Below are 57671 nucleotides of genomic sequence, written 5' to 3' on the forward strand. Positions count from 1 at the left end.
TTCTGTCAATGCAATACTTGATTAATATTACACAACAGGAATTTGTCTCTGTTCAGAATTTCCATTCAAACCGATTTAAAGTTCAATAAAACTAATCAACGGATCTATTAACCCTTGATTTCAATGTTATCGAAATCGCTTCTTGTACTACTTTCTCTGTCTTTATGTAAGTTATTCAAAGAACTCTTTCTTTTATTGCTTGTGGTTATCTATTAACCGAAAGCGGATGCAAAGGTAGTGTAAATTTGCATTCCCTCCAAATATTTTGAACAGAAATTTACTTTAACCTTTAATTTTAACATACATTCACAATACAAAGCGTTCATAACACATTATTATAATATATAAACGCTATACGTATTCATTTTATATTAATTAGACCGAATACAACTGAACTCATTCATATATCTCGTCAACACCCAAGTTTGTTTCCTCTTCTTCCACGAATGCACACGGATCGTAACCTTCAGGCATATCAAATTTTGCAGAAGAATCATATCCCAATGTCTTATCAGCATATACTTTTTTCATAAAATATGCCCATATAGGCAAAGCCATAGTTGCGCCCTGCCCCATTCTCATTGAGTCGAAATGAATATCACGGTCTTCACCTCCAACCCAGCATCCACTTACAAGCTGAGGAGTGAAACCAACGAACCAGGCATCAGAATTTCGGTTTGTCGTACCAGTTTTACCACCAATCTCTCCTGGAATATTATATTTGAATCTCAAACGTCCGGCAGTTCCACCATCTACAACACCTTTCAAAAGCACTAGCATCTTATTAGCACTCTCCTCACTGATAACTTCATTCATATGAGGTCTGAAACTTGCAATTACATTACCCTCGTTGTCCTCTATCCTAGTGACAAATAAAGGTGCAGTACGTATACCATGATTAACAAACGCCGTATAACCACTCACCATCTCTGCTACAGAAACCTCACAAGGTCCGAGACAAAGAGACATTGAAGGATAAACATCCGGATTGTTTATGCCATAATCCCGCAAAAGACTCACAAACTGCTGTGGATTGAGTTTGCTCATGAGATAAGCCGAAATCCAGTTGTTCGACTGCGCCAAGCCCCATTTCAATGTAACAAGCTCACCATAACGTTTACGGCTCGCATTGCGCGGTGTCCATGGTTTGCCTGCAACTATATAGGTCTGCTGCACATTTGGAACCTTATCACAAGGCGAGAAACCGTTTTCCATTGCCAATGAATAAAGGAACGGTTTAATGGTAGAACCTATCTGGCGACGTCCGTTCATCACCATATCATACATAAAATGTGAATAATCGAGTCCTCCGACATATGCCTTAACTTCACCTGTCTTCGGATCCATACTCATAAATCCGGCTCTCAGGAATGACTTAACGTATCTGATACTGTCGAGCGGTGTCATCACAGTGTCTATATCACCATGGTATGTGAACACTGACATTTCCACAGGTGTATGAAAAGCCTTTCTTATTTCTTCATCAGAAGCACCTGAAGCCTTCATCTCTCTGTATCGTTCACTTTGTCTTACAGATCTCTCCATTATCTGATCCACCTGTTTGGCAGTAAGTGCATCTGAGAAAGGAGCATTACGCTTTCTACGTTTTTCCTTGAAAAATTCAGGTTGAAGGAACTTTGCGACATGCCCGTAAACAGATTCTTCCGCATAACGCTGCATTCTTGAATCCACAGTTGTATAAACCTTCAATCCGTCTGTATTCAGATTATATGGTTTGCCATCCTTCTTGAAATTCTTGTTACACCATCCGTACAACGGATCGTTCACCCATGCTATCGAATCAAGCACATACTGTCTCTGGTTCCATTCCGGATAATTATCCTTTTCCGGACGCTGTGCGGTCATATACATTCTGAGGAACTCACGGAAATAAGGTGCGGTTCCATTTTTGTGGTCCGTACGATGAAAATCAAGAGTCAGCGGTTCGTCAGAATACCGGTTGTAATCTGCTGTTGAAATGAAACCAGCCTTTCTCATCTGTCCGAGCACAACATTACGGCGGTTACGGCAGCGCTCAGGATATCTCACAGGATTAAAAAGCGACGGATTTTTACAAAGTCCTACCAATGTGGCCGCTTCTGTTACAGTAAGATCTTTCGGCTCCTTATTAAAATAGGTATTAGCTGCAGTCTTTATTCCTACCGCATTATGCAAAAAATCAAAATAATTAAGATAAAGAGCTATTATCTCCTCTTTTGTATAATAGCGCTCCAGTTTCACAGCAATCACCCATTCAATTGGTTTCTGCAAAAGCCTCTCCACTGTACTTCCTGCAGTTTCGGAATAAAGCTGCTTTGCCAACTGCTGCGTAATTGTAGAACCTCCTCCAGCACTTTCCTGTCCGAGCAAACCTCTCTTGACCATTGCACGTCCGAGCGCAATGAAGTCTATTCCGGAATGATCATAAAAGCGTTCATCCTCTGTTGCAATAAGCGCCTGCACCAGATGCGGAGACAGATTCGAATAAGAAACACATATTCGGTTTTCACGATTGAGATTCCATGTACCAATCACCTTGCCGTCTGACGAATATACCTGCGTGGCAAATCTGCTTATCGGATTCTGCAAGTCCTCCAACGGAGGCATATAACCTATCCATCCAAACCAGATGGCTGTAAAAGCTGCCGCACCTGCGACAAAACACAAAACTAATAATCCCCAAAGAAAATGTATAAAGATTTTTCTCATGACCGGAAACCGATTTTTTGGCAAAGATAATGCAATTAGGATAAAAAGCAAAACAAATATAATGATATTTTCCATATCGCTTTACGCCGTCAAAAGAAACGGAAACAGCGGTCAACAATATCATTATATACAACTATAAAAAATATCGTCATACAAGCGTAAGCTGTCAAAGCGTTCCGCACACATACCACCACATATATCATACACAAAAAGCATACACTCTTCATCATAAAAGACATTACTGATATATACAAAAATGCACCTGACTCAGTCATTAATCACCCCAGAAGCCACTCCATTTGAAAAAATATGATTAACTTAGCGGTCGAAAGCAAAAAGAAAACCATAAAAATAATGAAACACGATTTCGTAACAATTGCTGACCTGTCGAAAGACAAAATCATGTATATGATAAGGCTGGCACAGGAATTCGAGAAGCACCCCAACAGAGAACTTCTCAAAGGCAAAATTGTAGCAACCCTTTTCTTCGAACCGTCAACACGCACCAGGCTCAGTTTTGAAACGGCAGCCAACCGTCTAGGAGCCAAAGTGATAGGATTCTCGGATGCAAAAGCATCCAGTGTCACAAAAGGCGAAACGCTCAAAGACACAATCCTGATGGTGTCCAACTATGCTGACGTCATCGTGATGCGCCACTACATAGAAGGTGCGGCACAATACGCGAGCGAGATTTCGCCGGTGCCAATAGTAAATGCAGGAGACGGTGCCCACATGCACCCATCGCAGTGTCTGCTTGACCTCTATTCAATATACAAAACCCAGGGCACACTCGAAAACCTCAACATATATCTTGTGGGCGATCTGAAATACGGCCGCACGGTACACTCACTCATAACTGCCATGCGCCACTTCAATCCAACTTTCCACTTCATTGCTCCGGAAGAACTCGCCATGCCAAACGAATACAAACTGTATTGCAAACAGCACGGCATAAAATTTGAAGAGCACACGGAATTCAACGAGAATATAATAGCCGACGCCGACATACTGTACATGACAAGAGTGCAGAAGGAGCGTTTCTCCGACCTCATGGAATACGAACGCGTAAAGAACGTGTATATCCTGAAGAACTCGATGCTGAAAAACGCCAAGGAAAACATGAAGATACTCCACCCGCTGCCACGCGTGAACGAGATTGCCTACGATGTCGACGCCAATCCGCACGCATACTACATACAACAGGCCGGTAACGGTCTGTTCGCACGCGAAGCCATCTTCAGCCATGTCCTCGACATAAGTCTTGACGAAGTGATAAACGACAAGACCATTATAGAATAGTCAGACAGCAGTAAACAACGAACATCAATCAGCAAACTCATGAACAAGACAGAAAGACTGGTTGCCGCAATCAAGAACGGAACCGTTATAGACCATATACCGGCTGAGAAAACCTATCAGGTTGCAACAATTCTCGGACTTCAGAATCTCAGCACACCAATAACCATCGGATACAACTATCCGTCAAAGAAAATAGGAAGCAAAGGCATCATAAAGGTGTCTGACAAATTCTTCACCGACGAGGAGATATCACGTCTGTCAGTCGTTGCCCCCAAAGTGGTCCTCAACATAATACGCAACTACGAAGTGGTAGAGAAGAAAACCGTCGAAATGCCCGATGAACTGCGCGGCATAGTGAAATGCAATAATCCGAAATGCATCACCAACAACGAACCGATGGAGACTGTGTTCAATGTTGTCGACAAGGAACGCGGCACACTGAAGTGCCACTACTGCGACAAGGAGCAGGAAATCAGCGAGGTGAAGCTGGTATGATATTTTGTCATGCACGGCTTGCCAGTAACAGAAAAAAGAAGTAACTTTGCAAAAAGATTATTTCGCCTACAAAAAATTCACATAAAACAAATACAGAAACCGCAATGAAAAGAGACCAGGAGATTTTTGATCTTATCGAAAAGGAGCATCAACGCCAGTTGAAAGGCATTGAGCTGATCGCATCAGAAAACTTTGTAAGCAATGAGGTGATGGAAGCCATGGGCTCATATCTCACCAACAAGTATGCCGAAGGATATCCAGGAAAGAGATACTACGGCGGATGCGGCGTGGTTGATGAAGTAGAAACACTTGCCATAGAGAGAGTGAAAAAACTCTTCGGGGCCGAATATGCCAACGTGCAGCCGCACTCAGGTGCACAGGCCAACGCAGCCGTACTGCTGGCCGTACTGAAACCCGGCGACACATTCCTTGGCCTGAACCTTGCACACGGAGGCCACCTTTCACACGGCTCGGCGGTCAATACATCAGGTATTCTGTATCATGCTGTAGGCTACGACCTTAACAAGGAAACGGGACGCGTTGATTACGACCAGATGGAACAACTCGCCATCGAGAACAAGCCGAAACTCATCATTGGCGGTGGTTCAGCCTACAGCCGCGAGTGGGACTACAAACGCATGCGTGAGATAGCCGATAAGGTGGGCGCACTGCTCATGATCGACATGGCTCATCCGGCAGGACTCATCGCAGCCGGACTGCTCGACAACCCGGTGAAATATGCACACATCGTGACATCAACCACACACAAGACTCTGCGCGGACCGCGCGGCGGTATCATCCTCATGGGCAAGGACTTCGAGAATCCATGGGGCCTGACAACTCCGAAGGGACAAGTTAAGATGATGAGCCAGCTGCTCAATTCAGCCGTATTCCCCGGAACACAGGGCGGACCGCTCGAGCACGTCATCGCAGCCAAGGCCGTAGCTTTCGGCGAGGCTCTTCAGCCGGAATTCAAGGAGTGGGCAAAACAGGTGCAGAAAAATGCAAAAGTACTGGCAGACGAACTCATCAAACGTGGTTTCACCATCGTAAGCGGCGGTACAGACAACCACTCCATGCTCGTCGATCTGCGTTCAAAATATCCTGACCTCACAGGTAAGGTGGCAGAAAACGCACTCGTAGCAGCAGACATCACCGTGAACAAGAACATGGTGCCGTTCGACACACGCAGCGCATTCCAGACATCAGGTATACGTTTGGGCACACCAGCCATCACAACACGTGGTGCAAAGGAAGACCTCATGGTAGAAATAGCAGCACTCATCGAGGAAGTACTCAACGATCCGGAGAACGAGGAAGTGATAGCAAGTGTACGCCAGAGAGTAAACGAAAAGATGAAGAACTATCCTCTCTTCGCTTATTAAGCATCAGCCAAAATGAAATAAAGAAACGGGAGGAATGGTCCGAAAAGGGCTTCCTCCCGTTTTTTTAATACTCGGAGAAGCATGACACAGGAAATCATAATATACATAATAATAGCAGTGGCGGTGATAATTGCCATAAGATGGACTACTGTCACAATAAAAAACGCAAAAAAAGACAACGCAAAGTGTGCCGGGTGCCCTCTGACGGAGGTTTGCAGCTCAAAAAACAAAAATAATTGCCCAAATAACGAAACAAATAAGAAAAAACATGCTTAAAATTTGTCAGATTGAATAAAAAGTCATACCTTTGCAATCGCAAATGAAAACGGTGCCTTGGATGAGTGGCTTAGTCAACGGTCTGCAAAACCGTCTACGGCGGTTCGAATCCGCCAGGCACCTCTTGAAGAACTACAATTAATTGAATAAATTATTTGTAGTTCTTTTTGTTTAAACATACATAACCTGACTATAACAAAAACTTAAACCGTTATGAGAAAAACCTTTATCACACTAATGGCAGCACTGGCTTTAGGTACGGGCAGCGTCTGCGCACAGGCCTATCAGCCCTCTCCGGAAAACATTCAGGCAAGAAAGGAATTCCAGGACATGAAGTTCGGAATATTCATCCACTGGGGCATCTACTCCATGCTGGCCGACGGCGAATGGGTGCAACACTCAAAACGAATAGACCGTAACGAATATTCCAAACTGGCAGCAGGCTTCTATCCGTCGCGTTTCAACGCACACGAATGGGTTAAAGCATTCAAGGACGCCGGAGCCGGATATGTCACCATAACATCTCGCCACCACGACGGATTCTCAATGTTCGACACCAAAGCCACGGACTACGACATCATTGACGCCACACCTTTCAAACGCGACATACTGAAAGAGCTGGCCGACGAATGTGAGAAACAAGGCATAAAACTGCACATATACTACTCACACATGGACTGGTTCCGCCCGGACTATCCGCTCGGTGGTACAAGCCAGGCGCTGCCCCAGCCCGAAGGATCTGCCAACTGGAACTCATACTTCAACTTCATGAACACACAGCTCACCGAGATACTGACCAACTACGGCAAGATAGGAGCAATATGGTTTGACGGTATGTGGGACCACCCCAACAACTTCGACTGGCAGCTTGACGAGCAGTACGCCCTCATACACAAGTTGCAACCGGCATGCCTCATAGGCAACAACCACCACACTGCACCACACGAGGGCGAGGACTTCCAGCTGTTCGAACAGGATCTGCCCGGTGAGAACAGCGCCGGATTCTCCGGAGGACAGAAAGTGAGCGACATGTTGCCTCTGGAGTCGTGCCAGACAATGAACAACACTTGGGGCTACAGCATCACCGACAAGTCGTATAAATCTACTGACGAACTAATAAGAAGACTCGTTAAATCGGCCGGAATGAACTCCAACCTGCTGCTCAACATCGGTCCGCGCCCTGACGGACAACTGCCCGACGAGGCCATGACAAGACTCAAAGAAATCGGCAAATGGACAAAACGCTACGGCGGAACCATATACGGCACACGCGGCGGACTGATAAAGCCTCAACCATGGGGCGTGAGCACACAAAAGGACAACACACTCTATCTGCACATTCTCGACCTCAAGGAACAGAGCCTGACAATACCGCTGAGTGCGAAAAAGATAAAATCGGCCAGAATGTATGACGACGGCAGCAAACTGAAACTGCAGAAACACGGAAAAGACTCAACCGTAATAAATCTGCCGTCAGTGCCGCAAAGCGTAGATACGATTGTGGAGATAACGCTGAAGAAATAATGAGACAAAAGCGTGTTTTCACGAAAGACTGCATAAACATGCAATTATGAAAGTAAGGTGTTTTGACAAAAATAATTTGCAAAATAGATAAGTGGAGCGTCTCAAAAGCACACGATAAGAGAAGAAAGAAAAACTTTCAGACGCGACAATATTAATAAGACAATCAGCTACAGCCCCCACGGGAGTGCAGAAAGCATCGTTTTTGCACCCTTGCGGGGGCTTTTTCGTACCATAAGAAGTCGCTGCATAAATATACACGGCGGTTCCGGATGCTGTATATTTATGCATATGCGCTTGCCAATCCTTCATCGTGGACAAACGCCACATTAAGACACAGAACGCGTAAGAAGCAAAGGAAATGGTATTAGAGGCATTGTTTCAGCCACAATAAACAACATGAAAACAATCCTTACCGGAAAATACGGCAATAAGAGCTATAATATGAAAACGAAGAAAGGCTGCTCCGGATAATCTGGAACAGCCTTTCTTCGTGACTCCGACAGGATTCAAACCTGTAACCTTCTGATCCGTAGTCAGATGCTCTATTCAGTTGAGCTACGGAGCCTCGTTTCTTGTTTGCGGTTGCAAAGGTATATATATTTTTTGTTTCCACCAAACTTTAGGTCATAAAAATTAGAAAAAGGAGAGATAACCGGGTCCAGTAGAAAATCAGTATGTATTGATATAATATTAAAACCTGCGTCTTCATTCCCCTATAAGTATTTGCTGTCTCTGTCCGGATGAAACCGACAGGCGCACTTTCAAACTGTAAGCATGTTGCGGTTTTTCCGTCTGAGTTTTCTGTTCTACCCCGAAAATCCAGCGCGTATTTGCACGTTGACCTTCCTTCAGACGCAAATACGTGAAAAATAAGAACTTTGCACAAACATCAGTATACCAACGACTTACATTCAATAGCTATTTTCCCGTCACACAAAATACACTGTTTCATCATGCGATATGGCCCGTTTCATGGCCCGAAACACATCATATCACACTCTGATCTAGGCGAAACCGAAGGCTGAAACAGGCATAATCGGAACGCCATACAGACTGTTCCTGACTATCGGACTGGGTATACGAAAAGACGATATAACGCGAAACAGGCTTTAATGTATTAGATTTAACATTTCTTCACATCTCTTTCGCGATTTTCGTTTGTCAAAATAAAGTCAAGAAAAACTGTAAGTCCACCGCCCGAGTTTTCTTTAAAACCGCCGGAATCAGGCGCTATGATAAGCATCGGGCCCCCCACATGTCATACTGCGATGGTCATCCGGTTATGCCAAAACGTATTTCTCATCACGTGGTGTCCATACGGTCGCGATACGTGCCGTCCCGCACAGTCAGGACGGTTTGCGGCCCTTAGTGGAGAGTTACAAATAAAAAAACGGCCCACACAGAATTTCTACTGATAGTAGATAACAGTACATAAACAAAGGTATATAAACGAAGAAAGGCTGCTCCGGATAATCTGGAACAGCCTTTCTTCGTGACTCCGACAGGATTCAAACCTGTAACCTTCTGATCCGTAGTCAGATGCTCTATTCAGTTGAGCTACGGAGCCTCGTTTCTTGTTTGCGGTTGCAAAGGTATACATATTTTAGGTTTCCACCAAACAAATTCGATATTTTTTTTGTTTTTTCTTCAGAAAAACCCAAAATAAGTGCATTTCGCCCTACTCCTCCGCCTTAAGAATGGGCAAAGAGATGTGATATTTCACGGCAAGGAGTCTTATGGCGCATATTATCAGGAACGACAGTACGACAGCCATGCTCACATTAATGCCCGCAACCACAAATCCCCAATAGGCAAGTCCGCCTACAACGCTGGCCATGGCGTATATCTCCTTTTGGAAAATGACGGGCACATTGTTGAGCAAGACATCGCGTATGACGCCTCCGGCCGAACCGGTGATGCATCCCATGATTATGGCAACCCAGAAAGGATGGCCGCAGTCGATGGTTTTCTGAAGTCCGGCAATGGTGAACAGAGCCAGTCCGAGAGTGTCGAAAAAGAACCAGGCATTGTCAAGACGTTTGAGGTAACGGGCGAAAACTATCACAAAAATCTGGGCCATGACTGTACACACCAGATAGATGGATGATGTCATCCAGAACGGAGTCACACCGAGCATGACGTCACGTATGGTGCCTCCTCCTATGGCCACAGCCACACCGCATACGAAACCTCCGAACCAGTCGAAATGCTTGGCTGCGGCATGGCGTATGCCGGATATGGCAAACGCAAATGTACCGAGAAACTCTATAACGCTGAAAAGCGTGCCGTATATTATCTGATTGTCCATCGTCAGCGGTTGACTACGTTTACAGGATTTCCGTCAACAAATGCTCTCACATTGTTTATGGCACACTTGACAAGACGTATACGTGCTTCGCGGGTGGCCCAGGCTATGTGAGGCGTTATGTATGCATTAGGCTGTCTGAGCAGAGGATTGTCTGCCGAAGGAGGCTCACAGCTCATCACGTCGGCACCATAGGCGGCAAGGCGTCCGCTCTCAAGAGCCTCTGCCACGTCGTGTTCGTTAACAACAGGTCCGCGGCTGGTGTTGATGATTATTGCTCCGGGACGCATACGTGCTATACTGTCGCGGTTGATGAGATTGCGTGTCGAGTCGGTAAGCGGACAGTGAAGCGTGAGGATATCGCTCACGGCAAGCAGTCCGTCCATAGTGGTCTTCTGTATTCCGGCGGGCAGTTCGGAGAGGTGCTTACTCGTGAAGGCAAAAACGTCCATGCCGAAATCCATAGCAATGCGTGCCACCTTTCCACCTATGTTGCCGAGTCCTACAATGCCGAGCGTCTTGCCGGCAAGTTCGGTGAGGGGTGTGTCTGCATAACAGAAGTCTTCGCCCTCGCTCCAGCGTCCGGCGCGGTTCTGTGTGGCATAATGCTCCACACGGTTGGTGATATTCAGGACATGCGCGAAAACCATTTGTGCCACGCTGTCCGTGCTGTATGCCGGAACATTGGTGACAACGATGCCGAGCTTGCGTGCGGCATCAATATCAACAGTGTTGAATCCTGTGGCAAGAACTCCTATATACTTAAGACGGGGAAGTTTGGAAAGAGTAGCAGCGTCGAGCACTGTCTTGTTTGTCATCACAGCCTCGGCATCACCGATCCGGCTGACTACTTCTTCTGCTGAAGTGCGTGGATAAACCACGAGTTCTCCAAATTCTTTCAGCGGCTCCCACGACAGGTCGCCGGGATTGGCACAATGGCCATCCAATATAACGATTTTCATATTTTAATGTTGTTTTGTTCTATTATCCTTGTGGGTCAATTATCCTTGAATCTGTCGCCCCAGCACTGCAACATCCACTGATACTGCTTTTCTTCGGTAGGTGTATGCTGGGCATGCCATATTCTTGTATCCGTCAGTTCGTCGGGCATATACTGCTGTCTGACGAAATGGCCGGGAAAGTCGTGCGAGTATTTGTATCCGTCGCTGTAGCCGATATTCTTCATAAGCTCGGTCGGAGCATTGCGCAGATGGAGCGGCACTGGCTGATTGCCGGTACGCCGTACAATCTCCAATGCGGAGTTGATGCCCATATACGCAGAGTTACTCTTCGGGCTTGTGGCAAGATAGACCGCCGCCTCAGCCAACGGTATGCGCCCTTCAGGCCATCCGATCTTGGTAACGGCATCAAAGGCTGCATTTGCAAGAAGCAATGCGTTGGGATTGGCCAGTCCGATGTCCTCTGCCGCACTTATGACCAGACGGCGGGCAATGAACTTTGGATCCTCGCCACCCTCTATCATGCGTGCCATCCAGTAAAGCGCCGCGTCGGGATCGCTGCCACGTATGCTTTTGATGAATGCTGATACAATGTCGTAGTGCATCTCGCCGTCCTTGTCGTATGCAAGAGGATTCTGCTGCAGACGGTTCACAACAATGTCGTCGGTTATAACAACATCGCCACTCTCTGCCTCAACTACAAGTTCGAGAATATTGAGCAACTTGCGGGCATCGCCACCGCTGTATCTCAAAAGTGCATCGGTCTCGCGCAACTCGATATGTCTGCGGCTGAGTTCGACGTCCTTTGTGACGGCACGGTTGAGAAGTTCGAGAAGATCGTCCTTGTCGAGTGGTTTCAGAACATACAGCTGACAACGCGAGAGCAGCGGTCTGATAACCTCGAACGACGGATTTTCGGTAGTGGCGCCTATTAACGTAACGACACCCCGCTCCACAGCTCCGAGCAGTGAATCCTGCTGCGACTTGCTGAAACGGTGAATCTCGTCAATAAACAGAATGGGTGAAGCCGTGGAAAAGAACTGGCCCTTGCGTGCACGTTCGATAACATCACGAACGTCTTTTACGCCGCTTGTTACAGCACTGAGCGTATAAAAAGGTGTTTCCAGCTTGTTGGCAATGATCTGTGCCAGAGTGGTTTTCCCAACACCGGGAGGCCCCCATAAAATAAACGAAGATATGCGTCCTGCATCGATCATTCTGCGCAGGACTGCCCCCTCACCTACAAGATGTTTCTGACCGACATATTCGTCGATCGTACGGGGTCTCATTCTTTCTGCCAAAGGCTCACTCATATCATGTACAAAATTAGAAAATATATGCGACACCGACAAAAATTCTATATGAAAAACTTGTAAATTAAAAGTAAAGTATATACTTTTGCAGCGCCTCATTGCGACGTATTATGAAGATAACAATCGTTCAGACAGACATACAATGGGCTGCGTTTGACAACAACGCATCTGCTGCCCGGAATATCATATTCTCTGCAGGAGAAAGCGACATGTATGTCCTGCCGGAAATGTGGAACACCGGCTTTGCCGTCGCAAAAGAAGAGGTCTCGGCCTCATCATCAGACCGGGCACTGGAATGGATGCAGGAAACCGCGCGGCAGACGGACGCCGTAGTGTGTGGAAGCATGGCCGTAAAAAACGAAGACAAAGCAAACATGGCCATACATCCATATAGAAACAGACTGTTCTTTGTAAAACCGGACGGTTCGTACACATGGTATGACAAACATCATCTGTTCGGACCCGCAGGCGAAGACATCATGTTTGCCGCAGGTGATAAACGCGTGATTGCAGAATGGAAAGGATGGCGATTCCTGCTCACAATATGCTACGACTTGAGATTTCCGTTATGGCTGCGCTATAACAACGACTATGACGCAATAATAAATGTTGCGAACTGGCCCGATATGCGCCATGAAGCATGGGATGTACTCACAAAAGCACGTGCTATAGAGAACCAATGCTATTTCATCGCATGCAACAGAACGGGACACGACAAAACTGCATATTATTCAGGCCACAGCCGGATAATAGATCCGGAAGGACGGATATTGACTGAATGTGAAGCCGGAAAACAGCAGTTCGCCACAACCGTCATTGACAAAAACAAAATGACAAGCTACAGGCGGACATTCAACGTATTGGACGAAAGAGACAATAAGTAACATTATGATATGAAACAACAGAAAGCATTAACTCTTAAAACATTAACAAAAAGCAATGTGTGGGATTTACAGGAAAACGACATTCTGCACATGTGGGAATCTGCTGAAAGGGATGCTGACCTCAAGGACAACATGCGGCATTACATTGATGTAATACGTAGCGCGTTCGACATGGAAGAGGTGAAAATAGCCAAACCAGAGGTTATCAGCAAATATGAGGCACGTGGATATAAAATCGGAACAATACGCCTGGATGAGAATAACAAGGCAAAATGGGCAATAAAGAAACGTCCGATAGCCAGAGTGACAGACCTCACATACGAAAACATACATCATATCACAGCAGAAAAACTGCTCGAAGTGATCGACAGCAATTTCGGAGGTGGCTGGGAGTCTCTCTCACAGAGCATCCGTGATATAATTGAAAGCGGATTTGACATCAGTACAACCACTTTACCGAAAACCAGACTCCATAAACCTGGAGGCATGTATGAAAAGAAAATAAATGACGGATACGAAGTCCTGGAAATAGAAAAAGGCATGTGGGTGGAAGCCATATTTGCCAAGGAGAAACCGGAGAGCGAGCCTTATATGCCTCTGAAAGATTCAGAAAACAACAAATATCGTGGACTTGACGATGATGACGATGACTACGATGAGGACAAAGACGATAAATATGACGATGACGACGATGATGCTTTCGATGAAGACAAGCTGACAGAAGAAAGTTATCGCACAACATTCGAAACTGATCCGGAAGAACTGACACTCGAAGCCGAAGACGTCACAGACGACGACAACTATTGATAATAGTTCCGAATATTCGATTGATATAAAAAGCGCCTGGCTGTTATTTGATAAACAGTCAGGCGCTTTTTATTATCATACGTTCATAAACATTCATAAGGAACTATACGACCCGTATACGCCATAAAAATGTGCTACAGAAGCGTACAACGCGCTATCACCAGAGAGTTATTATCCAAACTCCTTTTCGTTACTATACAGCACGAAAACCACTCCCAAAAGCACCATTGACAATATAATATTTCCGAATAAAACAACATGATGATAATAGCGTGAAACATTATATCACCTTATTTCTTAGGCACGAATGTTTCCCAAGTCTGATCATCATAGAAGATTCTTATTTCAGTTATTTTGCGTTGTGGTTTGTCAAAATTTTTTACTATATTTTTTGTATCGCTATACGAAAACTGAACACCTGATACAGGGGAAGGTTTTACCGAAGGGGAGGGTTGTTGATCATCAAAGTCAAGCATCCTCTCCGTAACCCTTCCAGAATCATCCTGAGCTTTCTCTGAAAGATCTGCATCCTCACCGTCAATATACATATCACCATTTCCAAACAATAGCCAATCTGTAGATATATTAGGTATCTTATTTTTTATTGCTTCGACGATTGTAAGAGTAGGACGGGTACGACCGGTGAATATACTGCTTAATGTTGCCGGAGCAATTTGAATGAATTCAGCAAATACCTGTTGTGTCATATGTTGACTCTCCATGACCTTTCTGATTCTGTCTTTCATATATAAAAGTTGTTTTTATAGTCTATAAATAGGTGTTTTATATTGATTCCACAAAATTAAAACAAAAAAATCACATACACAACATTTGTATAGCATATTTACATTTAAATAAATTACATTTATGATATCAAATTCAATATTTCAAACAACAATAATTCTGATAATATACATTTACATATACAAATCTATATTATAGTGCAGAAAACACATCTAATATTTTGTTTATGCATATCATTATTTTACGCTGATAATGAATAGGGTTATTTCAATGTATAAATAGGTAAAATCGTTATTATTTTAGGTATTATTCCTATATAATAGTACGAATATTAAATGTTTATATTAATATTTTCTCTTAACTGGCTCATTTGCACTAATATATACACACAAAACACCTATTGCATATATATACATATGCATATATAAAGTAAAATAATATTGATTTGTATATACAAATCAATATTTGTTTAGTTCACACAAAGATTTATATTACATATTTACAAATGTGATAATCATGCAAGTATCCAACATGTTTACAATATAATATTCAGGAAACTTAAATGCAAAAATTGGTTAACTGTTGATTTTCATAACTCTATCATGGCAATTTTTTCCATTTTTTCAATAATCCCGACAAACGTCAAGATCAGCTCAAAATATTCAAAATATATGGGGGAATAATTCACATAACCATCGTATTTATAGCTATTTATGCAAAAAAAAGGCTATAAACAAAAGTTGTATTTTAGAAAAAAACAGGACGAAAAAGGGCGTTTTTCAGTGCAAAATATAGAATATAAGCTCTTTCATAAGCTCCCCAGAACCTGTATTTGGATTACCCAACCCCTTACTTTTGGCATCAATTTCTCTTATTTTAGAAATAATCTGCATTGTTTTCATGGGAGTGTAATTTTTCATACCGATCATATACTCCTTTGCCGCCCATGGCGTCTTCAGTTCCAACGCCTCTGCAACAGCAGAATCATTTGTGCGATTCGGAGTATAATGTGCTATCATCAGATTCTGGAAGAAACCAAACAACAAAGGCAAGAAAGAATAGACAGAACCAGCCTTTGGATTTTTGTCAAAATAATTTACTATTCTATTTGCCTTCATTATATCACGTTCAATGATGGCACGACGCAATTCAAACGAGTTGTAATCCTTACTCACTCCGATCTGATGTTCCACGATTTCAGGTGTCACACGTTTATCATTATCCGGAAGTGAGATAAGCAATTTGTCCAACTCAGAAACAAGACGACTTATGTCAGAACCGATATGTTCGGCAACAATAGCTGCCGACTTTTCATCAATAGCCGCCTTGTGCATTTTCATATACGTTGTGATGAATCCCGGCAATTCATTATCACGCTTTTTTTTGCTTTCAAAAACAACGCCGACGGATTCAGCTTTAGCTACAATCTTTTTACGTCTGTCAATTGTTCCGTTCTTATAACACAATACCAGAATTGTCGAAGACACCGGTTTATCAAGATATTTCTCCAAAGCATCAAAAGAACGAAGATTCTGAGCTTCCTTGACAACAATCAGTCTGTGCTCTGCCGGCATCACAGGATAACCTTTTGCAATATCCACAATCTGTGACGCTGTGACGTCCGCACCAAAAAGAATATTCTGATTGAAAAACAATTCGTCAGGCTGTAACACATTATCAGAAATATAATCAGATATCTTATCTATGAAATAAGACTCCTCGCCCATCAATAAATATATGGGGAAAAATCTGCGAGCCTTCAGATCATGCATCACAGATTCATATGTTGTCACAGACTTCTTTTCTGCCATTTTGAAATACTTGTTTTTTTAAAACCAACACACATCCTACTGAATAAGATCAGAAACAGAATGGATAATGTCTTCCAATTCCTCATGGATCCATACATTGTGAGATGTGCCAGAATCATGCATCCACCCATAAAAACAGACATGAATTATTTTGTTCCATACACTATTCACATTATCTTTGCAATCAAAAACAATCGTGTACAGACACAAAATCCATTGCTTCTGCAACAAAGACAACTTGTCAGAATCTGCATTATGCACGGATTATTCCTTGGTACAAAATTAATAAAATGATCCGACTAAACCTACCAAGTTTTCAAATAAAATTGTCCGGTACAAAACAAAGGCCGGCCATATACGATATTCTCAGAAGAAAGCATGTGGCACTCACTCCTGAAGAATGGGTGAGACAGCATTTCGTACATTATATGATAGAGCACAAATCGTATCCGGCCTCACTCATGGCAAACGAAGTAAGTCTGAAATGCGGCACCAAATCACTTCGTGCCGACACCGTATTATATAACAGAAGTCTCAAACCGATAATGATAATAGAATACAAAGCACCAGACATCGCCATAACACGCAACGTATTTGACCAGATATCGGCATACAACCTGCTGCTCCACGTAGACTATCTGATCATGAGCAACGGTCTGCAACACTATTGTTGCAAAATGGATTACGAACAGCGCAGCTACACATTTCTTAAAGATATTCCAAGCTATCCGGACATCATATGACAGCCGGACTGATCTGGTTCCAATTATTATAAAAATAAAAGAATATCTACTTTTTACTTAATTTATTGTCAGAAAAACACAAAGGCATTATCTTTGCATATAATGTAATACATCAGAACGGATTTACCGACTCATTATAAAAATGACAGTAAAACAGCCGGGAATAACCAAACGATAATCAAATAAAAATCAAAATATGGGAGCATCAAAATGGATAGGAGGCTATCTGGGATTCATACTGGGAGGCGGCCCTCTGGGAGCACTCGCAGGATTTGCCCTGGGATGGCTTTTTGAAAAAGGAATGGACAGTGTCAACGGCAAAGACGAAGGCAACGGACAAATGTTCGATGACAATTACAACCAACAAAGGGCATATGAAGGAGAACGCAATTCTTTTCTTTTCTCACTTCTCGTTCTGTCCTCTTACATCATCAAAGCCGACGGTAAGGTCATGCATTCTGAAATGGAGCTTGTAAGACGTTTTCTAAGCCGTAATTTCGGAGAAATAGCCAAAGCCGAAGGAGAAAAAATAATGCTTCGACTGTTCGAACAACAGAAACAGATGGGAGCAGCAAGTTTCAGAGCCACAATACAGGATGCTTGCCGGCAGATAGAAAGAAATCTGGGCTACTCGCAACGCCTGCAACTGCTTAATTTCCTCGTAATGATAGCCCAAGCCGACGGCATCATCGTAAAGGAAGAGAACGACGCACTCAGAGAAGTTGCCATCAATCTCGGCATTTCCACTGCTGATATAGACTCAATGCTCAATCTGCAGTATGGCGACAGCAGCCTCGATGCGGCATACAAAGTACTTGGCGTAAGTCCGGATGCGACAGACGACGAGATAAAGGCCGCATACAGAAAAATGGCGCTGAAACACCATCCGGACCGCGTAGCTACACTTGGCGAGGATGTGAAGAAAGCCGCAGAGAAGAAATTCCAGGAGATAAACAACGCCAAAGAGCTTATATATAAAGCCCGCGGTCTGTAATCAGAAGGATATCAAGCCCCTGACTTTTAAGAGAAAAGAACTCAAAAACAACAGAAAATTGCATTAAATAAAAACAACATACAAAAAATGCGAAGTGTTCCATTTCGCATTTTTTGTATGTTGCAACAGAATTATTATTCGTCAGCCTTCTTTGTCTTGCGTACTACGCGCTTGCGCTTTGGTTTGTCATCAAGCTCGCCAACAGCAGTCTTAACACCAGCCAGTTCCGGATCAATCATGATACGTCCGCAATACTCACACACAATAATTTTCTTGTGCATCTTAATATCGAGCTGTCGCTGTGGCGGAATCTTGTTGAAGCATCCTCCGCAGGCGTCACGCTGAACGTAAACAATTCCCAGACCGTTACGCGCATTCTTACGTATGCGCTTGAAGCTTGAGAGCAGACGCGGCTCAATCTTTGTTTCCAGATCTTTTGCCTTTGCCTTCAGTTTCTCCTCTTCCTCGCGTGTTTCCTGCATAATCTCGTCCAGCTCACCCTTCTTGTCTTCGAGTGCAGTCTGACGGTCTTCAATCAACAGTTTGTTCTGCTCTAGGTCTTTTTTCTTTTCCTCAACCTTCAGAAGAGCCTCTTTGATTTTCTTGTTGCAAAGCTCTATTTCAAGACTCTGGAACTCTATTTCCTTTGTCAGCGTGTCATACTCACGGTTGTTTTTCACGTCATTCAACTGTGTCTTATAGCGCTCCACGCTTGCCTCAGCCTCCTGTATCTCAGCCTTTTTCTGCGAAACAGCCGACTGGAACTCCTGTATTTCGTCTTCTATTTTCTGTACACGAATCTTAAGACCTTCTATCTCGTCCTCAAGATCCTGCACCTCAAGAGGCAGTTCACCGCGCAGTGCACGCTTTTCGTCTATTCCCGACAACGTTGTCTGAAGCTGATAAAGAGTTCTCAGTTTCTCTTCCACTGATAAATCTGTTGGATCTTTCTTTGCCATAATTATAAATAGATTATTGGATTGGTGTTCGTCTGAGCCATGACAACCGGCACACCCGGACACTCCTCCTCGATTATTGTTTTGAATATTTCCTTCGTATATTGCTCACTCTGATAGTGTCCTATCACGCATATCTGTATCTGCTGCTCGCGTCCGAAGTATACATGATAGTGCATCTCGCCCGTAACAAAAGCGTCGGCGCTGGCCTTCACGGCATCGTCGAGCAGAAAATCTCCCGCTCCGCCACATATTGCCACGCGGCGCACTGGGCGTTTCAGCAGCTCGTTACACATGGCGCAATCCACGCCGAACTGTTTCTTCACACCGGCAACAAACTCCGCCGCATCCATCGGCTGCGGCAAATCTCCTACCACTCCGCTTCCGGCCTCTATACCGTCAACGGTCTTACGTGCAAAGAAATCCACGTTTGTGAGCCCCATTTTCTCCGCAATCTTAAAGTTCACACCGCCACGCGCGTTGTCCATGTTTGTATGCATTGACACCACTGCCACACGGTTTTCTATCGCCTTCATCACCGTGCGTTGCACGCTGTCGGCATCCGAAATGGTCTTCAGCCCGTGGAACAGCAGCGGATGATGAGACACAACCAGATTGCATCCCTTGCTCACAGCCTCGTCGATGATTGCTTCGTTCACGTCAAGGCACAATAAAGCCCCTGAGACTTCCACCTCCGTCAATCCTATTTGCAGGCCGGCATTGTCCCATCCTTCCTGCAAAGGCAGAGGCGCGAAACGTTCAAGGGCGGTCATCACTTCCTTTATTTTCACGCTTTTCAGCTATGTTATGTTTATAATAGGCTACAAAGATAATAAAATCCTTATACATTATATATAGCCAGACGTCCTTTTTACATTATTTTAACCAGTCACACCAATATCTTTAATCCATTGTGCTGACGTCCACCACTTCCGGAACGACAATATAACTGTGTAAAAAATACAGGGATTGACCATATATTTGTTATTAAAACCATATACAAAATATATTCCGCGACCTGCGTCGCCATTTCCTGATGCAGGATATATAAGAAACGGAAAATACGTGGTCGGAATCAAAATCATACGCCATGGATATTCCCCGACAGATGGCTCTTATTTTCTACTGCCGAATGTATAAAAAAACAGAAAAACGATGGATGAACAGTTAAATCTGCTCCGCAAAAATCGCGAAAAAAGTCCACCAGAATGAACCGACTGCCATTTTGGTCGAAAAAACGCGAATTTTCAAGTTTTATGTAATACGCTGATAAACAAACATTTATATAACATCATATTTTCATAAGTATTTTTCCGCTCTGCGAAAGAGCCTTTATTACACTCCGATATGCACCATTTCAGGCATCAAAACATACGATATCAGGGCCTGATATCGTATGTTTCACGGTGTAATAAAGGCTCTCTTGCACGACAATCACTCCGACTCCGGATTCCAATCCGTGTAGAACTGGGTGTTATGCATATAAAAACCACTCCGGATTTTTCTGTAATAAGGAAAACGAAATGTTAAATGTCATAGTTCAAAAGCAAACAGATGTTAATAAATATTTGCAAAAACATGCGCTGTAACAGTGTCATAACAACCATGAATATGTAGCATAACGCTGCATCAGAGTATGCTAAAGGCCGGACGTAATTGGCGACACAGAGAAAGAAAAGACATCATAATCACGTTTCAAAGCACTGACAGCATACAAAAATGCCATGTCGCAGGGGCTCGCACGTAGCTTCACTCGCCGTCTGCTGACATGGCATTTTATGTCTTACGATATACGTTTCTTACTTTTTTATTCCTATACCATATACGTTTTTATCTTATTTCAGACTCGCTATTTTCATTTTCACGCACCGTCACTCAACCTTCACGGATATCTCACGCAAATCTTCGTCTGCCGAGGAATTGCCCACCATAAGCTGATATTTTCCTGGAACGACGCGCATGGTATTTGTCTCACCGTCCCAAAGCTCGAATGTGCTGCGTGGCAGGTCTATGCTCACCGTCTCCGTATCGCCGGCCTTCACTGCCACACGTTTGAATCCGCGCAGGGTCTTCTGAGGTCCTGCGGTGTCCTTAGGATTGCGCACATACACCTGAACAACCTCCTCGCCATCGCGTTCTCCGGTATTCTTCACCTTCACGGTCAGCGTTCCGTTCTTATACTTAGGCTTACCTATCGAGAAGGTTGTGTAGCTGAGTCCGTAACCGAACGGATACAACGGTTTGCCAGTGAAGTATCGGTAAGTGCGTTCCGTCATACGATAATCCTCATAATCAAGCAGTTGCGATGTACTTGCATAGAACGTAACAGGCAGTTTTCCGCCCGGATTGTAGTCGCCGAACAGCACATCGGCGACGGCTGTTCCGGCCTGCTCTCCTCCATACCACGCCTGCAGTATGGCGTTGGCATTGCCGTGTTCTGCAGTAAGAGCAACAGCGCTACCCGAACAGTTGACGAACACCACCTTCTTGCCGGCATCCTTCAATGCCTTCACAAGCTCGCTCTGTGCAGCCGGCAGTTCTATCGTCAGACGGTCGCCACCCTTGAATCCGGGTTCCTCCACCGGCAGTTCCTCGCCCTCAAGACGCGGCGATATGCCGCCTACGAATATCACAACGTCGGCATCGCCCACCAGACCGGCTACGTTTCCGGCGTTCACCTTATCATTATTATGCAGATATTCACAACCCTCTATGAGCCGTGCCGACGGTGCTTTTGCCTTTATTCCCTGCCAGATGGTGACCGTAGAAAGCGGAAATCCGTTATAATTTCCCCACAACATTGTCGAATCGTTGGCGTTAGGACCGAGCACAGCTATCTTCATTCCACTCTTTTTCAGAGGCAGAATGCCATCGTTGCTCAGCAGCGTCATAGTCTGTCGCGCCATTTCGGCGGCAAGCTGACGATGCTCCTTGCACGCCACGATGCTCATAGGCAGTCTGGTCCACTCCACAAGCGCGTCATCGTCAAAGTCTCCAAGCTCGAAACGGGCTTTCAACAGACGTTTCAACGAAGTGTCGATATCCTTTTCGCTCACCTTTCCCTGCTTCAGAGCCTCGCCCAACGAGCGGTAGTCGCTTCCACACTCAAGGTCGGTGCCCGTCACCAAAGCACGTGCACTGGCGTCGCTCTGAGTCTTAGAAAAACCGTGTCCCCACGACTGCCAGAAGTCGCTCACCGCTCCGCAGTCGCTCGTCACAAGCCCTTTAAAGCCCCATTCTCCACGCAATATCTGTTGCAGATAGCGCGTGTTGCCGCAGCACGGTTCGCCGTCGATGCGCTGATAGGCACACATCACCTCTTTCACATCGCCGTCAACCACAAGCGACTTGAACGCCGGAAGATACGTCTCCCACAGGTCGCGCGCCGGCAGATCCTCCACATTGAAGCGGTGGCGGCTCCATTCCGGACCGCTGTGCACAGCAAAATGCTTGGCACAAGCCAGCAGTTTCATATATTTGTGCTTCGGTTTGTTGCCGTCCGGAGCATAGTCGTCGCCCTGCAATCCGCGCACCACGGCCAGTCCCATACGCGATGTCAGATAAGGGTCTTCGCCATATGTCTCCTGTCCGCGTCCCCAGCGCGGATCGCGGAATATGTTTATGTTGGGTGTCCAGAACGACAGTCCGCGATACTGTTCCATGGTGTTCGTACGCTTGGCCTCGGCATTCTTGGCACGCGCCTCGTCGCTCGTCGCCGTAAATACCTTATATACCAGCTCGTCGTTCCACGATGCAGCCATACCTATTGTCACCGGAAACACTGTGGCAGTACCGTTGCGTGCCACTCCGTGCAACGCCTCGTTCCACCACTCGAACTGCGGTATTCCGAGCCTCGGTATGGCCGGCGAATTGTTCATCATCAGCGATATTTTCTCCTCTACCGTCAGTCGTGAACACAAATCCTCAGCACGCTCCGCCGGCGTGAGGTTCGTGTCCTGATAAGGCAGAAGCTGCGCACATACCGACATCGGCATGGCTGCAATAAGCAAAGCTATCAGTTTTTTAGTTTGCATGACAGGTTTTGTTTTAAGAAAAGTTAGTATAATATAATGTGCTAAGATAATAAAAAAAGCAATAACACGAAATAAAAACACATCCCAATCGGATTTTTATGTCTTTATTTCGTGTTATATATATTACAAACAACAATTACGAATTACATCCACATTAGATGTATTATTTCTTCAACCATTTCAAAGGATAGACTTTCTCTATTTGCCTGAGTCTGTCATAAAAGTTTCCAGCGATCTTGCGAGCGTCATCCGGCTTTATTCCTTCATCGTTCAAAGGAGCATAGAACACCACACATTCTAGAAAATCCTTTTCGTCACACACCGGTAAGGAAATTTTATTATTCCATTTATCCATACGCTCGGCCACTTTGTTTCCAACACCATCACCATTTACCAACTTTTCAATATATTTTTGCTCCTCATCGATTCCATCGCACATGCCTATCAGCATGGCCTTAAGCTGGTAAAGAAAAACAGTATTACGGTCGGTAGCCTTGTCCTGGCGTTCCTTAAACATGTTGTCAAGTTGATTCGTTATCTGCACTACCCTTGCATTACTAATCTTTCCCTCAGCAATTCGCTTGTCAATCTCTCGGTTACGTGCTCCAAGCATCATCTCATGTTCTATGTCATGACGATCTGAAGAGTTTAACCTTATACTTGGTGTTGATTCACGATCTACTATCTCCGCTTTCTCTTGAAGAAGATCAGCGCGCATCTGTATTTCCTGCATACTCATTTCTGCCTCACCCATTCCTTCTACGAGGAACATATCTATAAGTTCCAAGGCATTGTCACAAGCAACGCGAGCACTGTCTTTTTCTCCTGACATACAAGTTATTGCAGCAAGCGTAATAGCTGCGTCCAATTCCTTAACAGGGTCATAACAGTATTTTGTAAAATAAGGGTCAAGCATATACCTTCCGGTTTCCGGGTTAGGTGTTTTCCTGAAACCAAAAGTGTGATACGTCTTAAGCATTTCTTTCAACATCTCTGTAGCATCGCCATATCTTCCCAAAGCACTGAGGAGACGGGCACCACACACTGCCGACTCAATGTCGCTCCATCCAGCCCTATGAGTAGAAAGGAGTTTCTCTGCGACACTATCCGCCAAGTTTTTGTCCATACCATAAGAATAATGATGATCCACTAGATGCACAAGTCTTCTGTTTTCTTTCACCAGTGGCACTGCGCTGTATGGTACAACAAGATTTGGTTCGAGTAAATCGGTATCAATATGAAATATCACATCAACCTCAACACCATTGAGCTTGGCAGGTTTCCAACGCGGCATTATAGAGACAACTCGTGCCAATTCTTTCTGCAATTCTGGTGTTACTTCGTCCGTTGTTCTCACAAGTATTGCCTTGCCATCTTTCCTGACCACGCAATCTCCTATTCTAATTTTCGTCACATTTGTCCTTGCCAAACCACTCTTTTTCCAGTATATCCATGATTTAGACGGAAAATTCAGATTTTCACGTATAAACTTATCCATTTCTCCTATACCACCGGGGAACTCAGGCGGGGTATCCATATGGTCATAAACTACCGATGGAATACTGTCACCATATTCATCATCAACAATAAATTTATATTTCTTCAGAGTCTCCGAATTACCAAGATGTTTTTCGCTGCCTTTTACGAACTGTCCGCTCACAGAACAAAAAGGTAGAAATGCCAATAAAATAAAAACAATATTCCTCATAATCATCCTCCCTGTTTTATTTGTTATAATATATTAAGTAAGATAATCATCGACAGTAAACAAGCATACACTCACATTTCATGAGTATGTTATATAAGAGGTCCTCATTTACACAACCATCCGAGCGGATAAACCTCCTCTACCTTCTTACGCTTATCATAGAACGCCTTGGCTGCTGCCTGATCTGTTTCATTTTCTGTTCCTGAGACATTTAAAGGTGCATAGAACACAATGTTCTCCAACATTTCCTTATGGCTTGCGACCGGCAAAGACAAGTTCTTACTCCATTTAGTGAAATATTTTGCCATCTTCTTACCGGCTTCTCCACCAGATACTTCTGAGACAAATGCATGCTCAGCCTCAGTCCCGTCACGCAGACCGGTGAGCATGGCGCATATCTTATAAAGCCTGAAAGCGTCACTCACGCTTTTCCGGTTGCTTTGGTCAAAGTTCATCATATCCATCTGTCCGTTTATCTGGGACACTCTCGCATTGCTTATCTTTCCTTCTGCCATGCGCTGCTCTATTCTCCAGTTCGTGTCTCCAAGCCTTGGTTCATAATCTATCTCACGGCGTTCGGACGGATTAAGCCTTACGCTTGCGCCACGCTCCTTACTTACTATGGCGGCTTTTTCGCGCATCAGGTCATTGTAATGCCGTGATCGCTGCGACTCCGTACCATTATCCCTGATACCCTGCTCTGCCATAGTACCGGCCAACCATATTGCGTTATCGTATGTCTCACGCGCCTTGTCCTTCTGTCCAGACATGTCATATATAGCAGCAAGAGTCATAACCGAATAAAGCTCTACCTTCGGATTATAACAAGAAAGGTCAGGATATAAATTTCCTAAATGGCCATCCTTTGTGAAACCAATATCATGATATTTCACCAGTGCCCTGTCTAGCATGGCCACCGCATCATCATATCTACCCAACATTGCCAGAAGACGGGCTCCTGCCAATGTGGATGTCATCTCGTCCCATCCCTTTTCATGCACAGAATATATCAGCGTAGCCACACTGTCAGTCTGTGCCTTGCTTATTCCAAACTTGTAATTTTCTTTCAGACTGTTGGACGCTTCAATAGCCTTTTTTACATATGGCATGCCACTGTATGGAATATGGAAAAACGGATCAAGCACCGATGTAGATATTGCGAATACCACATCAACAATCTTTCCATCCTTAGTCGCCGGCTTCCAACTCGGCATAAGCGACACCACCCTGGCTATCTCCTGCGACAATGCAGGGTGCATGTCTGTAGGACGTGGGAATATGGCTCTGCCGTCTTTCCTTATGATACAATTACTGCCAAATACATCTTTCTTACTGTATATCGTATCATTCCATGCTTCCGCCGGATAACGGAGATTGTCTATTATGAACTTATCCATGGCACACATACCGCCATAAAACTGCGGTGGTTCGGTCATTACCTGATACACATTCATCGGAATACTATCTGAGCCAATGCCGTCAGTCAAAAATGTCACTTTCTCTGAACCACCATCATCAACATTCTGTGCCATGACAGGAATAGCTGTACAGACTGCTGTCAATATAAAAACCAGACGTTTCATAATAAATCATTTTTAAAGAGTAAAACATTTCACAATAAAACAGAAATAAACAATATTGTCACTCCCTGCTTTACACGTATAGAAACGAACATTTATTCCACCGCTGTTGATGTCCTTTCTCATATATAGAACCAGATTCTTATATCAGAATCCTAACGCACAAACACCTTCATTGCCATTTACAGTCAACCAGTCAGGTTATACATCACCAAATGGCAAGCTCCTTTCATTCTGACTGTTGGTTTTCATAATAATATGATATTTTGGTTTTATTTTGTCCAAATATACGAATAAATATACCAACGCAACAAGAATGTTGTGCAAATTATAATTAAGCAATGGTTAATAATATCAAAGCACTGCCAGAATAGAAACTTTATCCTACAGAAGACATCTGACAAAAGACAATCATATACACAACGGCCGCAAGACACAGAAATCCCTACTGCCATTCGTTAAGGTCTGCAGTGGCTTCCACCGCCTGCTCCACATCATCCGGAAGCGACTGGAAGAAGTCGAAACCGGTGATGCGCTCCACCTCGTCAACGCTGTTCACATAATCACCTTTCGGACGGTTGCCGTCTTCATTCTTATAGATAAAACCTATGGCTTTAGGCGTACCGCGCATGCAAAGCACCACCTTGAAAAAGGCTTCAGGCACCACCACCTTGTGCTTTCCGATGGTTTTGTGACGTCCTTTATAAAGAATCGGTCCACAGACTATGTATATGTCACCGTTCTCACGCGCCCAACTGCGGCACGCATTCTCCATCTCGTTCCAGTCGCCACGGTTGAGTCCGGGTGCCTGCGGACAGATGTTTGTGAAAAGGAACGACTGACGCATGGCCTCACTATCCCATTTGTTGTCACCAGCCGGACACATATGCCCGCGATCATAACCTGAGTTGTAATAGTCCCAGTCGTCGGCACGAGGCGTCGGTACGTCCTCATCCTCCATAAAATCAATGCCCTTGCGACTGTGACTACCCTTAGTATTATCGGCCGTAAGATGCCATGCCACCCAGTTTGGCAGTTTTGTCTTCTTATTATAAGATGTGACATATCCCGCACGTTCAAGTATCATCGACGGCACTGAATCGGGAGTTACGGAAAGGAGTAAATCGTCCCCACCCTCCGGCTGCTCACGGGAAACTTGACTATCATTGGCAACCGCACCGGCAATGGCCTTCAACGTAGCGGCACGATGGCGCATAGCGTCCGAGCACGACGCCGTCATTGTGAGCGCAGCAAGCGCAAGGCCTGCATAAAAAGTTCTTGTTCTCATAGTTCTGTTTATTATAATCAAATCACCGCCTGCGGGTATCCGCAGACGGTATTTTATATCTCAATAACATAATGCCATGGACTTAGTTGTCCACGGCGCATAATTCAATTCTCTTCTTCCGGTCCGTCAGTTTCCTGAACGGTGGTTTCCTGCACTGCAGGAGCTTCTTTACTGTCGGTTTCGCGCAATGGTTTCAGGCGACTGTATGCGTCAAACATATACTTGCGTGTGAGTATCACGGCAAGCAACACCGACATAACCGAAACGCAGAACGCGGCAGCCATGACCATCATCTGGAACGCAGCAGCCTCCAGCGCTCCGCATCCGCACATTATCATTGTCCACATCATCACCGGTGCCGTGCCTACAACCACAGTAGACATCTGCGAAAGTCCCGGCACAACGGCTTTATCAAGAGCGCGACGCACAAACATATCGAGAGCTTCGGCGTGTGTAGCCCCATTGCCGAGAAGATAGAAATAGAGCTGGTTATGGTGTTTCAATCCGTCATAATATGCCGAAAGCGAATCAGCACACACCGTTATGGCTGTACCCGAAAGGATGCCGACAACAGGCAGGAAAAAACGTGGACTGACTACAGCATCCGTGCCGAGCGTCACAAGCAAAAGCCATGCTCCGACGACTATGACCGACACTGCCACAGCAGCCAGGACAGGAACAAACAGCACACGCAGGCTAAGACGCGAACGAAGTATGGATGCCACCGATGCCAGCACTATGAGAGCCAGTACAAACAGAAGGCTCATCGCCACGCTGCCGTCCTTCTGAAGCATATACATCACAAAGCCCATAATGCCCACATAAATCACCATCCGGACAATGGCCGACATAGCCCGCCCCGCGGATATGCGCAGTCCATATCTGTACATAGCCGCCAATGGCAGGGCCAGAAGCAGCATTCCAAGCAGAAATCCTATTAATGTTATGTTCATTTTCTTGTTTTTTCTAAATGTTCAGATGCCCATTTCTATTGTTTTGTCACACATTCCGGCAAGAGCGGTGTCGCCCGTTGCAAGCAATACAATATGACCTGACGAGGCAAGGGTGCGCAGATAGGACATGACGACAGACTGAATTTCACGGTCATGTCCGGCAAACGGTTCATCAAGCAGAATATTCTTTCTGTTCACCACTCCTGCTACCGAAATCATCATTCGGCGTAAAGCAGACTCGCCAATCTCCTCCAGCGGTTTGTCATAAAGGGCAGTGTCAAGCGCTAGACGTTTCCATTCATAGAACAATTTCTTGCGTGCATAGGTAATATCGGCATTCGCCCTCAGTTCTGACAAAGCCTCGAATACCTCGGCAAAACTGCGTACGCACAGTCTAATGTCCTGCGGCACGTACAGCATATCAGCTCTGAAAAGTGCCGCAGTACGTGGCAATATGGCCTCACAGTCCACCGACACATAACCGGAAGCCAAAGGCAGAAAACCGAGAAATGCCCTGATGAGCGATGTCTTGCCGCATCCGCATGGTCCGGTTACAGCCGTCAGACCACTATCTGCCGTACAGAACGACAGATCACGGAACAACTCATGTCCGCCAACAGAAAGAGTACCATCTTTTATTTCGAGCATACGCGTTATTCTAAAACCCATGAAAAAGAGCCTCACAGCCCCGCTGCCGAATGAAAAACATCAGCAACAAACCGACTGTACGGCCGCAATAAAGCATTAAGTAATTGCAAACATACAAAAATATCATGGCACGTCCAACTTTTGACATCGTTTTTTTATGCGTGTCCCTAAATAGAGCACGCGCGTCAAGCCTACCGTGTTTGAACTGCCTGAAAGCCGGTTATTCTTGAATATTCATACACTCCGGAAAGTAAATTACCCAGACAATATTTTCTATAAAAGATATTTGACAGATACGACAAGAACATGCCAAGAAGCGATAAAAAACACGATAGAAAGCAGGAAAAAGACTGAGCATAAGACATAAGAACCGTATATATAGTACAAGAAGGCCCGTTCTTTTCCACAAAACAGGCTTTCTCACAATGCGGAAAAGACGGTTTCGTAATGTGAGAAAGGCCGTCTGGCAACACCAAAAAGCCTATTCCGTATGTCAGCAATAAAGTAAAAAAAGAGAGACAACAAGCAACAGACTGAATAAAAGCCTATCCTAACACCCTCAAGAGAGCTGCGTATTTGTGACAAAACAGACTCTGGCTGAAAACGACAGCGTTCTCACAAGGTTGTACGTGAATATTTATACACGGCATACTTGCAGAAACGTATAAAGCAGCAAAAGCATGCATACGTACAGAAGGACATGAGTAATAGAAAGCTCCATAAACAGAACAGCGCACAGACCATACGTGAACCAGACTTCACTGAACATAATACATAGATGGAAAGAAACAAAAAATCTCCGCAGGCATTTTGCCGCGGAGATTTTTTATGTCTTATACAATGTATTTCTATTAGAAGAAGAGGTAACGGTTGTCCACTACGTTAGCCTTGAGATAAAGCTCGTTCATGAAGTTTCCAGCCCACTGCAATGCTTTCTGACGTGCGTTGTCGCGCATAGCCTTCTCATCGAACTTGCCTGGACGCATCTTCTTGTCAACAACCTGGAACACGTAAACTCCAGCCTCACCCTTAACAGGTTTTGCAGAGAACTTGCCCTTGGCTGTAGCAGCAACAGCACCACTGAGTGCCTGCTCGCTTGCGCCTACTGCAGGGATAAATACCGGTGAGTTGAATGTAACCTGATTTACTTCTGAAACATTGGCACCCTTAGCCTTGGCATCATTTACGCTCTTAGCGCCCTTAGCCTTTGCCAGAAGAACTTCGGCCTTTTTGTCTTTCAACAACTGGTTCTTCACATACTCGTTAACTTCCTTATCATCGAGTGTGCGGTAACCCTTTTCGTGAATCTTATCTATAACTGCGATGAGCAGGTGGTCGTTGTCGCCACACTCATACATCGGAGATATCTCGCCTTCCTTTGCTTCGAACACCCACTTGAGAGCGTCGCGTGTGCTGCGTATGCCAGCAACGTCGTGCTCGGCAGTTGTGATATTCTTGCGCTCAAGCACTGTATAACCGTTCTTCTGAGCGTTCTTAAGAAGTGCTTCAGATGTCTGGTTTGCGCTGACAAAAGCGCTGAACTTGTTGTAAGCAGCAGAATATGTGTCGCGTGAGAAATCAACACTGCGCTTGATTACAGCTGCAACATACTTGTCAGTCATAGCTCTGCGGTCAACAACCTGCATGATAACACTTCCCTGTGTGAACTGTATGCTCTTCAGCTCGTTAACAGCAGATGTGTTGATAGCTGTGATATAGTTCTTGGTGTCCTTATCCATAGAAGGAGCGCTTTCATACTGACGTGTTGTCATCCAGAATTTCTCTCCGGCCTGACCGTACTTCTTTGCGATGAGTTCGAAGTCTGCTCCACCTTTCAGTGCGTTGTAGATTGAGTCTGTGCGCTGCTTGATATCAGCGGCATCCTTACCTGCAACCTGGATCTGACGCAACTGAATTGAGTCAGGAAGCTGCTGTTTTGAAACTATCTTTATAAGGTTGAGAGTATTGTCAAGCTTGTTTGCAATAACTTTTGATGTGCTGCCAACTGCAACAGAATCCAGACGGCGTGAGATATCGAACGGGAAAGCATTTTTTGAAACAGGTACTCCGAGATATGCTACCTGAGACATGCTCTTACGTACTACTTCTGTAGGATCGGCTGCAGCTGCAAGTTCTTTTGCATAATTGTTGAATTCTTTCTCAAGAGCTGCACGGTCTTTGGCAGATGCTGTAACCTTTACATCGATGTACTTGATGTCACGGCTCTCTACATACTGTCTGAAACGTTCCTTCAGTTCGTTGTACTTGGCGTTCATGTCAGCATCGTTGTACTTCAGTTTGCTGTCCTGAACACTTGAGTACGGGAACACTGCGAGGCTGAGTTTGCTCTCCTCGTTAGCGTCCTTATATGCCATCTTAGCCTCTACCTTGTTTGAAATGAGGCACTGTGCGAAAAGATTCTGGTATTTCTGTGTAAGCAGCTGCTGACGAAGACTCTTCTCAATAAATGTCCAATACTTGTACATCGGCTCGTACTGAGCGGCAATCTGAGGATTGGTTGTTTTCTGAGTCTTGTAATCGGCAATAAACTTCTTGAGTGCGTTTGCATCGAAACGTCCTGTCTGCTGATTGATGAAAGGAGTGCTCATGAGCATCGGGTTTGTACCCTGATTGAGAACATTCTGCATCTCTGCGTCTGTAACAGTAAGACCGAGCTTCTCTGTTTCGTTCTCGATGATCTTGTTCTGAACGTATGTGTTCCATACCATGTCTTTCACACGGTTCATCTGTTCGTCGTTCAGACTTTCAGATCCCTGCTGCAATTTCATCACTTCAGTGTACTCGTCTACAAGTGCCTGAAATTCCTGAATATTGATTTTCTCTCCTAATACTTCGCCGACCTGCTGGCGTTTGTCGTTCTGTGACGTTTCACAAGAACGGAAGGCCTCTTCGGCGATGAATGCAAAAAGGCCCAGACCGATAACACCTACCAGCAGAGCACCTTTGCTTCTGATTTTTCCTAATACTGCCATTACTTTTGATTATTTATTATTTTTATTGTTTTTTCTTAATTTAAGACGCTGTGGGATGTGCTGTATATACAATAGATTTGTAGGTTATCAACATATACCGCACACTCTGCGAAATGCGCACAAAAATACTAAATTATTGTCAAACAATGGAATTTTTCGTATAAAATTTGATTTCAGGGTTTAACTTTTAGCTTCACAAGCTCTATTTTTGACATAGTGCTCTTCATTATCTTAAATTCGAAACGGCCGGTGTGTATTACCTCGTTGAGTTTCGGGAAACTCTGGTAAACACTCAGGATAAGACCACCCACAGTCATGTACTCATCACTCTCGGGAAGATCAAGACCGAACATCTCGTTCACTTTGTCAATTTCGAGTCTGGCAGAAAGAAGATACTCACCCGGTGCTGTTTCCTTGGCTATGTATTTGGCACTGTCGTGTTCATCCTCTATGTCACCGAAAATTTCCTCTACAATGTCCTCAAGCGATACGATACCACTCGTTCCACCAAACTCGTCCACAACCACTCCAAGGCTTTTCTTCTGCTGAAGGAACATACGCATAAGCTTGCGCGCTGTCATGGTTTCGGGCACAAACGGCATCTTGTAAATACAATCCTGCCAACGGTCTGGATTTCGGAACATCTCTGAACTGTGCACATAACCCACTATGTGGTCAATATCTCCATTATAGGCAATTATTTTTGAGTTTCCGCTTTCAATGAATTTCATAAGCAAACCGTCCTTACCGTCATTATTTATGTCAACAGCATTGATCTCTGTACGCGGAACCATACAGTCACGCACTTTCACGTCCGAAAACTCAAGAGCATTATGGAATATCTTCACTTCTTCCTCTATATCCTCTTCACTCTTGGCATTCTCAATGCTCGACTGCACAAGATAATCGAGGTCCACCTTTGAAAAGCCTTCGTCGTCACATTCCTTTTCCATTCGTATTCCTACAAAACGGAGCATCATTTTGGACAGAAATGTCGAAAAACGACTTATCGGCCATAAAACAAGATAGAAGAAATATGCCGGAAGAGCAAACATAGCAAGAAGACGGTTGGCATTGTTCTTGAACAGCACCTTTGGCAGAAACTCTCCTGTAAAAAGGATTATTACTGTAGAAAGGACTGTGTCTGCAGGTACGGTGAAGCCGGCATCCATACCTTTGAAAATTGTGCTGTCAAACAGTTTGGCTATAAGTATACCATACATTACAAGCACAATGTTGTTGCCGACAAGCATCGTACTGACAAATCCGTTAGGATGTCTGTAGAACAAAGATATGAGTTTCTGGGTGAGACTGTCACGGTTCTTGTCCATTTCTGCCAGCATGCGGTTGCTCGAAACAAAGGCAATCTCCATACCGGAAAAGAAAGCCGACATGACCATTGTCACAAATATACCGGCCAAAAGGGGAATATCAGTTTCCAAAATATTATGTTATAGTTATTTTTTCAAGTATATACGACATATCCTGCCGTCCGTCTATCTGGGCGCAGGCAATTTGCGTTGTGGAAGCGCCTGTGGGCGCAGTTTTGCTTTTGCCGTATCAGGCAATGCAATTGTAGTGTCATTTTCCTCACTGGATATATCGCCTTTCACAAACGAACCAGAAGTGTTTGACACGTAATATCTTGTCATACGTTCGTCGCTTCTGAAATACTTTCCCTCCAGTGTACGTTCCGGTGTGACAACACGCGACGGAGCATACGAATAGAATTCATGCTTTCCCTCATCCCAGAACAACTGGTTGCCGGTATATATGATACCGTTCTTATTATGCACCGTCACGCGATTGCGGAGTTCCCATATTCGTTTCTCGTCATAATAATAAGCGGTGTCACACTGAATATACGCCTGCACATGGAACTTCTCGTCAAACTGTTCGAAAAACAGGCCTTTCTCGAATATCCAACGCGACGGCTGACGTATCTGGTTTACCTCCCAACGTTCTGTTACGATGCGGTATTTTATTATTCCGGAATCGGAAATCAACGTATTCACACCATAACTTGTCATCATTGATACCGAATCACGATCGTGGATGGCAGGCGCAGTATGCTCTTTCTGCTCATTACATGAGGCAAAAAGCACTACACCTACAAATGCCATCAATATGTGAGACTTATTGATATTCAATGATTCAATTCCTTTACGTTAGTATCTTCAGGAGACAGGATTAATCCATCTTCCACTTTGCGAACCAACGTTCGTTGAACAAAAGACCAATGTTTATACGGAAAGAATTCTCCGTTATGAACATCTTTGAATCCTGACGTACCCACTGTGCCGAGATATTCAGTATCGAACGGTTGTTTATCTTGTTTATAATCGGAATACCGAATCCGGCACTTACACTATACTCCTTAGGACCATCCTGTCCGTTTATCTTTATATAAGGTGTAGCGTAAGAAGCACCAAGTCTGTATCTTACACGTTTGAAAAAGTTACGGCTGTTTTCATCTGGGCAGACCTCACCACCTAAAGTAAACTTATGTCTGTCGCTGAACATATTATCTGCGAGTTTATACTGAGGAACCTCATTAACTACAGTGTATACAGGATATTTGTTTTTTGACCACTGCTGAAGAGAATAGTCAAATCCAACCTTCACTTTTCCGTCATGGTTCCACATCAGTCCGACTCCGTACATTGTAGGAATCTCTAATCCGTTATTCACAGAATACCTTGCCGTATCCGCAACATAAGTCTGCGAGTTTGTAGAAATTACCATACATTCAGGATCGGCACCGAGTTTGTGTCCAAGGCTATAAACCAAACCTAACGTCAACTGATCCTTTTTGGATAATTTGGCTGTATACTGCAAGCCAAGATCCAGTTTATAACTGTTTACCGATGCAGAATAATATTTAGATAAGGTGTTTATATATCCGTCAGAATAACTGTTCACAACTGCGCGGTCATAACTTCCCCACAGGTATGATATGTTGGCACCGATAGAAAATCCTTTGAACGGTTCCCAACCCATACCGAAATAGACCTGATGAAGGCCACCGCTTCCAGAATAAGTGTTTGTGTATGTCACTTTATCTTCGTCTGTTATATCGCCAAGTGTCTGATCGCTCGAATAACTGTATCCGATATTCGAAAACGGCAGAAGACCAAAGCTTATTCCAAGATGACGTGTCAGTCTGAAACCAGCAATAACATATTCGAAACTTCCATTATTTACGTTCTTTCTTACACCGCCCTCCTCATAGTTGGTTATCTGACCGGATATTCCGGCATCCAGAATAAAACTCAGAGAGTCTATCGAAGAATATGAAGCAGGATTCAACACATTCAACTGATTGTGTTCGCGAAAGCCGAGTCCGAGTCCATTCATGCCGCGAGAATATCCTCCCGCATTCTCACTGAGTACACCCAGTCCATATTGGCTGTATGGCGAATTAGTACCGCTTTGAGCATATGACGCCATGGCCATGAGTCCCATGAGCGAAGCGATAAAGATTTTTTTCATTTTCTATTTCAGCTTTTGTAAGAATATTGACCGGAAACATGTTGTCGTGAGCCGGTTCTCCACTGTTCGACAAACAATTGGTTGCAAAATTATTGAAAAAATTCGAAATAAACTCACGATAAGTGGGAAATATAAGTTATTTTTGCATCGTGAAACGTTTTATATCTCTTTTAAGATGTCTTTCGCTGATTATTTGCCTACTACCTGCAAACAACATATCAGCACAACACTATGTTGAATCCGATCTGAATATGGATTCTGTTGAAATAAGTCTGCTCACATGCAGGCCACGACAGAACGTATACAGTCTTTACGGACATACAGCCATCAGAATACAAGACAAGCAGAACCATTTGGACATGGCCGTAAATTACGGAATGTTCTCATTCGACAAGCCATTCTTCATACTGCGTTTTGTATTCGGACTCACAGACTATTCTATGGACATAGAAGACTTCGAGGCATTCAGAATATATTACGCTACTAGAGGAGCCGGAGTGAAACAACAGACCTTGAATCTGACAAAAGAAGAAAAAAGAGCTATAATAGATGCTATTATAAAGAACTATGAGCCACAGAACCGCGTATACCGATACAATTATTTCTATGACAACTGTACCACAAGGGCACGCGACATACTGTTGGACAACATAAACGGCACAATAAGATATCAGACAAGAAATAAAAACAGCGAATCATATCGTGAAATGATCCACGATTACAACGAGCAGCAGCGCTGGGCAAGATTCGGCAATGACCTGCTGCTCGGCATAAAAGCGGACTTCCCGACCAACCACGAGCAACAGCAGTTCTTGCCGGATAATCTCAGAAAAGATTTTGACAACGCTGTGGTTATAGACAAGAACGGACTGAAAAGAGCACTTGTAAGCAACAGCTCATGGGTAGTACTTCCCGGAACCCAGGCTGAATGGAGTGGATTTCCGTTGTCGCCGACAACCTGTGCCATAATCTTCTTTGTTATAGTTGTGGCTTTCTCAATTTATGAGAGATGTAAAACAAAGATGTTCTGGGGTATGGATATCTTTCTGATGCTGCTCACAGGATTATGTGGTCTTATACTTCTTGCCATGGTCTTCTCACAGCATCCGACAGTAAGAGTCAATCTTCAGATATTGCTTTTAAACCCAATATCCCTGATATGCCTGTATCAGACAGTGAAGTGTCTGCGCAGAAACATCATACACAGTTGGCTGATGGCATGGATGATTCTCATTGTCCTGTTCCTTATCGGAGGATTTTTCCAGAGCTATGCAGAGGGAATGACAATTGTGGCATTATCTTTGCTGATAAGATACATATTAAAATTTGACCAAATAGTGCGAACCAGAAAATGAACAGATATTTATCGGCAATAATCATACTCGCCGCCCTTACAAGCAACACCGAGCTACAGGCCCAATCGCTCAAGCCAGCCCCGAGGTTGGTTGTAAATATCATTATAGACCAGTTACGCACTGACTACATAGAACATTTCTCACCGCTTTATACGCCCGACGGCTTTAAAAAGCTGCTCAATCAAGGTTGTGTGTATGAGGCTGCAAGATATACTTTCTCACCAGTAGACCGTGCATCGGCCATAGCATCGATAAACACCGGCACCACACCACAATATAATAATATAGTAGGAACACAGTGGCTGGACCGTGCAACTCTGCGTCCTGTATATTGTACGGACGATGAAAAATACGGCGATTCGCCTCAAAAACTGTCAACATCAACCATAGGTGACGAATTGAAGGTGGCTACACGTGGCACCGCACTCGTATACAGCGTCGCGCTTGACAAGGATGCAGCCATTCTGTCCGGAGGACACGCAGCAGACGGAGCCATCTGGATAAACGAGAAAAACGGCCGTTGGACAACATCAACATACTATTCGGATGCCTCACAAAACCTTATAAAGGCATATAACAGCACAAACAAATACAGCGCCGACAACGATGCCGTTGCTGACTTATCCCTTGCATGCGTGAATGACATGGCAATGGGACGCGACGACATTACGGACATGTTGTCAGTCGTATTGTCTGCCAAAGGCAAGGACGAAGCCAACTGGCAGTCGGAAATGGAGATACTTTATCTCAAGCTGGACAAGATAATAGCAACACTTGTAAGAAAAATTGAAGATTCTGTCGGCAGTGACAAAGTTCTGTTCATGCTTACAGGCACAGGTTATACAGACAACGAACCGATAGATTATCAAAAATACCGCATACCCACAGGCACATTCTACATCAACCGTACAGCAAACCTGCTGAACATGTATCTTGGTGCCATTTACGGCCAAGGACAATATGTAGAAACGTGCTACCACAATCAAATATACATCAACCGAAAACTTCTCGAGCAGCGTCACATCAGTTTTGCTGACGTTATATCACGTTCCAAAGAACTGCTCACACAAGCAGCCGGCGTACGCGATGTGACAACAAGTCCATACAACCCGTCTGTAAGCGGCGATCTGTTCATTGAGGTTGCCCCGGGATGGCAGCTGCTCAATGAAGACAATCAGGAAAACTACATGGCAAGGGCTGCCTTTGTACCGTTCCCCATTATTCTGTATGGTGCAGGTATAAAGGCCGAACATGTCTCCACTCCGGCAACAGTTGACCGGATAGCCCCGACTATTGCAAAAGCCATAAGAATAAGAGCTCCCAATGCATGCTCAGTGGCACCGCTGCAATAACAATCATCCACGCATCATGCTTATCTGACGTGACTATTATGTCACGATTATCTGTCATGCTGCGTATCATAATTCCACCCCACTATAATCAATCTTGAATAAATAAAAAACAACAACATAATGAATTTTAATAAATTTTTACAGTCGCTGTTCGGAAACAAATCAACCAGGGACATGAAACTCATACAGCCTCTCGTGGAAAGCGTGAAGGCTGTATATCCGGAGATAAAGAAACTGAGTAACGACGAACTGCGAGCACGCACAAAAGAAATCCAGGCTTATGTACAGAATTCTGCAAAAGAGCAGAAAGACAAGATTGCCGCGCTGAAAGCGAAAATCGAGGAAACACCTATCGACGAGCGTGAATCAATCTTCAACGATATAGACAAGCTGGAGAAGGAAGTTCTCAACATATATGAGAAAGCTCTTAACGAGGTGATGCCAGTGGCATTCAGCATCGTGAAGGATACAGCACGCCGTTTTGCAGAGAATGAGGAAGTGGTTGTGACCGCCACCGACTTCGACCGCGAACTCGCAGCCGATCCAAGAAAAGACTTCATCACAATCGACGGCGACAAAGCCATATACCACAACCACTGGACCGCAGGTGGAAACGATCTGAAATGGGAAATGGTACACTACGACGTACAGCTCTTCGGAGGTATTGCCCTACACCAGGGAAAGATTGCCGAAATGGCAACCGGTGAAGGTAAGACACTCGTCGCAACACTGCCGGTATTCCTCAACGCGCTTACCGGCAACGGTGTACACGTAGTGACAGTGAACGACTATCTGGCCAAACGTGACTCCGAGTGGATGGGACCGCTCTATATGTTCAACGGTCTGTCAGTAGACTGCATCGACAAGCACCGTCCGAACTCACCTGAGCGCCGCAAGGCTTATGAGGCCGACATCACATTCGGTACAAACAACGAATTCGGTTTCGACTACCTGCGCGACAACATGGCCATTTCGCCGGCCGACCTCGTACAGCGCAAGCACAACTACGCCATCGTCGACGAGGTTGACTCCGTACTTATCGACGACGCGCGTACACCTCTTATCATCTCCGGTCCGGTACCGAAGGGCGACGACCAGATGTTCGAGGAATACCAGCCGCTTGTAGAACGTCTCGTTGATGTTCAGCGCAAGCTCGCTACACAGTTCCTTGCCGACGCAAAACAGAAAATCAGCGAAGGCCAGGCCAAGAACGATCCGAAACTGCTTGATGAAGGTTTCACAGCTCTCTACCGTTCACACAAGGCTCTGCCGAAGAACAAGCCACTCATCAAATATCTTTCTGAGGAAGGTATCAAATCCGGTATGCTCAAGAAGGAAGAGTACTACATGGAGAACAACAACCGCCGCATGCCGGAAGCCGTAGAGCCACTTTATTTCGTGGTTGACGAGAAGCTGAACAGCTGCGACCTCACCGACAAAGGTACAGAATGGCTTGCCAAACAGGTGAACGACAAAGATCTGTTCGTGCTACCCGACATCACATCACAGCTCTCCGCACTCGAAAACGAGAAGGATCTCAGCGAACAGGACCGTCTCGACAAGAAAGACGACCTGCTCAACCACTATGCCGTACAGAGCGAACGTGTACACACGCTGCAGCAGTTGCTCAAAGCATACTGTATGTTCAATAAGGACGACGAGTATGTTGTCATCAATGGCGAGGTGAAGATTGTCGATGAGCAGACCGGACGTATCATGGAAGGCCGCCGCTGGAGCGACGGACTGCACCAGGCCGTAGAGGCTAAGGAGCACGTGAAAGTGGAAGCTGCCACACAGACATTCGCCACAATCACACTTCAGAACTACTTCCGTATGTATCACAAGCTGGCAGGTATGACCGGTACGGCATCCACCGAGGCTGGCGAGTTCTGGGACATCTACAAACTGGATGTTGTCGAAATCCCAACCAACAAGCCTGTGATCCGCAACGATATGGACGACCGTATCTACAAGACAGCACGCGAAAAATACGCAGCCGTTATTGAAGAAATAGTCGAGATGCGCAACAGCGGACGCCCGACCCTAGTAGGTACAACATCTGTCGAAATATCCGAGCTTCTGTCAAAGATGCTCAACATGCGCAAGATACCGCATCAGGTGCTCAACGCAAAGCTCCACCAGAAAGAGGCCGACATCGTGGCCGAAGCCGGACGCAGCAACATGGGCACAGTCGAGATTGTTGATGAAAACGGAAACAAACACACAGAAGAGCGTCTGCTCGGTGCTGTGACCATCGCCACCAACATGGCCGGCCGTGGTACCGACATCAAGCTGACACCGGAGGTAAAGGCTGCCGGAGGTCTGGCAATCATCGGCACAGAGCGTCACGAGAGCCGTCGTGTAGACCGTCAGTTGCGTGGACGTGCAGGACGTCAGGGCGACCCGGGAAGCTCAGTATTCTACGTTTCGCTGGAAGACAAACTCATGCGTCTGTTCGCAGCCGAGCGCATCGCCAACGTAATGGACCGTCTAGGATTCAAGGAAGGCGAACGCCTCGAAAGTCCGCTTGTATCAAAGAGCGTTGAGCGCGCACAGAAGAAGGTGGAGGAAAACCACTTCGGTATCCGTAAACACTTGCTCGAATACGACGACGTGATGAACAAACAGCGTACCGTTATCTACGAAAAGCGCCGTCACGCACTCATGGGCGAGCGCATAGGCATGGACATCACCAACATCATCTGGGACCGCGTGGTGAACATCATCGAGACAAACGACTATGCAGGCTGCCGCGAGGAATTCCTCAAGGTGCTCGCTATGGAATGTCCGTTCACTGAAGACGAATTTGTAAACAGCAAGCGTCCCGACCTCGAAGAACGCGCTTTCCAAGATGCTATGGCTGCATTCAAGCGCAAGACCGACCGCATACAGAGCGTTGCATGGCCTACAATCAAGGAAGTTGAGGAAACTCAGGGCGAGATATATGAACGCATCATGGTGCCTATAACCGACGGCAAGCGTGTTTACAACATACCGTGCAACCTCAAGGAGGCTTACCGCACCGAGGCCAAGGACGTTGTGAAGCAGTTTGAGAAAGCCATCATGCTCCACATCATCGATGACTGCTGGAAGGAGAACCTGCGCCAGCTCGACGATCTGCGCCACAGCGTTCAAAACGCTTCTTACGAACAGAAAGACCCGCTGCTCATCTTCAAGCTCGAGAGTGCCAAGCTGTTCGACTCTATGGTGAACGATATGAACAACCGCATATGCAGCATCCTTACACGCGGACAGATACCTGAAATACAGCGTGTGGAAGAAGCTGCACCGGAGCAGCACTCACAGCGTTACACCGAGCAGAAGGACGACCTGACCGACAGAAACCAGCAGGCAGCAGCCAACCAGGACACACGTGAGTCGGCACAGCGTCAGAACACTCCTTACATTAAGGACAAACTGCCAGGACGCAACGATCCCTGCCCCTGTGGAAGCGGCAAGAAATTCAAGAACTGTCACGGACGCGGCCTTGTATAACAACAGGCGCGGACATATCTGTAAGACATAAAACAACGTGATAATGAAAGCGGAGCGACACAGTGTCGTTCCGCTTTTTTGTTCCCATAACCGTCATTCGCATTTTCCCATTTCATGTATACCTAAATCCATAACTCTATCGCCAACACGTACGAAACCAAAACATCACCATTCCCACACACTATTTCCTTCAATCAACCGCATAAAACCAACACCATGATCATACTCCACACTACAGCATGACATACGTCTCACGCATCACCCATCGCCTCACTGTATAAATATGCAGAACTCCAATCGTCTCTGCATATTTATTCATCGTCAACCTCGCGAGAATTGAATATTTGCGACCAAGAGTCCGTCCGGACGCAAATACGCAATTCTCAGAGAGGTTAGCTTAACACATTATAAATCAAGCTATTACGCACACAAATCTTCAAAAGTTACATTTTAGCTGTGCGAAAAAGCCTCTTTCACACCACGATAAAACCCATATTAGGGCACGAAAAAGGCCTTATCAGCCTATGAAATGGTACATATCGCATACCATTCAAGACTCTTTCGTACTGCCATCAACCAATGCCAGTGGTGCGTTACACACCCAAATAGCCTGTTCAGAGTAACAGCCGTCATCGCACCAAGCCTTATCTCCGACAAAAAGACCGCCAACGGCAGGCCTGCGCTCTCCTATTTTGAGAATTTTTTCTGTCAAAATTTTTTACTTCAGAATCTGCATAAATGTTCATTTTCACATCAACTATGGCCATATCATCAGCCCATCACACGGCGACACGACATACCACATTTCGCAAAAAACATGCAAACAGAACGTATGTAAGACCAAAATATATTATCTTTGCACATAAGGCATGCGGTCCAACATACACACAATAAAGCTACGGGACATATCAATCATACAACCCGTATCACGGCCGCAGAATCACAAAAAACATACTGCATAGAAAATGGAAATAAACATCAGCAACCTGAAAAAGACATACGGCAATAAGACAGCTGTCGACATATCCGAGTTCAAAGCCTCGCGTGGCGAGATAATAGGCCTGCTGGGCAACAACGGTGCAGGCAAGACAACGCTCTTCAGGCTCATGCTCGACCTGACAGATGCAAATGAAGGCAGCGTCAACATGACGTTCAACACGTCCACAGACGACCGGCCTGACGCCACACTGCAGGTGAATCCGGCCAAAAGCGAAGAGTGGAAAAAGTACACAGGAGCATACATGGACGAGAGCTTTCTCATCGACTTCCTCACGCCGGAGGAATATTTCGACTTCATAGGCCGCGTATGCGACATGACCAAGGAGCAGATACATGAGCGCATGGCCTGCTTCGAGCAGTTCATGGACAACGAGATTCTGGGACAGAAGAAGTACATACGCGAGTTCTCGGCCGGCAACAAACAGAAGATAGGAATAATCGCAGCTATGTTCAACCGTCCGCAACTGCTTGTGCTCGACGAGCCGTTCAACTTTCTCGACCCAAGCAGTCAGATGATGCTGAAAAAGATAATCTACGACTACAGTCATGAAAGCGGTGCCACAATATTCATATCAAGCCACAACCTGCAACACACTGTCGATCTGTCCACACGCGTGGCGTTGCTGGAGCATGGAGTGATAATAAAGGATCTGCCCAACCATGAAGGAAGCGCCGAAAAGGAACTTGAGGATTATTTCCGCATATAAGCGGCCGAACGGTAAAGGCGCACCGCATACACGCCCAACCAGTAAACACAGGCTATGACGACATATATCAGCACCACACGGGGCACATCCAAACGTATGCCGTCTATCGAAGCACCGGGCAACGAGGCAATGAACCCAAGCCCGCCATTGAGCCACGACACCGACGTGAGAAGCACCTCACCCACCCAACTCTGCAACGCAGGCAACGGAGTGAGCACAAACAGAACGAAAGTACAGTAAATGATGAATGTCGTCAGCGGAACGGCCAGCATGTTGGTAAGAAGGAAATAGCACGAAAAACGACCGAAATAATAAGCTATAAGAGGCGCCACGCCCAATTGTGCTGCCGCAGACACCGACGTCATAGCCCACAACCAGCGGAACGGGCGGAAACGCCATACACCTCTGCCGGAAAGACAACGGTAGACGGAATTGTAGAAAACAAATATGGCAAGCACCGCCATGAAAGACATCTGAAAACCGACATCCCAGAGATAAAGCGGATTTGCGGCCAGCATGACTATGGCTGCAAACGAAAGAGTATTGAGCGACATGCGGTCGCGGTTGAGCAGAGAGACAACCGAACACAGGCTGAACATCGTGGCGGCACGCACCACACTGGGCTGCATTCCCACCATGAAGACATAAGCCCACATAGACACCACAATGACGGCTTGCCCCGCTGCATAAGTACGCCGGTGGGAGAAAAGCAGTGAAAGTATGACGTATATTATGCCGAGATGCAGTCCGGAAAGGGCGAGCACGTGCGATGCTCCTGTAACAGAATAGATTTCTTTCAATTCCTTTGTAAGTCCCGACTTGTCGCCGAGCGTCATTGCAGCCACAACGGCCTGCTCGTCGGCAGGGACACGTCGGCCTGCATAGATGTGTGCAAGGAGCGACTCGCGCAGACGCATGGCCCGTAGTGCCATTCTGTCTGTGCGTGACAGACGTTCAAGACTCACCTGCCTGCTCTGCCACGAATACGGCAGAACAAACGCCGTAGCCACAAAATCGTGCACCGACAGCCAACGGCGGTAATCGAAATTAGATTCCGCATAATAATTCTCAGGCTCGCGCAGTTCCGACACAACGCACAATCCATCGCCCACAGCAAGCCTTTCGGCACTATCGTCAGAACGGTCACGCAATATGCTTGCCTTTACCTTGTGTCCGGCCAGCGGACCGTCGGCCATCAGAAGGTCGCATCTCACCACCTTGCCACGTACCACCGGTCTGGACGCCACTACAGCCTCATATTCCACAGCTCCCTCAGGCAACGTCACGTTAACATCGCGCAACTGTGCACATACGCTCCATGCACCTACAAGTACAATAATCAACATGATGACGGTGCTCTGCAATATGGGCCTGCGCCAGAGCAGAAACGACAGCGCAAGCAACGCCACGGACGAAAGCATCCATACTAGTTGATCCACCACTCCATAAAGCGCATCACCTATGATGATACCCACAATGAGCATCAGCGCCACGCGCAGCAGCGGAAACAGCTGTATCCTACCGTTGGGCTTCATTCATAATCGTCGATTACATTGTTGATGAAGTCCATCATAGGCTTACCAACCTTGAGTATCTTCACCATCTCGTCGAGCCAGCGGTCGCCTTCGAAGAAAGTGTCCGGCACGGCTTTCCAACAGCAGAAATCCTTCATACGCAGATATTCTATATGCTCGTAGTCGCGCGGGAAACCGGAAGGACAAGTCTTCAGATGTTCCAGACCAAAGCCTTTCGGCGAATCCCAGTTACCGCAGCCCGGCCGTCCGAAGAACTTCAAGAAGGTGTCGTTCTCTACACACTTCAGCCATTCGTCTATGTTGCCCATAATCTCGTTACGGCACGAAGTAAGGATATTGGTGGGCAGCCAGTAGTTACCGCACGACACAAGGCAGTGCCCTGGTTCTATATGAATATAATATCCGCCGTGCAACGCTTTCTTGCCGTGAGCTGCGATATAGGCCCCGAGGTGGCGCTTGTATGGCGACTTGTCAGCCGAAAAGCGTGTATCGCGATAAAAACGGTAGGTGGAGTCCTTCACTGTTATGTGGGCCACCGTAGGGTCGAAAGCAGCTATGCGTGCTATGGCCTTAGCCACTCCTTCCTCAAAATCAGCTCTTACAGCAGTGTATTCATCCTTGTGGTCGGCAAACCACTGACGGTTGTTATTGACCGAAAGGTCCTTTAAAAACTGTAATATTCTCTTTATATCCATTATTGTCTGTTTGCTGTTTGTCTTATTGTTATTCTAAAATCGCCGGACATACTCCGACATACTGTACCGGTTCACAGTCGTGAGCCTTCAATGCGCTTGGGACACACATCGGACAGTCCGCACTTGGCACAATGTGGTGATCGGCTCGTGCACACATAGCGTCCGTGCAACAGTAGCCAGTGATGGGCACGTGCCGCTTCGTCAGCAGGAACATTCTTCATAAGTTCCTGTTCCACCTTATATGGAGTATTGGCCGTACGGGGCACAAGTCCGAGTCTGTGGCTCACACGATAGACGTGAGTGTCGACAGCCATTGCCGAGCGTCCGAACGCCACAGCCTGCATAACATTGGCTGTCTTGCGACCCACACCGGGCAGACGCAACAGCTGGTCGAAATCCTCTGGCACCTCACCGCCGTGATCGCTCATGAGCATACGGGCCATCTCAACAAGGTGTCTGGCTTTGGCGTTGGGATAAGACACACTCTTGACATATTCGTAAATCTCGTCCGGCTCGGCCTCTGCCATGCTGGCTGCATCGGGATAGCGGGCAAACAAAGCCGGCGTTATCTGATTCACGCGTTTGTCAGTACACTGTGCACTGAGTATCACAGCCACGAGCAACTGGAACACGCTGCCAAACTCAAGTTCGGTGGTCACCTCCGGAGTCCTTTCCCGGAAATAGTTCAGCACATACTGGTATCTTTCTTTTTTCGTCATATTTTCAATGCATAAAACAGTTTTCCACTCTGTCGTTATCATAAAAAACAACAACAGTTAACCGTATGCAAAGATATTGAAAATAGGGTTCAAATCGACATGGAAAACTCATTTATTGTATGTGGACATCGTTTTTTAGGATTTGTGTATCTGTATAAATAATATGTGTTCATGACTTGGAAAGATTGTAATCCGGCAGAAAGAACAAAAATTCCAAATATCCGCCAAAAAGCAACTAACAATAAAGAGGATGTAAAGGAAAGCGGAATAATAACATTTCCACCCCTTTGCATCCTCTTTTTAATGTTTCCGACAAAGTGTTTCTGTCTTGTGAGAATGAAAGCTATGATATGGATTTACGGTCTTTCAATCCAATCTGGACACAACAGGAAGGGCACTCTTGTTTGAAGCCCATTTCTTGTTTGGACGTTTGCCCATCACAAACTTCAAATTACCTCCGCTTACAATGTCGTTGTAAGTGATGTAAGTTTTCGGATAAAGCTTCCCATTCAAATAAACTTTCTGTATATAGATATTTTCCTTACTATTGTTCTCTGCCTCTACTGTAAAGGTTTTGCCACCACGTACTTTTGCCGTGACTTTGTCAAATCGCGGACTGCCGAATACCAGGACACCATCTGAAGGATTCACCTGATAGAATCCCATGGCCGACAACAGATACCATGCAGACATTTGACCGCAATCCTCGTTACCAATTATGCCATCCGGCTTATCTGTATAGAATTCGTCCATTATATAACGAACCTTTTCGGCTGTCTTCCATTGAGCTCCGGCATATACATAGAGATAAGCCACATGATGGCTCGGTTCATTGCCATGTGCATATTGTCCTATAAGTCCGGTAATGTCGCTTGATGCTCCTTCACCCATACTGTCGTTATTTGTAAAGAATTGGTCCAGTTTTTCTACAAACGGCTTGTTGCCTCCGAACAGTCCGATAAGCCCATAAGGATCCTGGGGAACAAAGAATGTGTATTGCCATCCATTACCTTCACAGAAGTCTCCCACTCCATGTATGGAACGTGCGGGATCGTAAGGCGTACGCCATGATCCGTCCTCAAGTTTCGGGCGTATGAACTTTATGGATGAGTCGAAATAGTTCTTGTAGTACATCGCACGCTTGGCGAAAGTTTCATAGTCGGCAGTTTTTCCCATCTTCTTTGCCATTGCTGCAATGCCCCAGTCGTCTACTGCATATTCCATGGCGATGGATGTTGCCTCATGTATCTTGTCTGCTGGGATATATCCACGATCCATCACATATGGCACACCGTTCTGACGTTCATATGTAGCCGTAGCAACCATAGCGCGGAATGCTTCCTCCGCATCAAATCCTGAGAATCCTTTCAGATAAGCATCAGCTATTACCGGAACAGAGCTGTAACCCGGCATCTGGTTTGTCTCACCACTCATAAGCGGCCAGATAGGCAGTTTGTCTTGCTGACGATAGATGGAAAGCATGGAATTGACAATATCATCCACCCTTTCAGCCTGCGTGATAGTCATCAACGGATGCAGCGCACGATAGGTATCCCACAACGAAAGTGTTGTGTAATTGGCTTTTTTCGGGTCTGTATAAATCATATCGTTCATGCCTCTGTACTCTCCGTTAACATCACAGAAGAGCGTCGGAGCTATCATCGTGTGATAATGAGCTGTATAGAACACACGTTTGGCTGCCTCGTCGTCAGATTCCACTTCCAATTTAGCCAGCTGCTCATTCCAGCGGTCGCTGCTTGCTTTCACCACCTTATCGAAATCCCAATGGGGAAGCTCTGTCTGAAGATTCATCATCGCGTTTTCGCAGCTTACTGACGATAGCGCCACCTTTATCTTCACTTCTTTCACATCACCGAACGTCAGCACGCTTTTCACCGATTCCACTTTCAACTGTTTCCACGGTTTTGGAGTATTGTCGTCATAAGCCGTGAACTTCTCTATCTTCTTGTCGCTCTTCAATACGAAATATACCTTTCGCGAAGGACTCCATCCTCTGACATACCGATAACCTTCCACTGTATAATCATCAACCTGGCGTATATAGCTGTCGTAAGCATTGCTTCCATTGCCTTCACGCAGATCAATCAGTATCGATGCCGGTTTCCCCTGAGGATATGTGTAACGATGAAAACCAACACGGTCTGTGGCCGTCAGCTCAGCTTTGATGTTATATCTGTCGAGCAGCAGCGAATAATATTCAGGGCGGGCCACCTCGTTGGCATGCGAATATTTGGTGGCATAACCATCACTTATATTATCCTGATTGCCTCGTGGAGTACGAATTTCGTTCAATGGCATTATCAGAATATCGCCAAGGTCGGTACATCCGGTACCACTAAGGTGTGTATGGGAGAAACCTATGAGGATGCTGTCCGAATGATGATAAGCCGAACACCAGTCCCAACCTTTATGGATGTTGCTTGGACCAAGCTGCACCATTCCGAAGGGTACACTTGTACCGACAAACACATGTCCGTGATATCCAGATCCTATGAAAGGATCGACATATCTCAACAGACCCTCACTTTTTGAATAGTCTTTTTGTGCCAGACCGTTTGTTGCTATAGTAAGCATACAAAGGGAGGCCAATAGTAATTGGATTTTTTTCATTTAAGTTTTATTTTTAGTTATCAGATTCTGCTTGCAGATATAATCAGATGACAGCTGATCAAGGTAATAAAAAACTCCGCCGACATTTCCGATGGATTCATATCCGGCAATGTCGGCGGAGTTGGATGGCACATATCCGTCACAAATGTGGCAGACGTACCGCCCAACGTGCATCATGCCGTCGGGCATATATCACATGAAAGTATATCTCACTGCCGGCAGACTCATTGCACACGCTTCTCCCGTAGGGGCTTTCATGATCTCAAGACTCTTATTTCTTCTTCTCGTCTGCGTCCTTTTCCTTTGCAACAGAAGACTTGTATGCCTTGTTAAGACCAGCAATAACTTCGTTTGTTATGTCATGGGCCTTGTCGGCATAAAGGATGTTGTCACCAGCCTTGCTGAGAATGAGGCTGTATTTCTTGTCCTTGTTATATACAGCGAGGAAATGCTGTATGCTGTCGCGCAAGGCATTGTTATACTTTTCGGTCTCAGTCTGGAACTCTGTGCTCAGACGCTGGTTGAGGGCCTGCAGGTCGGTGTTCTGCTTCTGCAACTGTGCTCCGATTCTTTCAGCCTGATCGCGTGTATAAGCATTCTGCTGCAATTTCTGCTGGAAGTTGGCGGCAGCAGTCTCAAGCTGTTGCTGTTTCTGTCCGAGAGTATTCTGGATGTTCTGTCCCTTCTTCTGCAGAATCAGAGAATATTCCTTGCAGAATTTGTACTGTGTCATGATGCTGTCAACCTCGACAAATGCAATCTTTGTTTCTGTCGGAGCGACTTTACCGCCTTCTGACTTGTCGTCCACCTGTGATTGTGATTTGTCACATGAGGTGGCTGCAAAAACAGCAACGGCAGCGACAGCAAGCGTACCGAAAAAGTTTTTCTTATTCATTTTGTTTGTTATTGTTTTTAATTATTATTTCCGTTCTGAGATATTGTCAATAGGCCTTGCCATTTGCTCGTGCTTCACGGTCCTGATCCATAACACAGTGTATGCCATTCTTACGCAAAGCCGGGTTCTCATGTATGTGCTGTGAAGAGAATTTGCCGTTCTTCTTCAATATTATTCTTACGCACAATAATGCCACGGCAATAGCAATAATTAACATGCAGAGAAGCAGAGTTTCTACCATTTTTATTTAATTTTGTGCCTACAAAGATAATGCAAAACATGGATTGAACAAAATAATTTATTTATTTTTAGTCCTTGTTCCGCTTATCTTGCATCTTTCGCCGCAAAAGTGCCTCACAAAAAGCGAAACGCCCTTATACAAAGGCTCCGCAGAGAGCACAGACGGCATGAGTAATGAACATACAATATAAACAATACAATTATGGAAATGAAAGAATTGAAACCTGCTCTTGTATTTGAGCATTTTGCTAAAATCAACAGTATACCACGCCCGTCAAAGCACGAGGAAAAGATGATAGAATATCTTAAGGAATTCGGTGAACAGCGTAATCTGGACACGAAAGTGGACGAAACCGGAAACGTAATAATACGCAAACCGGCCACAAAAGGCTACGAGGATCGTCCTACAGTGATACTGCAAAGCCACATGGACATGGTGTGCGACAAACTGGTGGACGTGGATTTCGATTTCCATAAGGATGCTATACAGACATACATCGACGGCGAATGGCTCAGAGCAAAAGGCACAACACTGGGTGCTGACGATGGCATCGGCTGCGCAATAGAGCTGGCACTGCTTGACAGCAACGAAATAGAGCACGGACCGATAGAGTGTGTGTTCACACGCGACGAGGAGACAGGACTGACCGGAGCAATGGGAATGAAAGGTGATTTCATGACAGGAAACATGCTCATAAACCTCGACTCGGAGGACGAAGGACAGATTTTCGTATCATGTGCGGGAGGAAGAACAACACGTGCTACATTCAGTTTTGAAAGAGAGAATGCTCCTGAAGGACATTTCTTTATCAAGGCATCAATAAAAGGACTGCTCGGAGGACACTCCGGCGACGATATCGAGAAGAAACGCGCAAACGCAATAAAGATTCTCACACGCTTCCTTTACAAGGAACAGGAGAAGACTGACCTGAGACTGGCACAGTTCAACTCAGGCAAGATGCACAATGCCATACCTCGTGACGGAAGCATAATCTTTGCCGTACCTAACGACATGAAGGAGACCGTACGTGCCGACTGGAACATCTTCACAAACGAGGTTGAGGAGGAATTCCATGTAAGCGACACAAGCATGGTGTTCATGATGGAAAGCACAGACAGCTACACTGTAATGCCAAAAGAGACAAGCACAAGAATCATACAGGCTCTGCAAGGTCTCGACAACGGCATTTTCGCAATGTGCCAGGACGAGGCATTGGCATGGATGGTTGAGACATCAAGCAACGTGGCAAGCGTCATGACATCTGAAAACAACGTGGAAATTGTGGCTTCACAGCGTTCTAACGTAATGAGCAACCTCGACAACCAGTGCAACACTATTAAAGCTGTATTCCAGCTGGCAGGTGCTGAGGTTGTACAGGGCGACGGTTATCCTGCATGGAAGATGAACGCTGACAGCAAACTCACAAAGACCGCTGTGGAATCATACAAGAAACTGTTCGGCAAAGAACCTATTGTAAAAGGCATTCACGCCGGACTTGAATGCGGATTGTTCTCAGAGCGTTATCCTAACCTCGACATGATTTCGTTCGGACCTACGCTCCGCGGTGTACACACACCAGACGAATGCCTTCTCATACCGACTGTGGAAATGGTATGGGATCATCTGCTCGACATTCTCAAAAACGTGAAATAAAACATGAAACTGATAAAAATACTTCCTTTATTCTGCTCCGCAATCCTTCTATCGGGTTGCGGTAGCGGAAATAAAGAAGAGAAGCTTGTAAGTGATTTTCTTAATGAGAACCTGAAGGAAAACAACATATCACAGGTTATGTTTTCCAAACTGGACTCTACATCGCACATCAGCGACAGCGTCATTGGCGTAATGCGCAATGACATAGAGAAATCAAGACTGTTCAAGAACGGTATAAAATACGGCAACAGAGCCAAAGGAAAGAAACTGTATTTCATAAGCGTGAACTATACGGCATCCAATGGCAAGAAGATGAAGCATACGTTCTATCTGGACAAAAACACAGATAACATCGTATGCATAAAGACAGATGCCGTGAATACCGAAAATACGAACAATCGCGGATAAAAACGGATCAGCATAAATTCGGTGGGAATTGGTTTCGACAAGAGCCTGCAATTTCGATTCCGAACAGGCGTTGCGCCTTTCTGCAGAAAGCAAATCATCAGGGCTTTCCCACACTCTCTGCGCCAGCAGTTTTCCGTCAGAGTTTTCTGTTCTACCCCAAAAAATAAGCGAGTATTTGCGAGCAGACTCTCCTTCGGACGCAAATACGCGAGAAATAAGGACTTTACGCAAGACGCTGCATATCAGCAATTTACGCACAAGAACAATTTTTCCATCATACGAAAAGCACCGTTTCAGCACGTGATACAGCCCATTTCAGAGCCTCAAACACACAATATCGCACCCTAAAACGTACGTAAATAGAGGCTGAAATGGGCTTTATCATAATGTCAAACGCACCACTCCCCACTCCACTACAGGATACATAAAAAGTCTGTACGGCCCGAACCGGCCTTTTTACGGCCATATTTAACATTCCTTCACATCTCTTTTGCGATTTTCTTTTGTCAAAAAAAAAGTCAAGAAAATCCGCAGATCCGTAGCCTGAGTTTTCTATAAAAGTGCTGACGTGAGACGTGAGGAGGAGCATGAGATGTATGCGTACGTCTTTATAGGATTATTCGCCGGTTGTAGCTACGCGGACTTATCAATGCGTGAGAAAACGCGCCTTTACGGCTTGTATCGTCTCGTGTTGTCTGGAAGCTTTACAGCACCATACGCTACTTCATGAATAAAAAACAAACCCCGAAGAACTAATGCTGAGCCATAAAAACAAAAGCATACTTTACATAACAAAAAAGAAGAGAACCAAATCTCTATGATAAGGTTCTCTTCTTTCTTTTATGTCGGGGCGACAGGATTCGAACCTGCGACCGCCTGGTCCCAAACCAGATGCGCTACCGGACTGCGCTACGCCCCGAATATGCAAGTCTTCAAATTTGCGAGTGCAAAGATACACCTTTTTTTTGAATCTTGCAAATTTTATATCAATTATTTTATGATTCCTTGTTCAACAAATATCTTTTTCAAGATCTGAACACCACGTTCAACCTGTTCCTCTGTATGTGTTGCCATGAGAGCAAAACGTACGAGAGTATCCTGAGGAGCACATGCCGGCGGAATAACAGAATTGATGAACACACCATTGTCATAAGCAAGCTTTGTTACAAGGAATGTCTTTGTAGCATCTCTTACATACAACGGAATGATAGGACTTTCTGTATCGCCGATCTCGAATCCTTCTTCTCTGAAACGACGCAATGCATATTTTGTGACAGCCCACAGCTTCTCTATGCGCTCCGGTTCTTTCTGGATGATATGCAGAGCCTCCATGGCAGCAGCAGTTGCCGCAGGAGTGTCAGAAGCACTGAATATGTAAGTGCGGCATGTATGACGCAAATAATTTATTGTGTCGAAGTCGCCGGCAATAAAACCACCGATACTTGCAAGAGACTTAGAGAAGGTTCCCATTATGAGATCAACCTCATCTGTCAGACCGAAATAGTCGCATACACCACGGCCCTCACGTCCGAACACGCCAATACCATGAGCCTCGTCAACCATTATTGAACAGTTGTACTTATGCTTGAGTTCAACTATTGCAGGAAGATTTGCAAGGTCACCTTCCATAGAGAACACTCCGTCGACAACAATCAGTTTAACAGCGTCATGAGGAAGAGATTTGAGGATATTCTCCAAATCCTCCATATCATTATGCTTGTAATGAAGCTGGCGGGCAAAAGACAGACGGCGACCGTCCACAATGCTCGCATGATCACGATCGTCACAGATGATATAGTCACCACGACCTACAACCATTGCAATAACACCTGCATTAACTGAAAAACCTGTAGAGAAACACAATGTATCATCCTTGCCGACAAACTCAGCAAGCTCTTTCTCCAACTGTACGTGCAGGTCAAGAGTTCCGTTCAGAAAACGACTTCCGGCACAACCCGAACCATATTTGTCAAGAGCGGCCTTCGCTGCATCAATCACCCGCTGGTCACCGGTAAGTCCGGTATATGCATTTGATCCGAACATGAGCACCTTATGGCCTCCCATTTCAACTTCTGTGCCCTGTTTGCTCGTAATCTGACGGAAATAAGGATACATTCCAGCCTCCATTATCTTCTGAGGCTCGCGATAATTTTTGTATCTTTCTTGTAATTGTCCCATTTTTTATTTAAATAGGTATAAATCTTCTACTTTTTATTCAGGGTGCAAAGATACAAAAAAGATATTATAAACATATTATTTTAGTAAGAAATGTGCCTTTTTGTGAATTTTGTTTAACAGGCAGTTTACTCATTACCATTTTTTTACTATATTTGCCCATTATGTTTTTCGACAAACGATCACTGCATTATCAAATAGTCAAAATTAAACAACAAATGGTTGAAACACACCATTAATTCAGACAATAATAATGAAAAAGAAGATTGTTTTCATAATTAATCTCATATCAGGAACGTCTGATAAGGCCTCAATACCACAACTTATTGATGAATATCTCGATAAAGACAAATTCGAATATGAAATAGTAACAACAAAGTATGCCGGACATGCTTCAGAGATATCGACAAAAGCCAAGAACGACGGCGTTGACATAGTTGTGGCAGTAGGAGGTGACGGGACGGTGAACGAGGTGGCACGCTCCATTGTTCACTCACAGACAGCTCTCGGGATAATTCCGTGCGGATCCGGCAATGGATTGGCGCGCCATCTGCTTTTACCGATGAACACAAGAAAAGCAATAGAGATAATCAACACTTGTGAGATTCATGAACTCGACTATGGCATAATAAACGAATATCCGTTTTTCTGCACATGTGGTATGGGATTCGACGCATTCGTAAGCATGAAATTTGCAGAAAGCGGAAAAAGAGGTCCTATCACTTATGCCGAAAACATACTGCGAGAAGGTCTGAAATACAAACCGGAAACATACGTGATAGAGGATGAAAGGGGAACAAACACATACAAGGCATTTCTCATTTCATGCGCCAATGCGTCACAATACGGCAACAATGCATACATTGCCCCACAGGCATCCATGAGCGACGGACTTATGGACGTCATCATAATGGAACCGTTCGACATGCTGGAAGCACCACAGATAAGCATCGACATGTTCAACAAAACACTTGACAAGAACGCCAAAATAAAAACTTTTCATAGTAAGAAAATACATATACACCGCACAAAACCCGGTGTAATACATTACGACGGCGACCCTGTAATGGCGGGCGAAGACATTGATGTCGAAATAAAGGAAAAAGGCATAAAAATAATTATCAACCCTTATGCTGACAAAAACACACGAAAACCAAACGCATTGCAAAACGTTGTGTCCGACATTTTCAACGAAATAAACAGCATGCGTGAAGACATCGCAAAACACAGAGAGGCCACATATCGTTTTATGGGAAAATCTCCAAGAAAAGAAGAATAGCCTTCTTTCTTCTTAAAAAAGAGGAACAAAATGGAATAAAGAGACAAAAACTTTATTCCATTTTGTTTTACCGGGCATCCCCTACATAATAATCATTATCTTATTTTTATAAACCGGGCAAACTGTCAGTATAAATACATCGCTGATTCATACAGCAGCACTCATTATAAATGATATATATCTATTTCAGATAGAAATCATCTGTAAGACTCCTATACCATTCTGATTTATTTCCATCTTCGTCAAACAAGCAGACCTCTTCGGTTCCGCAAGTCCCCACCCTATGCTTTGCAAACGCTAAAAGAACACGCTTCGGAGATTTACGTGGTACCGTCTTTATAAGACTCCGGCGGATTTCGAGCAGCCCGAAAATACTTGCTTCCGCACAAAAATTACCTTCAACATCAGTCGGAACAACCACACTGAAAATACCCTCATCGGCAAGCAGACGTGACACATTTCTAAACAGATCCGGATAAGACAGCGTGTCAGCATGACGTGCCGCCGAGCGTCTGACATCAGGACACTTCAGACTGTCTTTGAAAAACGGAGGATTTGAAACAATACTGTCAAATGTCTCCGTGGAAATAAAATCCTGCAAACGTACATGACTTATCTCTATGCTACTGGCAAAAGGGCTTTCCGATACATTCGCGGAAGCCTGTCTGCATGCATCCGCGTCAATATCGATGCCACACACATGTGCATCTCCGAAACGCTGCGCCATCATGAGCGCAATCAATCCTGTGCCCGTTCCAACGTCAAGAATACGCCTACCACCGGCAGCCCATGCGCCAAGCAATACACCGTCGGTGCCTACTTTCATTGCGCACATATCCTGACGCACATCAAACTGCTTGAATGTAAAACCCTGTCCGTCCATTTCCTATATACATAAAAACGAAAAGAAATTCTCTATTCCATATTATGGACAACGTCACAACCTTTTTTTTATTTTATCCACAATACATATTTATGTACCATCAGCCCATATATATAAGCTCCAGATACAGTGATTGTTTTCATTAAACTGCCTGACGTTGTTGCCTCTTTCACATATTAATTATTTATAAATACCCGCTCATCTGAAATCTTTTGCTTAACTTTGCAGAAAATTTGGTATTAACGCGCAATTCAAAGCACTTTTAAACAATGCGCACTTTATAATTTTATTCATCAATAAATAAAAAACTCAGGAACACACTCTGAACGATCGGGAATTTCGGCACGTCGTTTGCTGTATATTCACGATAAAACAACACGAATTATGAATAAGAAGCCTAGCACATCCATTCAAATGATAGCAGACTACGAAGGAGATATAACCAATTTATTTAAAGTCGAAGTAAACGAAGAGATTCCAATTCTTGCGACACGCAATATAGTGCTTTTTCCTGGCGTAATATCGCCAATCCTTGTCGGACGCAAGGCCAGTATTAATCTTATAAACCATCTGAAAGAAGCACAAGACACAACATTCGCCATATTCTGTCAGAAGGATGTCAACAACGATCATCCACAGCAGGGAGACCTTTACGAGTATGGTGTTTATGCAAAATTGGTCAGACTGCTCGAAATGCCCGGCAATGATCACAACGTCACAATAATAGTTCAGGGACTGGGACGTTGCAA

Annotated in this window: 42 protein-coding genes and 4 tRNA genes (1 of these 46 running past the window's edge); 17 read left to right on the plus strand and 29 right to left on the minus strand. The window is 45.1% G+C overall.

Annotation, left to right across the window (positions count from 1 at the left end):
- Positions 1 to 396 precede the first annotated feature (396 nt).
- Positions 397 to 2709, minus strand: a complete 2313-nt coding sequence (locus tag WKT13_RS08070) for a transglycosylase domain-containing protein (RefSeq protein ID WP_340323510.1) — start codon at positions 2707 to 2709, stop codon at positions 397 to 399.
- A gap of 351 nt (positions 2710 to 3060) precedes the next feature.
- On the opposite strand from WKT13_RS08070, the gene pyrB reads away from it, so the two are divergent.
- The 5 genes from pyrB (at position 3061) to WKT13_RS08095 (ending at position 7688) form a co-directional block, all read left to right on the plus strand.
- On the plus strand, positions 3061 to 4008 hold the full coding sequence (pyrB, locus tag WKT13_RS08075; RefSeq protein WP_298618267.1) for an aspartate carbamoyltransferase: 948 nt from the start codon (positions 3061 to 3063) through the stop codon (positions 4006 to 4008).
- Positions 4009 to 4047: 39 nt separating this feature from the next.
- On the plus strand, positions 4048 to 4503 hold the full coding sequence (gene pyrI, locus WKT13_RS08080; protein WP_298618256.1) for an aspartate carbamoyltransferase regulatory subunit: 456 nt from the start codon (positions 4048 to 4050) through the stop codon (positions 4501 to 4503).
- Between the two features lie 104 nt (positions 4504 to 4607).
- Positions 4608 to 5888: a serine hydroxymethyltransferase gene (gene glyA, locus WKT13_RS08085; protein ID WP_298618257.1), complete on the plus strand. Its 1281-nt coding sequence runs from the start codon at positions 4608 to 4610 to the stop codon at positions 5886 to 5888.
- 327 nt (positions 5889 to 6215) lie between these two features.
- Positions 6216 to 6287, plus strand: a tRNA-Cys gene (locus WKT13_RS08090).
- 90 nt (positions 6288 to 6377) lie between these two features.
- Complete coding sequence (locus WKT13_RS08095) at positions 6378 to 7688, plus strand: alpha-L-fucosidase (protein ID WP_445323593.1); 1311 nt, start codon at positions 6378 to 6380, stop codon at positions 7686 to 7688.
- Positions 7689 to 8179: 491 nt separating this feature from the next.
- On the opposite strand, the gene WKT13_RS08100 is transcribed toward WKT13_RS08095, so the two are convergent.
- From WKT13_RS08100 to WKT13_RS08120, 5 genes are all read right to left on the minus strand, one after another.
- Positions 8180 to 8253, minus strand: a tRNA-Arg gene (locus tag WKT13_RS08100).
- Positions 8254 to 9181: 928 nt separating this feature from the next.
- A tRNA-Arg gene (locus WKT13_RS08105) sits at positions 9182 to 9255 on the minus strand.
- A 111-nt stretch (positions 9256 to 9366) separates the two neighbouring features.
- A complete protein-coding gene (locus WKT13_RS08110; RefSeq protein WP_298618261.1) occupies positions 9367 to 9996 on the minus strand; it encodes a trimeric intracellular cation channel family protein in 630 nt (209 codons plus the stop codon).
- A gap of 2 nt (positions 9997 to 9998) precedes the next feature.
- Complete coding sequence (locus WKT13_RS08115) at positions 9999 to 10955, minus strand: D-2-hydroxyacid dehydrogenase (RefSeq protein ID WP_340323511.1); 957 nt, start codon at positions 10953 to 10955, stop codon at positions 9999 to 10001.
- Between the two features lie 35 nt (positions 10956 to 10990).
- Positions 10991 to 12265, minus strand: a complete 1275-nt coding sequence (locus WKT13_RS08120; protein WP_298618263.1) for a replication-associated recombination protein A — start codon at positions 12263 to 12265, stop codon at positions 10991 to 10993.
- A 110-nt stretch (positions 12266 to 12375) separates the two neighbouring features.
- Here WKT13_RS08120 and WKT13_RS08125 point away from each other — a divergent pair, with 110 nt between their 5' ends.
- Together WKT13_RS08125 and WKT13_RS08130 are read left to right on the plus strand one after the other, a co-directional pair.
- Positions 12376 to 13149 (plus strand): nitrilase-related carbon-nitrogen hydrolase, encoded by a 774-nt coding sequence (locus WKT13_RS08125; protein WP_340323512.1) that lies wholly within the window; start codon positions 12376 to 12378, stop codon positions 13147 to 13149.
- Between the two features lie 9 nt (positions 13150 to 13158).
- Complete coding sequence (locus WKT13_RS08130) at positions 13159 to 13956, plus strand: hypothetical protein (RefSeq protein ID WP_340323513.1); 798 nt, start codon at positions 13159 to 13161, stop codon at positions 13954 to 13956.
- A 290-nt stretch (positions 13957 to 14246) separates the two neighbouring features.
- Here the strand turns inward: WKT13_RS08130 and WKT13_RS08135 are convergent, their stop codons facing one another.
- Both WKT13_RS08135 and holA read right to left on the minus strand, forming a co-directional pair.
- Entirely contained in the window at positions 14247 to 14702 is a 456-nt protein-coding gene (locus WKT13_RS08135) for a helix-turn-helix domain-containing protein (protein WP_340323514.1), read from the minus strand.
- A gap of 777 nt (positions 14703 to 15479) precedes the next feature.
- On the minus strand, positions 15480 to 16511 hold the full coding sequence (holA, locus tag WKT13_RS08140; RefSeq protein ID WP_340323515.1) for a DNA polymerase III subunit delta: 1032 nt from the start codon (positions 16509 to 16511) through the stop codon (positions 15480 to 15482).
- A gap of 290 nt (positions 16512 to 16801) precedes the next feature.
- Between holA and WKT13_RS08145 the strand changes: the two genes are divergently transcribed.
- Complete coding sequence (locus tag WKT13_RS08145; RefSeq protein WP_340323516.1) at positions 16802 to 17254, plus strand: type I restriction enzyme HsdR N-terminal domain-containing protein; 453 nt, start codon at positions 16802 to 16804, stop codon at positions 17252 to 17254.
- Between the two features lie 196 nt (positions 17255 to 17450).
- Complete coding sequence (locus tag WKT13_RS08150) at positions 17451 to 18248, plus strand: DnaJ domain-containing protein (RefSeq protein ID WP_298618057.1); 798 nt, start codon at positions 17451 to 17453, stop codon at positions 18246 to 18248.
- Between the two features lie 134 nt (positions 18249 to 18382).
- On the opposite strand, the gene WKT13_RS08155 is transcribed toward WKT13_RS08150, so the two are convergent.
- The 12 genes from WKT13_RS08155 to WKT13_RS08210 all read right to left on the minus strand — a co-directional run bounded on the left by WKT13_RS08155 (position 18383) and on the right by WKT13_RS08210 (position 35900).
- Positions 18383 to 19207 (minus strand): zinc ribbon domain-containing protein, encoded by an 825-nt coding sequence (locus tag WKT13_RS08155; RefSeq protein ID WP_298618055.1) that lies wholly within the window; start codon positions 19205 to 19207, stop codon positions 18383 to 18385.
- Positions 19208 to 19209: 2 nt separating this feature from the next.
- Positions 19210 to 19995 (minus strand): Nif3-like dinuclear metal center hexameric protein, encoded by a 786-nt coding sequence (locus WKT13_RS08160; RefSeq protein WP_340323517.1) that lies wholly within the window; start codon positions 19993 to 19995, stop codon positions 19210 to 19212.
- Positions 19996 to 21075: 1080 nt separating this feature from the next.
- Positions 21076 to 23238 (minus strand): glycoside hydrolase family 3 C-terminal domain-containing protein, encoded by a 2163-nt coding sequence (locus WKT13_RS08165; protein ID WP_340323518.1) that lies wholly within the window; start codon positions 23236 to 23238, stop codon positions 21076 to 21078.
- Positions 23239 to 23401: 163 nt separating this feature from the next.
- Positions 23402 to 24946 carry a hypothetical protein gene (locus WKT13_RS08170; RefSeq protein ID WP_340323519.1) on the minus strand — a complete coding sequence of 515 codons (1545 nt, stop codon included), beginning with the start codon at positions 24944 to 24946 and terminating at the stop codon, positions 23402 to 23404.
- Between the two features lie 104 nt (positions 24947 to 25050).
- Positions 25051 to 26529: a hypothetical protein gene (locus WKT13_RS08175; RefSeq protein WP_340323520.1), complete on the minus strand. Its 1479-nt coding sequence runs from the start codon at positions 26527 to 26529 to the stop codon at positions 25051 to 25053.
- Positions 26530 to 26971: 442 nt separating this feature from the next.
- On the minus strand, positions 26972 to 27814 hold the full coding sequence (locus WKT13_RS08180; protein WP_340323521.1) for a DNA/RNA non-specific endonuclease: 843 nt from the start codon (positions 27812 to 27814) through the stop codon (positions 26972 to 26974).
- A 104-nt stretch (positions 27815 to 27918) separates the two neighbouring features.
- A complete protein-coding gene (locus tag WKT13_RS08185; RefSeq protein WP_340323522.1) occupies positions 27919 to 28767 on the minus strand; it encodes an ABC transporter permease in 849 nt (282 codons plus the stop codon).
- A gap of 21 nt (positions 28768 to 28788) precedes the next feature.
- Positions 28789 to 29415: an ATP-binding cassette domain-containing protein gene (locus tag WKT13_RS08190; protein WP_340323523.1), complete on the minus strand. Its 627-nt coding sequence runs from the start codon at positions 29413 to 29415 to the stop codon at positions 28789 to 28791.
- Positions 29416 to 30266: 851 nt separating this feature from the next.
- Positions 30267 to 32408 (minus strand): peptidylprolyl isomerase, encoded by a 2142-nt coding sequence (locus tag WKT13_RS08195; protein WP_340323524.1) that lies wholly within the window; start codon positions 32406 to 32408, stop codon positions 30267 to 30269.
- 173 nt (positions 32409 to 32581) lie between these two features.
- Positions 32582 to 33808: a hemolysin family protein gene (locus WKT13_RS08200; RefSeq protein WP_298618065.1), complete on the minus strand. Its 1227-nt coding sequence runs from the start codon at positions 33806 to 33808 to the stop codon at positions 32582 to 32584.
- Positions 33809 to 33904: 96 nt separating this feature from the next.
- Positions 33905 to 34531 (minus strand): LPS export ABC transporter periplasmic protein LptC, encoded by a 627-nt coding sequence (locus WKT13_RS08205; protein WP_340323525.1) that lies wholly within the window; start codon positions 34529 to 34531, stop codon positions 33905 to 33907.
- Between the two features lie 67 nt (positions 34532 to 34598).
- Entirely contained in the window at positions 34599 to 35900 is a 1302-nt protein-coding gene (locus WKT13_RS08210; RefSeq protein ID WP_340323526.1) for a hypothetical protein, read from the minus strand.
- A 149-nt stretch (positions 35901 to 36049) separates the two neighbouring features.
- Between WKT13_RS08210 and WKT13_RS08215 the strand changes: the two genes are divergently transcribed.
- The 4 genes from WKT13_RS08215 (at position 36050) to WKT13_RS08230 (ending at position 43808) form a co-directional block, all read left to right on the plus strand.
- Positions 36050 to 37255 carry an Lnb N-terminal periplasmic domain-containing protein gene (locus WKT13_RS08215; RefSeq protein WP_340323527.1) on the plus strand — a complete coding sequence of 402 codons (1206 nt, stop codon included), beginning with the start codon at positions 36050 to 36052 and terminating at the stop codon, positions 37253 to 37255.
- The gene (locus WKT13_RS08220; protein ID WP_298618024.1) at positions 37252 to 38607 is read left to right on the plus strand and encodes an alkaline phosphatase family protein; all 1356 of its coding nucleotides are present in this window, start codon (positions 37252 to 37254) and stop codon (positions 38605 to 38607) included. Before WKT13_RS08215 ends, WKT13_RS08220 begins: the two co-directional genes overlap by 4 nt.
- A gap of 120 nt (positions 38608 to 38727) precedes the next feature.
- A complete protein-coding gene (gene secA, locus WKT13_RS08225) occupies positions 38728 to 42102 on the plus strand; it encodes a preprotein translocase subunit SecA (protein WP_298618021.1) in 3375 nt (1124 codons plus the stop codon).
- Between the two features lie 965 nt (positions 42103 to 43067).
- Positions 43068 to 43808 carry an ABC transporter ATP-binding protein gene (locus tag WKT13_RS08230; RefSeq protein WP_340323528.1) on the plus strand — a complete coding sequence of 247 codons (741 nt, stop codon included), beginning with the start codon at positions 43068 to 43070 and terminating at the stop codon, positions 43806 to 43808.
- Here WKT13_RS08230 and WKT13_RS08235 read toward each other — a convergent pair.
- From WKT13_RS08235 to WKT13_RS08260, 6 genes are all read right to left on the minus strand, one after another.
- Positions 43793 to 45343 (minus strand): ComEC/Rec2 family competence protein, encoded by a 1551-nt coding sequence (locus WKT13_RS08235; RefSeq protein WP_340323529.1) that lies wholly within the window; start codon positions 45341 to 45343, stop codon positions 43793 to 43795. The genes WKT13_RS08230 and WKT13_RS08235 overlap by 16 nt on opposite strands.
- Positions 45340 to 46038: a DUF2461 domain-containing protein gene (locus WKT13_RS08240; RefSeq protein ID WP_340323530.1), complete on the minus strand. Its 699-nt coding sequence runs from the start codon at positions 46036 to 46038 to the stop codon at positions 45340 to 45342. The genes WKT13_RS08235 and WKT13_RS08240 overlap by 4 nt, the downstream gene beginning before the upstream one ends.
- Before the next feature lie 71 nt (positions 46039 to 46109).
- Positions 46110 to 46757 carry an endonuclease III gene (nth, locus tag WKT13_RS08245; protein WP_298618010.1) on the minus strand — a complete coding sequence of 216 codons (648 nt, stop codon included), beginning with the start codon at positions 46755 to 46757 and terminating at the stop codon, positions 46110 to 46112.
- 366 nt (positions 46758 to 47123) lie between these two features.
- The gene (locus WKT13_RS08250; RefSeq protein WP_340323531.1) at positions 47124 to 49388 is read right to left on the minus strand and encodes a GH92 family glycosyl hydrolase; all 2265 of its coding nucleotides are present in this window, start codon (positions 49386 to 49388) and stop codon (positions 47124 to 47126) included.
- 271 nt (positions 49389 to 49659) lie between these two features.
- Entirely contained in the window at positions 49660 to 50283 is a 624-nt protein-coding gene (locus WKT13_RS08255; protein WP_298618006.1) for an OmpH family outer membrane protein, read from the minus strand.
- A 46-nt stretch (positions 50284 to 50329) separates the two neighbouring features.
- On the minus strand, positions 50330 to 50524 hold the full coding sequence (locus tag WKT13_RS08260) for a hypothetical protein (RefSeq protein WP_298618004.1): 195 nt from the start codon (positions 50522 to 50524) through the stop codon (positions 50330 to 50332).
- A gap of 201 nt (positions 50525 to 50725) precedes the next feature.
- Here WKT13_RS08260 and WKT13_RS08265 point away from each other — a divergent pair, with 201 nt between their 5' ends.
- Positions 50726 to 52177, plus strand: coding sequence for an aminoacyl-histidine dipeptidase (locus tag WKT13_RS08265; RefSeq protein WP_340323532.1), 1452 nt, complete (start codon positions 50726 to 50728; stop codon positions 52175 to 52177).
- A gap of 3 nt (positions 52178 to 52180) precedes the next feature.
- The gene (locus WKT13_RS08270; RefSeq protein ID WP_298618000.1) at positions 52181 to 52585 is read left to right on the plus strand and encodes a hypothetical protein; all 405 of its coding nucleotides are present in this window, start codon (positions 52181 to 52183) and stop codon (positions 52583 to 52585) included.
- Between the two features lie 845 nt (positions 52586 to 53430).
- Here WKT13_RS08270 and WKT13_RS08275 read toward each other — a convergent pair.
- Together WKT13_RS08275 and spt are read right to left on the minus strand one after the other, a co-directional pair.
- Positions 53431 to 53504 (minus strand) — tRNA-Pro (locus tag WKT13_RS08275).
- A gap of 71 nt (positions 53505 to 53575) precedes the next feature.
- On the minus strand, positions 53576 to 54763 hold the full coding sequence (gene spt / locus WKT13_RS08280; protein WP_298617998.1) for a serine palmitoyltransferase: 1188 nt from the start codon (positions 54761 to 54763) through the stop codon (positions 53576 to 53578).
- 250 nt (positions 54764 to 55013) lie between these two features.
- Between spt and WKT13_RS08285 the strand changes: the two genes are divergently transcribed.
- Entirely contained in the window at positions 55014 to 56039 is a 1026-nt protein-coding gene (locus tag WKT13_RS08285; protein WP_298617997.1) for a diacylglycerol/lipid kinase family protein, read from the plus strand.
- A gap of 181 nt (positions 56040 to 56220) precedes the next feature.
- On the opposite strand, the gene WKT13_RS08290 is transcribed toward WKT13_RS08285, so the two are convergent.
- Positions 56221 to 56922 (minus strand): tRNA1(Val) (adenine(37)-N6)-methyltransferase, encoded by a 702-nt coding sequence (locus WKT13_RS08290; RefSeq protein WP_340323533.1) that lies wholly within the window; start codon positions 56920 to 56922, stop codon positions 56221 to 56223.
- Between the two features lie 384 nt (positions 56923 to 57306).
- Between WKT13_RS08290 and lon the strand changes: the two genes are divergently transcribed.
- Positions 57307 to 57671 carry the 5' end (the start) of an endopeptidase La gene (lon, locus tag WKT13_RS08295; protein WP_340323534.1) on the plus strand. The gene runs 2101 nt beyond the window's last position, so the window shows 365 of its 2466 coding nt (coding positions 1–365); it begins with the start codon at positions 57307 to 57309; its stop codon lies off the right edge, out of view.

Origin of the sequence: Prevotella sp. HCN-7019 (assembly GCF_037890215.1) — a bacterium.
Classification (GTDB): Bacteria; Bacteroidota; Bacteroidia; order Bacteroidales; family Bacteroidaceae; genus Prevotella.

Coding starts and splice junctions, on each gene's coding strand:
- WKT13_RS08070 (WP_340323510.1), bottom strand. CDS start 2,709: ATGAGAAAAATCTTTATACATTTTCTTTGGGGATTATTAGTTTTGTGT.
- pyrI (WP_298618256.1), top strand. CDS start 4,048: ATGAACAAGACAGAAAGACTGGTTGCCGCAATCAAGAACGGAACCGTT.
- glyA (WP_298618257.1), top strand. CDS start 4,608: ATGAAAAGAGACCAGGAGATTTTTGATCTTATCGAAAAGGAGCATCAA.
- WKT13_RS08095 (WP_445323593.1), top strand. CDS start 6,378: ATGAGAAAAACCTTTATCACACTAATGGCAGCACTGGCTTTAGGTACG.
- WKT13_RS08110 (WP_298618261.1), bottom strand. CDS start 9,996: ATGGACAATCAGATAATATACGGCACGCTTTTCAGCGTTATAGAGTTT.
- WKT13_RS08115 (WP_340323511.1), bottom strand. CDS start 10,955: ATGAAAATCGTTATATTGGATGGCCATTGTGCCAATCCCGGCGACCTG.
- WKT13_RS08120 (WP_298618263.1), bottom strand. CDS start 12,265: ATGAGTGAGCCTTTGGCAGAAAGAATGAGACCCCGTACGATCGACGAA.
- WKT13_RS08125 (WP_340323512.1), top strand. CDS start 12,376: ATGAAGATAACAATCGTTCAGACAGACATACAATGGGCTGCGTTTGAC.
- WKT13_RS08130 (WP_340323513.1), top strand. CDS start 13,159: ATGAAACAACAGAAAGCATTAACTCTTAAAACATTAACAAAAAGCAAT.
- WKT13_RS08135 (WP_340323514.1), bottom strand. CDS start 14,702: ATGAAAGACAGAATCAGAAAGGTCATGGAGAGTCAACATATGACACAA.
- holA (WP_340323515.1), bottom strand. CDS start 16,511: ATGGCAGAAAAGAAGTCTGTGACAACATATGAATCTGTGATGCATGAT.
- WKT13_RS08145 (WP_340323516.1), top strand. CDS start 16,802: ATGATCCGACTAAACCTACCAAGTTTTCAAATAAAATTGTCCGGTACA.
- WKT13_RS08150 (WP_298618057.1), top strand. CDS start 17,451: ATGGGAGCATCAAAATGGATAGGAGGCTATCTGGGATTCATACTGGGA.
- WKT13_RS08155 (WP_298618055.1), bottom strand. CDS start 19,207: ATGGCAAAGAAAGATCCAACAGATTTATCAGTGGAAGAGAAACTGAGA.
- WKT13_RS08165 (WP_340323518.1), bottom strand. CDS start 23,238: ATGCAAACTAAAAAACTGATAGCTTTGCTTATTGCAGCCATGCCGATG.
- WKT13_RS08170 (WP_340323519.1), bottom strand. CDS start 24,946: ATGAGGAATATTGTTTTTATTTTATTGGCATTTCTACCTTTTTGTTCT.
- WKT13_RS08175 (WP_340323520.1), bottom strand. CDS start 26,529: ATGAAACGTCTGGTTTTTATATTGACAGCAGTCTGTACAGCTATTCCT.
- WKT13_RS08180 (WP_340323521.1), bottom strand. CDS start 27,814: ATGAGAACAAGAACTTTTTATGCAGGCCTTGCGCTTGCTGCGCTCACA.
- WKT13_RS08185 (WP_340323522.1), bottom strand. CDS start 28,767: ATGAACATAACATTAATAGGATTTCTGCTTGGAATGCTGCTTCTGGCC.
- WKT13_RS08190 (WP_340323523.1), bottom strand. CDS start 29,415: ATGCTCGAAATAAAAGATGGTACTCTTTCTGTTGGCGGACATGAGTTG.
- WKT13_RS08195 (WP_340323524.1), bottom strand. CDS start 32,408: ATGGCAGTATTAGGAAAAATCAGAAGCAAAGGTGCTCTGCTGGTAGGT.
- WKT13_RS08200 (WP_298618065.1), bottom strand. CDS start 33,808: ATGGTCATGTCGGCTTTCTTTTCCGGTATGGAGATTGCCTTTGTTTCG.
- WKT13_RS08205 (WP_340323525.1), bottom strand. CDS start 34,531: ATGGCATTTGTAGGTGTAGTGCTTTTTGCCTCATGTAATGAGCAGAAA.
- WKT13_RS08210 (WP_340323526.1), bottom strand. CDS start 35,900: ATGAAAAAAATCTTTATCGCTTCGCTCATGGGACTCATGGCCATGGCG.
- WKT13_RS08220 (WP_298618024.1), top strand. CDS start 37,252: ATGAACAGATATTTATCGGCAATAATCATACTCGCCGCCCTTACAAGC.
- secA (WP_298618021.1), top strand. CDS start 38,728: ATGAATTTTAATAAATTTTTACAGTCGCTGTTCGGAAACAAATCAACC.
- WKT13_RS08230 (WP_340323528.1), top strand. CDS start 43,068: ATGGAAATAAACATCAGCAACCTGAAAAAGACATACGGCAATAAGACA.
- WKT13_RS08235 (WP_340323529.1), bottom strand. CDS start 45,343: ATGAAGCCCAACGGTAGGATACAGCTGTTTCCGCTGCTGCGCGTGGCG.
- WKT13_RS08240 (WP_340323530.1), bottom strand. CDS start 46,038: ATGGATATAAAGAGAATATTACAGTTTTTAAAGGACCTTTCGGTCAAT.
- nth (WP_298618010.1), bottom strand. CDS start 46,757: ATGACGAAAAAAGAAAGATACCAGTATGTGCTGAACTATTTCCGGGAA.
- WKT13_RS08250 (WP_340323531.1), bottom strand. CDS start 49,388: ATGAAAAAAATCCAATTACTATTGGCCTCCCTTTGTATGCTTACTATA.
- WKT13_RS08255 (WP_298618006.1), bottom strand. CDS start 50,283: ATGAATAAGAAAAACTTTTTCGGTACGCTTGCTGTCGCTGCCGTTGCT.
- WKT13_RS08260 (WP_298618004.1), bottom strand. CDS start 50,524: ATGGTAGAAACTCTGCTTCTCTGCATGTTAATTATTGCTATTGCCGTG.
- WKT13_RS08265 (WP_340323532.1), top strand. CDS start 50,726: ATGGAAATGAAAGAATTGAAACCTGCTCTTGTATTTGAGCATTTTGCT.
- WKT13_RS08270 (WP_298618000.1), top strand. CDS start 52,181: ATGAAACTGATAAAAATACTTCCTTTATTCTGCTCCGCAATCCTTCTA.
- spt (WP_298617998.1), bottom strand. CDS start 54,763: ATGGGACAATTACAAGAAAGATACAAAAATTATCGCGAGCCTCAGAAG.
- WKT13_RS08285 (WP_298617997.1), top strand. CDS start 55,014: ATGAAAAAGAAGATTGTTTTCATAATTAATCTCATATCAGGAACGTCT.
- WKT13_RS08290 (WP_340323533.1), bottom strand. CDS start 56,922: ATGGACGGACAGGGTTTTACATTCAAGCAGTTTGATGTGCGTCAGGAT.